General features: G+C 57.0%; 65 protein-coding genes and 1 tRNA gene. 26 read left to right on the forward strand and 40 right to left on the reverse strand.

The window, feature by feature from the left end; all coding sequences use genetic code 11:
- A partial coding sequence (locus PMI03_RS15590; RefSeq protein ID WP_007694894.1) for an elongation factor 1-alpha C-terminal domain-related protein occupies window positions 1–415 on the forward strand: 415 nt, incomplete at its 5' end.
- Between the two features lie 43 nt (window positions 416–458).
- On the opposite strand, the gene PMI03_RS15595 is transcribed toward PMI03_RS15590, so the two are convergent.
- Window positions 459–1,382: a LysR family transcriptional regulator gene (locus PMI03_RS15595; RefSeq protein WP_007694897.1), complete on the reverse strand. Its 924-nt coding sequence runs from the start codon at window positions 1,380–1,382 to the stop codon at window positions 459–461.
- A 190-nt stretch (window positions 1,383–1,572) separates the two neighbouring features.
- On the opposite strand from PMI03_RS15595, the gene PMI03_RS15600 reads away from it, so the two are divergent.
- The 4 genes from PMI03_RS15600 to PMI03_RS15615 all read left to right on the forward strand — a co-directional run bounded on the left by PMI03_RS15600 (window position 1,573) and on the right by PMI03_RS15615 (window position 6,772).
- A complete protein-coding gene (locus tag PMI03_RS15600; RefSeq protein ID WP_007694899.1) occupies window positions 1,573–3,141 on the forward strand; it encodes an MFS transporter in 1,569 nt (522 codons plus the stop codon).
- Window positions 3,142–3,495: 354 nt separating this feature from the next.
- The gene (locus tag PMI03_RS15605) at window positions 3,496–3,843 is read left to right on the forward strand and encodes a hypothetical protein (protein WP_007694901.1); all 348 of its coding nucleotides are present in this window, start codon (window positions 3,496–3,498) and stop codon (window positions 3,841–3,843) included.
- Window positions 3,844–4,270: 427 nt separating this feature from the next.
- Window positions 4,271–5,332 carry a porin gene (locus tag PMI03_RS15610; protein WP_007694903.1) on the forward strand — a complete coding sequence of 354 codons (1,062 nt, stop codon included), beginning with the start codon at window positions 4,271–4,273 and terminating at the stop codon, window positions 5,330–5,332.
- A 351-nt stretch (window positions 5,333–5,683) separates the two neighbouring features.
- Window positions 5,684–6,772: a 3-deoxy-7-phosphoheptulonate synthase gene (locus PMI03_RS15615; RefSeq protein ID WP_153510213.1), complete on the forward strand. Its 1,089-nt coding sequence runs from the start codon at window positions 5,684–5,686 to the stop codon at window positions 6,770–6,772.
- A 64-nt stretch (window positions 6,773–6,836) separates the two neighbouring features.
- Here PMI03_RS15615 and PMI03_RS15620 read toward each other — a convergent pair whose 3' ends face one another.
- Window positions 6,837–7,619: a class I SAM-dependent methyltransferase gene (locus tag PMI03_RS15620; protein ID WP_039974152.1), complete on the reverse strand. Its 783-nt coding sequence runs from the start codon at window positions 7,617–7,619 to the stop codon at window positions 6,837–6,839.
- A gap of 205 nt (window positions 7,620–7,824) precedes the next feature.
- Between PMI03_RS15620 and PMI03_RS15625 the strand changes: the two genes are divergently transcribed.
- Window positions 7,825–8,715, forward strand: a complete 891-nt coding sequence (locus PMI03_RS15625) for a LysR family transcriptional regulator (protein ID WP_007694909.1) — start codon at window positions 7,825–7,827, stop codon at window positions 8,713–8,715.
- A gap of 378 nt (window positions 8,716–9,093) precedes the next feature.
- On the opposite strand, the gene PMI03_RS15630 is transcribed toward PMI03_RS15625, so the two are convergent.
- The 6 genes from PMI03_RS15630 to PMI03_RS15655 form a co-directional block, all read right to left on the reverse strand.
- Window positions 9,094–9,330 carry a hypothetical protein gene (locus PMI03_RS15630; protein WP_007694911.1) on the reverse strand — a complete coding sequence of 79 codons (237 nt, stop codon included), beginning with the start codon at window positions 9,328–9,330 and terminating at the stop codon, window positions 9,094–9,096.
- Window positions 9,331–9,858: a peptide-methionine (S)-S-oxide reductase MsrA gene (msrA, locus tag PMI03_RS15635; protein WP_007694913.1), complete on the reverse strand. Its 528-nt coding sequence runs from the start codon at window positions 9,856–9,858 to the stop codon at window positions 9,331–9,333. It lies immediately after the preceding gene.
- Window positions 9,855–10,304, reverse strand: a complete 450-nt coding sequence (gene msrB / locus PMI03_RS15640; RefSeq protein ID WP_007694915.1) for a peptide-methionine (R)-S-oxide reductase MsrB — start codon at window positions 10,302–10,304, stop codon at window positions 9,855–9,857. The genes msrA and msrB overlap by 4 nt, the downstream gene beginning before the upstream one ends.
- A 188-nt stretch (window positions 10,305–10,492) precedes the next feature.
- Window positions 10,493–10,990 carry a GAF domain-containing protein gene (locus PMI03_RS15645; protein ID WP_007694916.1) on the reverse strand — a complete coding sequence of 166 codons (498 nt, stop codon included), beginning with the start codon at window positions 10,988–10,990 and terminating at the stop codon, window positions 10,493–10,495.
- A 42-nt stretch (window positions 10,991–11,032) separates the two neighbouring features.
- Window positions 11,033–11,815: a pentapeptide repeat-containing protein gene (locus tag PMI03_RS15650; RefSeq protein WP_007694917.1), complete on the reverse strand. Its 783-nt coding sequence runs from the start codon at window positions 11,813–11,815 to the stop codon at window positions 11,033–11,035.
- A gap of 436 nt (window positions 11,816–12,251) precedes the next feature.
- Complete coding sequence (locus PMI03_RS15655) at window positions 12,252–12,482, reverse strand: hypothetical protein (RefSeq protein ID WP_039974137.1); 231 nt, start codon at window positions 12,480–12,482, stop codon at window positions 12,252–12,254.
- A 25-nt stretch (window positions 12,483–12,507) separates the two neighbouring features.
- On the opposite strand from PMI03_RS15655, the gene PMI03_RS15660 reads away from it, so the two are divergent.
- The 5 genes from PMI03_RS15660 to PMI03_RS30725 all read left to right on the forward strand — a co-directional run bounded on the left by PMI03_RS15660 (window position 12,508) and on the right by PMI03_RS30725 (window position 15,528).
- Window positions 12,508–13,668, forward strand: a complete 1,161-nt coding sequence (locus PMI03_RS15660) for a hypothetical protein (protein WP_007694918.1) — start codon at window positions 12,508–12,510, stop codon at window positions 13,666–13,668.
- Between the two features lie 104 nt (window positions 13,669–13,772).
- The gene (locus PMI03_RS15665) at window positions 13,773–14,222 is read left to right on the forward strand and encodes a hypothetical protein (RefSeq protein ID WP_007694919.1); all 450 of its coding nucleotides are present in this window, start codon (window positions 13,773–13,775) and stop codon (window positions 14,220–14,222) included.
- A 115-nt stretch (window positions 14,223–14,337) separates the two neighbouring features.
- Window positions 14,338–14,463, forward strand: coding sequence for a hypothetical protein (locus tag PMI03_RS31730; RefSeq protein ID WP_309574385.1), 126 nt, complete (start codon window positions 14,338–14,340; stop codon window positions 14,461–14,463).
- Between the two features lie 43 nt (window positions 14,464–14,506).
- Window positions 14,507–14,800: a hypothetical protein gene (locus tag PMI03_RS15675; RefSeq protein ID WP_007694921.1), complete on the forward strand. Its 294-nt coding sequence runs from the start codon at window positions 14,507–14,509 to the stop codon at window positions 14,798–14,800.
- A gap of 389 nt (window positions 14,801–15,189) precedes the next feature.
- On the forward strand, window positions 15,190–15,528 hold the full coding sequence (locus tag PMI03_RS30725) for a hypothetical protein (RefSeq protein WP_309574386.1): 339 nt from the start codon (window positions 15,190–15,192) through the stop codon (window positions 15,526–15,528).
- Between the two features lie 177 nt (window positions 15,529–15,705).
- Here the strand turns inward: PMI03_RS30725 and PMI03_RS15685 are convergent, their stop codons facing one another.
- Together PMI03_RS15685 and PMI03_RS31735 are read right to left on the reverse strand one after the other, a co-directional pair.
- On the reverse strand, window positions 15,706–16,734 hold the full coding sequence (locus PMI03_RS15685) for a hypothetical protein (RefSeq protein ID WP_007694923.1): 1,029 nt from the start codon (window positions 16,732–16,734) through the stop codon (window positions 15,706–15,708).
- On the reverse strand, window positions 16,731–17,108 hold the full coding sequence (locus tag PMI03_RS31735; RefSeq protein ID WP_309574387.1) for a hypothetical protein: 378 nt from the start codon (window positions 17,106–17,108) through the stop codon (window positions 16,731–16,733). The genes PMI03_RS15685 and PMI03_RS31735 overlap by 4 nt, the downstream gene beginning before the upstream one ends.
- Before the next feature lie 493 nt (window positions 17,109–17,601).
- Between PMI03_RS31735 and PMI03_RS15690 the strand changes: the two genes are divergently transcribed.
- The gene (locus tag PMI03_RS15690; RefSeq protein ID WP_039974159.1) at window positions 17,602–18,168 is read left to right on the forward strand and encodes an NUDIX hydrolase; all 567 of its coding nucleotides are present in this window, start codon (window positions 17,602–17,604) and stop codon (window positions 18,166–18,168) included.
- A 111-nt stretch (window positions 18,169–18,279) separates the two neighbouring features.
- On the opposite strand, the gene PMI03_RS15695 is transcribed toward PMI03_RS15690, so the two are convergent.
- The 21 genes from PMI03_RS15695 to PMI03_RS15800 form a co-directional block, all read right to left on the reverse strand.
- Entirely contained in the window at window positions 18,280–18,537 is a 258-nt protein-coding gene (locus PMI03_RS15695) for a hypothetical protein (protein WP_374191900.1), read from the reverse strand.
- Window positions 18,538–18,667: 130 nt separating this feature from the next.
- A complete protein-coding gene (locus PMI03_RS31740) occupies window positions 18,668–19,015 on the reverse strand; it encodes a hypothetical protein (RefSeq protein ID WP_052034279.1) in 348 nt (115 codons plus the stop codon).
- 2 nt (window positions 19,016–19,017) lie between these two features.
- Window positions 19,018–19,620 carry a glycoside hydrolase family protein gene (locus PMI03_RS15705; RefSeq protein ID WP_007694935.1) on the reverse strand — a complete coding sequence of 201 codons (603 nt, stop codon included), beginning with the start codon at window positions 19,618–19,620 and terminating at the stop codon, window positions 19,018–19,020.
- Window positions 19,607–19,846, reverse strand: coding sequence for a hypothetical protein (locus tag PMI03_RS15710; protein ID WP_007694936.1), 240 nt, complete (start codon window positions 19,844–19,846; stop codon window positions 19,607–19,609). The genes PMI03_RS15705 and PMI03_RS15710 overlap by 14 nt, the downstream gene beginning before the upstream one ends.
- 15 nt (window positions 19,847–19,861) lie before the next feature.
- Entirely contained in the window at window positions 19,862–20,182 is a 321-nt protein-coding gene (locus PMI03_RS15715) for a hypothetical protein (protein ID WP_007694937.1), read from the reverse strand.
- On the reverse strand, window positions 20,182–20,871 hold the full coding sequence (locus PMI03_RS15720; protein WP_007694939.1) for a hypothetical protein: 690 nt from the start codon (window positions 20,869–20,871) through the stop codon (window positions 20,182–20,184). The genes PMI03_RS15715 and PMI03_RS15720 overlap by 1 nt, the downstream gene beginning before the upstream one ends.
- Window positions 20,872–21,607: 736 nt before the next feature.
- On the reverse strand, window positions 21,608–23,644 hold the full coding sequence (locus PMI03_RS15730; protein ID WP_007694941.1) for a hypothetical protein: 2,037 nt from the start codon (window positions 23,642–23,644) through the stop codon (window positions 21,608–21,610).
- Window positions 23,644–26,145 (reverse strand): hypothetical protein, encoded by a 2,502-nt coding sequence (locus tag PMI03_RS31745; protein WP_007694942.1) that lies wholly within the window; start codon window positions 26,143–26,145, stop codon window positions 23,644–23,646. The genes PMI03_RS15730 and PMI03_RS31745 overlap by 1 nt, the downstream gene beginning before the upstream one ends.
- Window positions 26,145–27,344 (reverse strand): tail fiber domain-containing protein, encoded by a 1,200-nt coding sequence (locus PMI03_RS31750; protein WP_007694943.1) that lies wholly within the window; start codon window positions 27,342–27,344, stop codon window positions 26,145–26,147. Before PMI03_RS31750 ends, PMI03_RS31745 begins: the two co-directional genes overlap by 1 nt.
- Window positions 27,328–27,726 (reverse strand): GNAT family N-acetyltransferase, encoded by a 399-nt coding sequence (locus PMI03_RS15745; protein WP_007694944.1) that lies wholly within the window; start codon window positions 27,724–27,726, stop codon window positions 27,328–27,330. The genes PMI03_RS31750 and PMI03_RS15745 overlap by 17 nt, the downstream gene beginning before the upstream one ends.
- Window positions 27,723–29,282, reverse strand: coding sequence for a hypothetical protein (locus PMI03_RS15750; RefSeq protein ID WP_039974143.1), 1,560 nt, complete (start codon window positions 29,280–29,282; stop codon window positions 27,723–27,725). Before PMI03_RS15750 ends, PMI03_RS15745 begins: the two co-directional genes overlap by 4 nt.
- Window positions 29,282–29,989: a hypothetical protein gene (locus PMI03_RS15755; RefSeq protein ID WP_007694946.1), complete on the reverse strand. Its 708-nt coding sequence runs from the start codon at window positions 29,987–29,989 to the stop codon at window positions 29,282–29,284. Before PMI03_RS15755 ends, PMI03_RS15750 begins: the two co-directional genes overlap by 1 nt.
- 15 nt (window positions 29,990–30,004) lie before the next feature.
- Window positions 30,005–30,580, reverse strand: a complete 576-nt coding sequence (locus PMI03_RS15760; protein WP_007694948.1) for a hypothetical protein — start codon at window positions 30,578–30,580, stop codon at window positions 30,005–30,007.
- A gap of 86 nt (window positions 30,581–30,666) precedes the next feature.
- On the reverse strand, window positions 30,667–31,452 hold the full coding sequence (locus tag PMI03_RS15765; protein ID WP_007694950.1) for a hypothetical protein: 786 nt from the start codon (window positions 31,450–31,452) through the stop codon (window positions 30,667–30,669).
- 22 nt (window positions 31,453–31,474) lie between these two features.
- Window positions 31,475–32,449, reverse strand: coding sequence for a phage major capsid protein (locus PMI03_RS15770; protein ID WP_007694951.1), 975 nt, complete (start codon window positions 32,447–32,449; stop codon window positions 31,475–31,477).
- Between the two features lie 16 nt (window positions 32,450–32,465).
- Entirely contained in the window at window positions 32,466–33,512 is a 1,047-nt protein-coding gene (locus tag PMI03_RS15775) for a hypothetical protein (RefSeq protein WP_007694952.1), read from the reverse strand.
- Window positions 33,513–33,544: 32 nt separating this feature from the next.
- Entirely contained in the window at window positions 33,545–33,856 is a 312-nt protein-coding gene (locus PMI03_RS15780; RefSeq protein ID WP_007694953.1) for a hypothetical protein, read from the reverse strand.
- A complete protein-coding gene (locus PMI03_RS15785) occupies window positions 33,853–34,089 on the reverse strand; it encodes a hypothetical protein (protein WP_007694954.1) in 237 nt (78 codons plus the stop codon). The genes PMI03_RS15780 and PMI03_RS15785 overlap by 4 nt, the downstream gene beginning before the upstream one ends.
- Window positions 34,086–36,206, reverse strand: a complete 2,121-nt coding sequence (locus PMI03_RS15790) for a hypothetical protein (protein WP_007694955.1) — start codon at window positions 36,204–36,206, stop codon at window positions 34,086–34,088. Before PMI03_RS15790 ends, PMI03_RS15785 begins: the two co-directional genes overlap by 4 nt.
- Window positions 36,206–37,774 carry a hypothetical protein gene (locus PMI03_RS15795; RefSeq protein WP_007694957.1) on the reverse strand — a complete coding sequence of 523 codons (1,569 nt, stop codon included), beginning with the start codon at window positions 37,772–37,774 and terminating at the stop codon, window positions 36,206–36,208. The genes PMI03_RS15790 and PMI03_RS15795 overlap by 1 nt, the downstream gene beginning before the upstream one ends.
- Window positions 37,740–38,207 (reverse strand): hypothetical protein, encoded by a 468-nt coding sequence (locus tag PMI03_RS15800; protein ID WP_007694958.1) that lies wholly within the window; start codon window positions 38,205–38,207, stop codon window positions 37,740–37,742. Before PMI03_RS15800 ends, PMI03_RS15795 begins: the two co-directional genes overlap by 35 nt.
- A 118-nt stretch (window positions 38,208–38,325) precedes the next feature.
- Between PMI03_RS15800 and PMI03_RS15805 the strand changes: the two genes are divergently transcribed.
- The 3 genes from PMI03_RS15805 to PMI03_RS15815 all read left to right on the forward strand — a co-directional run bounded on the left by PMI03_RS15805 (window position 38,326) and on the right by PMI03_RS15815 (window position 39,681).
- Window positions 38,326–38,613, forward strand: a complete 288-nt coding sequence (locus tag PMI03_RS15805) for a hypothetical protein (RefSeq protein WP_007694959.1) — start codon at window positions 38,326–38,328, stop codon at window positions 38,611–38,613.
- A gap of 503 nt (window positions 38,614–39,116) precedes the next feature.
- The gene (locus PMI03_RS15810; protein WP_007694960.1) at window positions 39,117–39,401 is read left to right on the forward strand and encodes a DNA-binding transcriptional regulator; all 285 of its coding nucleotides are present in this window, start codon (window positions 39,117–39,119) and stop codon (window positions 39,399–39,401) included.
- 25 nt (window positions 39,402–39,426) lie between these two features.
- Window positions 39,427–39,681: a hypothetical protein gene (locus PMI03_RS15815; RefSeq protein ID WP_007694961.1), complete on the forward strand. Its 255-nt coding sequence runs from the start codon at window positions 39,427–39,429 to the stop codon at window positions 39,679–39,681.
- A 716-nt stretch (window positions 39,682–40,397) separates the two neighbouring features.
- On the opposite strand, the gene PMI03_RS31755 is transcribed toward PMI03_RS15815, so the two are convergent.
- A complete protein-coding gene (locus PMI03_RS31755) occupies window positions 40,398–40,733 on the reverse strand; it encodes a hypothetical protein (RefSeq protein WP_007694963.1) in 336 nt (111 codons plus the stop codon).
- A 180-nt stretch (window positions 40,734–40,913) separates the two neighbouring features.
- Between PMI03_RS31755 and PMI03_RS15830 the strand changes: the two genes are divergently transcribed.
- Complete coding sequence (locus tag PMI03_RS15830) at window positions 40,914–41,348, forward strand: hypothetical protein (protein ID WP_007694964.1); 435 nt, start codon at window positions 40,914–40,916, stop codon at window positions 41,346–41,348.
- A gap of 254 nt (window positions 41,349–41,602) precedes the next feature.
- On the opposite strand, the gene PMI03_RS15835 is transcribed toward PMI03_RS15830, so the two are convergent.
- From PMI03_RS15835 to PMI03_RS31075, 6 genes are read right to left on the reverse strand one after another with little or no spacing between them, the layout of a single operon-like run.
- Window positions 41,603–42,142, reverse strand: a complete 540-nt coding sequence (locus PMI03_RS15835; RefSeq protein WP_309574388.1) for a DUF6362 family protein — start codon at window positions 42,140–42,142, stop codon at window positions 41,603–41,605.
- The gene (locus PMI03_RS15840) at window positions 42,126–42,422 is read right to left on the reverse strand and encodes a hypothetical protein (protein WP_007694967.1); all 297 of its coding nucleotides are present in this window, start codon (window positions 42,420–42,422) and stop codon (window positions 42,126–42,128) included. Before PMI03_RS15840 ends, PMI03_RS15835 begins: the two co-directional genes overlap by 17 nt.
- Entirely contained in the window at window positions 42,419–43,348 is a 930-nt protein-coding gene (locus PMI03_RS30735) for a DUF1376 domain-containing protein (RefSeq protein ID WP_007694969.1), read from the reverse strand. The genes PMI03_RS15840 and PMI03_RS30735 overlap by 4 nt, the downstream gene beginning before the upstream one ends.
- The gene (locus PMI03_RS15850) at window positions 43,348–44,796 is read right to left on the reverse strand and encodes a DnaB-like helicase C-terminal domain-containing protein (RefSeq protein ID WP_007694971.1); all 1,449 of its coding nucleotides are present in this window, start codon (window positions 44,794–44,796) and stop codon (window positions 43,348–43,350) included. Before PMI03_RS15850 ends, PMI03_RS30735 begins: the two co-directional genes overlap by 1 nt.
- On the reverse strand, window positions 44,783–45,004 hold the full coding sequence (locus tag PMI03_RS15855) for a hypothetical protein (protein WP_007694973.1): 222 nt from the start codon (window positions 45,002–45,004) through the stop codon (window positions 44,783–44,785). Before PMI03_RS15855 ends, PMI03_RS15850 begins: the two co-directional genes overlap by 14 nt.
- Window positions 45,001–45,216, reverse strand: coding sequence for a Cro/CI family transcriptional regulator (locus tag PMI03_RS31075; protein WP_081500817.1), 216 nt, complete (start codon window positions 45,214–45,216; stop codon window positions 45,001–45,003). Before PMI03_RS31075 ends, PMI03_RS15855 begins: the two co-directional genes overlap by 4 nt.
- A 124-nt stretch (window positions 45,217–45,340) precedes the next feature.
- On the opposite strand from PMI03_RS31075, the gene PMI03_RS15860 reads away from it, so the two are divergent.
- Complete coding sequence (locus PMI03_RS15860; RefSeq protein ID WP_007694975.1) at window positions 45,341–46,030, forward strand: helix-turn-helix transcriptional regulator; 690 nt, start codon at window positions 45,341–45,343, stop codon at window positions 46,028–46,030.
- 394 nt (window positions 46,031–46,424) lie between these two features.
- Here PMI03_RS15860 and PMI03_RS30740 read toward each other — a convergent pair whose 3' ends face one another.
- On the reverse strand, window positions 46,425–46,937 hold the full coding sequence (locus tag PMI03_RS30740; protein ID WP_007694976.1) for an Arc family DNA-binding protein: 513 nt from the start codon (window positions 46,935–46,937) through the stop codon (window positions 46,425–46,427).
- 111 nt (window positions 46,938–47,048) lie between these two features.
- Between PMI03_RS30740 and PMI03_RS32035 the strand changes: the two genes are divergently transcribed.
- The 8 genes from PMI03_RS32035 to PMI03_RS15905 all read left to right on the forward strand — a co-directional run bounded on the left by PMI03_RS32035 (window position 47,049) and on the right by PMI03_RS15905 (window position 50,033).
- Window positions 47,049–47,216, forward strand: a complete 168-nt coding sequence (locus tag PMI03_RS32035) for an Arc family DNA-binding protein (RefSeq protein ID WP_007694978.1) — start codon at window positions 47,049–47,051, stop codon at window positions 47,214–47,216.
- A gap of 74 nt (window positions 47,217–47,290) precedes the next feature.
- On the forward strand, window positions 47,291–47,599 hold the full coding sequence (locus PMI03_RS15875; protein ID WP_007694980.1) for a hypothetical protein: 309 nt from the start codon (window positions 47,291–47,293) through the stop codon (window positions 47,597–47,599).
- Window positions 47,596–47,826, forward strand: a complete 231-nt coding sequence (locus tag PMI03_RS15880) for a hypothetical protein (protein WP_309574389.1) — start codon at window positions 47,596–47,598, stop codon at window positions 47,824–47,826. Before PMI03_RS15875 ends, PMI03_RS15880 begins: the two co-directional genes overlap by 4 nt.
- The gene (locus tag PMI03_RS15885; RefSeq protein WP_007694984.1) at window positions 47,823–48,278 is read left to right on the forward strand and encodes a hypothetical protein; all 456 of its coding nucleotides are present in this window, start codon (window positions 47,823–47,825) and stop codon (window positions 48,276–48,278) included. Before PMI03_RS15880 ends, PMI03_RS15885 begins: the two co-directional genes overlap by 4 nt.
- On the forward strand, window positions 48,275–48,469 hold the full coding sequence (locus PMI03_RS15890; RefSeq protein WP_007694985.1) for a hypothetical protein: 195 nt from the start codon (window positions 48,275–48,277) through the stop codon (window positions 48,467–48,469). The genes PMI03_RS15885 and PMI03_RS15890 overlap by 4 nt, the downstream gene beginning before the upstream one ends.
- Window positions 48,469–48,777: a hypothetical protein gene (locus PMI03_RS15895; RefSeq protein WP_007694986.1), complete on the forward strand. Its 309-nt coding sequence runs from the start codon at window positions 48,469–48,471 to the stop codon at window positions 48,775–48,777. Before PMI03_RS15890 ends, PMI03_RS15895 begins: the two co-directional genes overlap by 1 nt.
- Before the next feature lie 3 nt (window positions 48,778–48,780).
- A complete protein-coding gene (locus PMI03_RS15900) occupies window positions 48,781–49,170 on the forward strand; it encodes a hypothetical protein (RefSeq protein ID WP_007694988.1) in 390 nt (129 codons plus the stop codon).
- A 68-nt stretch (window positions 49,171–49,238) separates the two neighbouring features.
- A complete protein-coding gene (locus tag PMI03_RS15905; RefSeq protein ID WP_007694989.1) occupies window positions 49,239–50,033 on the forward strand; it encodes a site-specific integrase in 795 nt (264 codons plus the stop codon).
- Between the two features lie 106 nt (window positions 50,034–50,139).
- On the opposite strand, the gene PMI03_RS15910 is transcribed toward PMI03_RS15905, so the two are convergent.
- Window positions 50,140–50,216: transfer RNA gene (locus PMI03_RS15910), tRNA-Pro, on the reverse strand.
- Between the two features lie 305 nt (window positions 50,217–50,521).
- Here PMI03_RS15910 and PMI03_RS15915 point away from each other — a divergent pair.
- Window positions 50,522–50,926, forward strand: coding sequence for a hypothetical protein (locus PMI03_RS15915; RefSeq protein WP_007694990.1), 405 nt, complete (start codon window positions 50,522–50,524; stop codon window positions 50,924–50,926).
- Window positions 50,927–51,064: the final 138 nt, after the last annotated feature.

The following is a 51,064-nucleotide window of genomic DNA, read 5'->3' on the forward strand; positions in this document are numbered from 1 at the left end:
CGGCAGCCGCCGTCAGCGCGTGCAGGTCCAGCCGATCGCGCAGCTCGAACTGAAGACCGGCGCCTGGGCACCGGCGCAAGCCCTGTGGATGAACGCCATCGGCAAGGTTCGTCTTTCCTTTGACGAAGCCGCCGTCTTCGATCCTTACGATCAGAACCGCTCGACCGGCTCCTTTATCCTGATCGATCCGGACAGCAACAACACGATCGCCGGCGGCATGATCACCGGCAAGCGCACCGATCTCGGCGGCATCCACAAAGAGGGCCAGCGCGTTCTCCTGTCGCTGCCGGCAGATCTTGCCGACCAGATCATGGCCAGCGAACTCTTCGCCAGCCGCCGCGACGAGACGGAAGTCCGCCGCGTCACCGCTGCGCAGGCTGCGGACATATGGGCGAACGCGGCAAGCGACATCTGATCCAGATCGGATCGACGACAAAAGGGGCCTCACGGCCCCTTTTTCATGCGCTTGCGGCACCCGGCAGGGCGTCGCAGCTTTTTGCAAAAAGCCGCTCGCTCAGAAAGTCGACGAAGACGCGGACCTTTGGCGACAAATGACGGTTCGACGGCCAGAGCAAATGAAAATGGCCAGGCCCATCGATATGATCATCAAGTACCGTGCGTAACTTGCCCTCGGCGAGCGGACTGCGCGCGAGGAAATCCGGCATGCACCCGATGCCGAGGCCGCTGATGACGGCGCCGCGCAGGGCCTCCATGTTGTTGCAGGACAGAGCAGTTTTCATGTGCAATTCCAGCCCGCCATCGGGCAGGTTCAAGGGCCAGTTCTGCAGCTTGCCGCTGTTGGGGAAACGAAACCGGATCGCCAGATGATCGTCAAGCGCGCGCGGGCAATCCGGGACGCCATGGCGCTCGAGATAAGCGGGGGCAGCACAGAGCAGCATCTGGAACGGCCGCAAGGTGCGCGACATCAGCCGCGAGTCCGGCAAATCCCCGCTGCGGATCGCGACATCGACGCCTTCTTCGATCATATCGACGATGCGATCATTGAAATCGATGTCGAGTTCGACCTCGGGGTAGCGGACAACGAACTCCGGCAGTACCGGCAGCAGGAAATGGTAGCTGACAATGGGCACGCTGACGCGCAGCCGACCGCGCGGCACGGCCACCGCCTGGGCAAGCGAAGCCTGCGCATCCTCGAGATCGTCCAGCACCCGCCGGCAGCGCTCGTGGAAAAGACGCCCCTCCTCGGTCAGGCGAATGCTGCGGGTCGAGCGCTGCATCAATCGCACGCCGAGCTGCCGTTCGAGATTGGTCACCGCCTTGCCGACGGCCGAGGCCGAAAGACCGAGCACACGCCCGGCGGCGGCGAAGCTGCCGAGATCGGCGCTTCGAACAAAGGCATTGAGGCCACTTAGCCGATCCATCCTCATTTCCATTCGATCGTTTTCTTCCAGTATATATGGAAACTTAGACCTATTTTCAGTCGATTGCATCAAAACTATCTTGGTCGAGTGTTCCGATGTTCCCGCAGATGATGACGACCGTCCTTGAAGGCGGTTCGTGCTCCCAAGTCGTCCGTAGGGTCCCTTTTGCTCAAATTCAGCGGATATCCCGATGCATCCCGACAAGACAAAGGCCGCAAGCCCGGCCGAGAAATTCTTTGTTCTGATCGCCGTGTGCTGCGCCGCCGCCGCCATGCCCCTCACCTTCACTGGCCCCGCTGTCGCCTTGCCGGCGATCAGCCGGACGCTCGGCGGCAGTCCGATCGCGCTCAACTGGGTCACCAATGCCTTCATGCTGACCTTCGGCAGCAGCCTGATGGCAGCCGGCGCGCTTGCCGACAGTTTCGGACGCAAGCGCATTTTCCTCTTGGGGCTCGGCGGCTTTGCCCTGTTCTCGGCGGGACTGGCCTTCGTCAACAATATCGTCTGGTTCGATATCCTGAGGGCCTTGCAGGGCATGGGAGCGGCGGCCGCTTTTTCCGGCGGCATGGCGTCGCTTGCACAGGAGTTCGACGGCACGGCGCGCATGCGCGCCTTCAGCGTCGTCGGCTCGAGTTTCGGTGTGGGGCTCGCTTTCGGGCCGATCGCCTCCGGCCTGATGATCGAGGCCTTCGGCTGGCCGGCGATCTTCATTCTCGTCGTCATCCTCGCCGTCCTGGCCTTTGGTCTCGGCGCACGCTTCCTGACCGAATCCAGAGACCCGGACGCCGCCAGTCTCGACTGGCCTGGCGCCCTCAGTTTCACGCTCGCCCTGACGCTATTCACCTACGGCGTCCTTCGCGCGCCGGAAAACGGCTGGGGCGACCCGTTGGTCATTGTCCTGCTGGTGGGTGCTGCCTTGCTCTTCCTGGCCTTCGGCATCATCGAACGCGTCGTGAAACGGCCGATGCTGGATCTCACCCTGTTCCGTTATCCGCGCTTTGTCGGTGTGCAGCTGCTGGCGGCGGCCCCCGCCTATGCCTTCGTCGTGCTGCTCATCCTTTTGCCGGTCCGCTTCGTCGGCATCGAGGGCATGAGCGAGATCGCCGCTGGCCGCATGATGGTCGCCCTGTCGGCGCCGCTTCTCATTCTGCCGATCGTTGCCGGCCTGCTGACACGATGGTTTACGGCAGCCACGATTTGCGGCGCGGGACTTATTATCTCCGCCATGGGCTTGTTCTGGCTCAGCTATCTCACCACGGGATCGGCACCGGCGGCATTGATCGGCCCGCTGCTGACGATCGGCATTGGCATCAGCCTGCCTTGGGGGCTGATGGACGGACTTGCCGTCAGCGTCGTCCCGAAAGAACGCGCCGGCATGGCGACGGGCATCTTCAGCACCACCCGCGTTGCCGGCGAAGGCGTTGCACTGGCCGTCGTCAGCGCCATCCTTTCCTCTTTCATCCAGTCAAAACTCGGCGCAGCAGCGGGGGACCATGCATCTTTCGCAGCGCAGCGGCTGGTTACGGGCAATCTCCTCGATGCAGTATCCAGTGTGCCTGCAATCGGGCATGCCACGTTGATCCAGGGCTATAGCGACGCCTTTAGCGAGCTGTTGTGGCTCCTGACGGCAATCACGGCTCTCACGGCAATCGTCGTCTTCACCTTTCTCGGTCGTCGCAATGCTGAAGAGAGCGCCATGGAAACAGGGACGCCAGGGCCGGAAAACAATGACGAGGTACTTGACACATCCAGCGCCTGACGTTGCTTCTACATCCAAGGCGGGTTGGCGCGAGAATGCCCACCCGCCGTACATCGCCTCGCAGGTGCGGGCTAGATCAGGAGACGAACGGACTTTGGACCGCAAGAGGACATCAACGCGCTCGCAACCGACACTGAATCACGCCTCAATCTCGTCCGAACCCTGATAATCGGGCTAACAAGCTGAAACCATGGGTAAAAACCACCTCTTTCTTGCCATATCCGCTACAGAATATTTCGCGGACACACAAAATGTGTGCGATGCGGGATATTGAACGAGGCCACGAAAGCGTTCCGAGACTGGTGTTCCCGCGCACGGCTGCTATATGACATCCCTATGATAACAGAGCGCTTTTTGAAGATTGTTGCTTGGGGCTATATCGCGGCACTGGTTGCCGTGACCTTCGCGCATCTCAATTGGCAGGCCGAGTTTGGCAATCCCTTCAATCTGTATCGAGCAGTCGCCCTCTGTCTTGCCGGCATGCTGGCACGGCTGGCCTATCCGCAATCGCCCTCCTTCACCTGCCTGCTGATGATCGCCAGCGTCTCGGCGCTCTGCTTCTCGCATTTCCTGGTGAACGGCAATTACGGGTCGCCCATGGACCTCATTGTCGCCATGACCGGCGGGCTCTGGGGTCTCGCAATCGGCGCCATGCTCAGCAGGCTGATATCGCCGACCTCAAAGCGAACGGCGCTGTATTAAGCCAAGGCCCTTCAGTCACCATCGGATGTTGATGCCCGTTTATCGACGTTGGCAAAGGCGTGCGTTGCGTTTGGGCTCAGCATGCCGCAGCTTTCAAACAGCGACACTCGACGGGTCGTCAATCGCCCTTTCAGGCGTCAATCTCCCACTTCCTACTCCGAATTGATCATTATGCAGCCAATATTATGGCTGACTTACTATCTATGTTTGTAAATGTGTCTTTCATGCAACTGGAAATGAAAAATCACGAAAACGTCATTCTGAGAAAAATATATCATATAACTTTACAGGAATTCGTCTCTAATAGCGAACAGAAGCGGGTGGGGCCCGTTTCTCCCGAGTCGGGGTTTTTAACAGGGATAGGGTCAGGCACGTCGATTTTTCGGCGCGATAGCCTATGCCCAATCTATATTGGATTGGAGTTTTTATGAACATCAAGAGCCTTCTTCTCGGCTCCGCTGCTGCCCTCGCAGTAGTTTCCGGCGCTCACGCTGCTGACGCTATTGTTGCTGCTGAGCCTGAGCCGCTCGAATATGTTCGCATCTGCGACGCATACGGCAACGGTTACTTTTTCATTCCCGGCACCGAAACCTGCCTGAAGATCGGCGGCTATGTCCGTACCGAAGGCAAGTGGTACAATGCCTACAACCCGGCTGACCGTTACGGTACGCTGTGGCACACCCGCGCTCATCTGACCGTCGATACCGCCACCGACACCGAATACGGCCCGCTGAAGACGGCTACTGTTCTGCGTTGGGACTGGCAGGATGGCGGTTCGACCACCACCAAGCTGATCGCCGCCAATATCAGCCTTGCTGGCTTCACCGTTGGTAAGCTCGATTCGGCCTACAACCTGTACGCAGGCTATGCCGGCGGCGTCATCAACGACGACGTTGTCTATGACGGCCCGTACGAACTCAACCAGATCACCTACAACTACGACGCCGGCAACGGCTTCACGGCTGTGATCTCGCTCGAAGACAGCAACTCCGGCACTGGCGCCACGGGCGTTAACGGCGAAGACAGCTCGGATCACTACGCTCCGGACGTTGTCGCCGGTCTCGGTTACAAGGCTGGCAACTTCGGCTTCAAGGTCGTTGGTGGCTATGACTCCATCGTCGAAGAAGGCGCAGTCAAGGCTCGTATCGATGGCGACTTCGGCGTCTTCAAGGCCTTCTTGATGGGCGGCTGGAACACCGACGGCGACAAGCTGAACAAGTATGCCAGCTCGAACGGTGCTGGCCCGGCCAAGGGTATCGGCTGGGGCGACTGGGCAGTTTGGGGCGGCGTGACCGTTCCGATCAACGACAAGCTGCAGGCAAACGCTCAGGTTGCCTACACCGACTCGAAGATCTTCGCAGCGACCGCGAACGTCAAGTTCAACCCGGTCAAGAACCTGCAGATCACGCCGGAAGTATCCTACACCAACTGGGACTCCATCAATCAGGACCAGTGGGCTGGCGTTCTGCGCTTCCAGCGTACTTTCTAAGACCTCGTTTTTCGAGATCTGATTAGACTTGACCCCTGATCGGATGGGGACTGGTCCTGCTTCCAGCGAAGCGGGGCCGGTCTTTCTGATCTGGGGTTCGTATTTTTGCTACTGCCGCCAAATTGGGAGCTGGATCGAGCACTCGCGATCAATTCCCAAGCTATCAACGGCATCGACAAGCCATATTTTTTGTCGTAGAGACACCGCATGTCGTTCACCTACGCAAACGCCTCGCGATTTTATTCGTACCGCTGCTCTCAGCGGAGGCGGGCCTGTGCGTAGATAAAACTGACGCAATAAAAGACCCGAACAGCCGCTAGTCTACCTGGCGGCTTTTTTTGTCGCCACGGTATGACCCCAAAAGGAACCGATACCGTGTTGAATTCCACTGATGATCTGCGAATTATCGAAATTACCGCGCTCACGCCGCCCGCTCGCATTATAGACGAGATCCCGCGAGACGCAGCGGTTACCTCGGCCGTGACGGGCGCACGCAGCGCCGTACACAACATCCTGCACAATGACGATGATCGCTTGATCGTCGTGATAGGCCCCTGCTCTATCCACGACCCCATCGCCGCGCGCGACTACGCGGCTCGGCTGATGGAACAGCGCGGCCGCTTCGCCGACGACCTTGAAATCATCATGCGGGTCTATTTCGAAAAGCCGCGCACCACGGTCGGCTGGAAGGGCCTCATCAACGATCCGCATCTCGACGGAAGCTACCGTATCGAAGAAGGGCTGCGCCTTGCCAGGCAGCTCCTCGTCGACGTCAACGAGATCGGGCTGCCGGCCGGTTGCGAATTCCTCGACACCATCACACCGCAATACATCGCCGACCTCGTAAGCTGGGGTGCGATCGGCGCGAGGACGACCGAGAGCCAGGTACATCGCGAACTGGCTTCAGGTCTCTCCTGCCCGATCGGGTTCAAGAACGGCACGAATGGCGACACGAGGATCGCGCTCGATGCGATCATGGCGGCGTCGCAGCCGCATCATTTCCCCGCCGTCACCAAGGACGGCCTTGCCGCCATCGCCTCGACGCGCGGCAACGACGACGGCCATATCATCCTGCGCGGCGGCAAGCAGCCCAACTATGATGCCGCCAGCGTGCAGGCCGTGTCGGAGCTGGCTTCCAAGCTTGGGCTCGATCCGCAGATCATCATCGATGCCAGCCACGCCAACAGCAACAAGAACCCGGAAAACCAGCCGGCGGTGGTCAGCGCCGTCGCCGCGCAGGTATCTGCCGGCGACCACCGCATCAAGGGCATGATGATGGAAAGCAATATCGTCGGCGGTCGGCAGGACCTCGTTCCCGGCAAGGCCCTGGTCTATGGCCAGAGCATCACCGACGGCTGCATCGATTGGCCGACCTCCGTTCGTACGCTGGAGGAACTGGCGCGGGCTGCCCAGGCAAGACGCCGGATGTCTCGCCAATAACAGGATCACGGATCGTTCACAGGCAGACCCTGTGAACGATCTCAGTGCGTCATACTCGCTTGGATCAGGATTCGCTGCGGCTGACGATCAGTCGCAGCGAACCCTCAAACGCCGGCTGTGTCCGCAAATGCCCGTGTTTGGCATCCCAGGTGCCGTCTTTTAGATCGCGGCTGAGATCGGTAACGAACCGCTCGCCAACGGAGGGATCGACGAAGCTCCAGGCCGAATTGGCAAGGCGCGCGCCCGGCTCCAGCAGCCGCTCCGGCCGTCCGTAATAGGCCTCGCTGAAGCCATCGGTGCAGTTCAATGGGATCGGAACGGGGATGATCTCCGCATTGCCGCCCAGCCCTTCGCTGATGGCCGCCATTAGCGGATAACGGCGTGCCTCCACCGCGATCGTCTCCGGCGCATAGTCAACCAGCCAGCATCGGTCCAACTCGTTCGGATCACAGGTGAGGATGAGGACGGGACCGCGCGTCACCCGCCGCATTTCCGCAAGACCACCTACAAGATCGGACCACTGATGCACGGTGAAGGTCGCCATGCTCGCGTCGAAACTGTCATCCGCGAAAGGCAGCTTTTCGGCCGTGGCGTCGATGGCAGCAGGCAGATGCGCCGGCCGCTGCGCCCGCATCGACGCCGACGGCTCCACGGCCGTGATCTCGCGATCGACGGGCTCATAGGAGCCGGCACCCGCACCGACATTGAGGACGCTACGGGCATCGCTCAATGCAGCGCGGATAAATTCGGCGATCTGCGGATCGGGCTGGCGGTAGTTTATATAGTTCGTGCCAATCACACCGTAATTTGCGTCACCGGCGCTACCGTCTTTGTGTCTGTTGGTCATCGAAGTCTTCATCCTCTTCGCCTGGTGGCATGGGGAAGTGACGTTGCCTGGCTCAAGCACAGCTTTGCCATCGCTGGAAGCGCTCCCGCATTCCACACTTCATTGTTCCCTTAACGGGAGATCTTCTGTTTGCGGCGGGAGAAAACATCATGGCATGCAGGAAGAAAATCGATATGATCGAACAAGCATTGTTCGGAAAACTCACATGGCTCGTCGTATTCCCTCCCTCAACGCATTGCGTGCCTTCGAAGCCGCCGGCCGGCATGGTCGGATGACCCTTGCAGCCGACGAGCTGAACGTGACGCATAGCGCCGTCAGTCGCCAGATCCAGCATCTCGAGGATGTGTTGGGCGGGCCGTTATTCGAGGGACCGAAGAACAGGTTGCGATTGACGGAAGCGGGCTCGACCTTGCTAGCGGGCCTGACTTCCGCCTTCGATCAGATCGACATGTCGGTGCGGTCGGTTGCCGATGCCGAAGACGGATCGCTCGACGTCTCCTGCCCCGGCACCTTCACCATGCGCTGGCTGATCCCGCGGCTCTACCGCTTCCAGGCGGAATATCCCGATATCGAAGTACGGCTGACAGCATCGTCCCGCCCGGTCGATTTCACGCGCGATGGCTTCGATGTCGCGATCCGCGTCGGCGCGGCGCCCTGGCCGGAAGGTGCGGAGGTGATCGCACTGTTTCCCGAGCAGACGGGTCCGGTTCTCTCCCCGTCTCTGGCGGGAACCGTCACCGCGAACTTCGCGGGCGTTCCGCAACTTCATACCAGAACGCGGCTTCGCGCCTGGGGCGACTGGCTGTCGCGGTCAGGTGTACCTGTCGAGGCCGGAACCCGGGTGGAATACGAACATTTCTATTTCATGCTGGAGGCCGCAAGCGCTGGCCTCGGCGTCTGCGTGGCACCGTGGCCCTATGTGACCGACGATATCCGTTTTGGCCGGCTGACCGCCCCACTGGGCTTCATCGATAGCGGCCATCATTACGTCGCGCTGCGGCGTGCCCGGCGAAACCGGAAGTCCACACTGTTCTGCGAATGGCTGCGAAAGGAAGCACAGGCGTTTTCAGCCTCGCATCCCGCCCCGACAGGCTAGACCCGCCGAGGGTGGGAGCCAAACTCAATGAAGGAACTGCACCACCATAAGGACGACCGTGGTCACGGCCGAAGACACCGTCAAAGCAATCAGAAACGAAGTCGACATCATTTCGCTCCTCGAAGACCTTCGCTTCAAATCTGAAGATCGAAGGCTAACTACAGGAGCGAAAGTGGGATGTCGCGTGACAGCTGGCGTGACACGGCGAGAACTCGCCTAGAGGTTACATTGCATCACGACAGACGAACGCCCGCGGCTGAGTTTTACGTTGGGAAGGTTGGCAGACGAACTGAAGAAATCTTCAATTCCCATTGCTGGCCGTAGTAACGGACAACGCGCTGCGATGTACCGTCGCCGATACGAATGAATTCGGAGAGGTCATGCGGAAGAGACCGTGGATGCTTGGCCTCGCAGCCTAGCCGACAGGTACGGCGGCTCCTGAGCCGTTGCATGATCGCTCGTGGTGTCGTCGTGCTCCCCGAACTGGACAGGCGTCAGCAACGCCTGCCCTTCGAAGATTATGAGGGGCGCCTTGAGGCGGTCGATGATCCGCCGCGTCACGTCCCATGTGCCGAGATAGTGGTCCAGCCGCTTGGCTGCGGCGACTTGCGTCATTCAGGATGCCGCACGCTGCGTCGTATCGGCTTGCCTGACCGGAAGCTTCCAGCCAGGCCGGACGAAATGGCAGGTGTAGCCGTTCGGAATGCGCTCCAGATAGTCCTGATGCTCCGGCTCGGCCTCCCAGAAGTCGCTTGCCGGCACCACTTCGGTGACGACCTTGCCCGGCCAGAGACCGGAAGCGTCGACATCGGCGATCGTGTCGAAGGCGACCCGCTTCTGCTCGTCGCTGGTATAGAAGATCGCCGAGCGGTAGCTCGTGCCGACATCGTTGCCCTGACGGTTGCGCGTGCTCGGATCATGGATCTGGAAAAAGAATTCCAGCAGATCGCGATAGCTGATCTTCTCGGGATCGAAGACGATCTCGATCGCTTCGGCATGGGTGCCGTGGTTGCGATAGGTCGCATTGCGCACCTCGCCGCCGGTATAGCCGACGCGGGTCGAGATGACGCCGTTATAGCGGCGGATGAGGTCTTGCATGCCCCAGAAACAACCGCCGGCGAGAACTGCACGTTCCGTAGTCATCGGATATCCTCCACTTGGTCGAGATAGGCGCCATAGCCTTCAGCTTCCATGCGATCACGATGCACGAAGCGAAGCGAGGCGGAGTTGATGCAGTAGCGCAGGCCGCCGCGATCGCGCGGCCCGTCGGGGAAAACATGGCCGAGATGGCTGTCGCCGTGCAACGAGCGCACTTCGGTGCGCAGCATGCCATGCGACAGATCGGTGAGCTCGTTGACGTTGGCGGTCTCGATCGGCTTGGTGAAGCTCGGCCAGCCGCAACCGGAATCGAACTTGTCGGAAGAGGCAAACAGCGGCTCGCCCGACACGATGTCAACGTAGATGCCCGGCTGCTTGTTGTCGAGAAGCTCGCCCGTGAAGGGACGTTCCGTGCCGCTTTGCTGCGTGACGCGATACTGTTCGGGAGACAGCTTCGCTATGGCCTCGGAGGTCTTGCTGTAATTTCGCATTCTTGTTCTCCTTGCTCTTGGACGCATACCTCAAGCTTCACCAGTCATTACGGGAGAATGCCGGACATCGTTACAGACGTTAAGCTCAATAAGCGTCGCGGGAGTGGTTGCGACGAAAATATAGGTATGGGGCAGCCGATTTGCCATATCGCGCAGGGCGGCATGATGCATCGTGCGGCAACTGGCAGTCACTCATCCCAGTCACAGGCAGCGGTGTAAATCGCCGAGAGCGCCTCGATGCCGGCCTGGTCGTCCTTGTCGAAACGGCCGGGAAGCGGGCTGTCGAGATCGATGACGCCGAAGACAAGACCATCCCGGAACAAGGGCACCACCAGCTCCGAGCGGGAGGCGGCGTCGCAGGCGATGTGGCCCGGGAAGGCGTGTACATCCTCGACGAGGATCGATTGCTCCTTTTCGATCGCCGTGCCGCAAACGCCACGCCCGACCGCGATGCGGACGCAAGCGGGCTTGCCCTGGAACGGCCCGAGCACCAGCTCGTCATCCGACTGCAGGAAATAGAAACCGGCCCAGTTGAGGTCCGGCAGCATCTGGAAGATCAGCGCCGATGTATTGGCGGCGTTGGCGATCGGATCGGCCTCGCCGTCGAGCAGGGCCTGCAACTGGCCGGCAAGCTCACGATAGAATTCCGGCTTGCTGGAGGATTGAATCGTCTGTTGCGCGAACATCTACTATCGCCTTTCGGTTGGGTCATTCCGGACGGGTTGCCGTCAATCCTTGTCATCGGGCGGGCATGGCCAGGAACCAGGCGCCTTCAATCCCGGAGGCAGTATGGTCGTCTGGTCGCCGCAGGCTAAATTGACCTGCGTCTGTACCAGACCGGTTGCCGCCGACAGGTCTATGCCCTCGATGCGGGTCAGATACAGGAAGGCACCACCGAAGGTGACCGGCCCCTGGATGGTCACGCCGCTCAAGGTGGCGCGGGAAAGATTGGCGAAGGAGAAATTGACGCCCGTCAGCACCGCCTTGTCGAAATCGGCGCGACCGAGTTCGGCCTTCTGAAAATCGACATTCGCAAGCTGCGCACCGCTGAATTCAGCCCGCTGCAATTCGGCATTGGCAAATGTGGCGCCATTGGCGACGACATTGCTGAAATCCGAGCGATAGGCTTCGATCTTGGCAAAATTCGTGCCCTCAGCGCGCGCGTTCTTCAGCCAGGTACGCACCAGCGTTGCCTTTTCCAGATTGGCCGAGGTGAGATTGGCATTGCTGAGATCGGTGCTGTCGAAATGAGCGCCGGCGAGATTGGCGCCATGCAGATCGCTGCCCGGCAGCATGATGTTGGTCTTGCTGCATGAGCTCCAGTCTATGCCGGGTGCCGCGACCACATTGTCACAATCGCCGGCGAAGGCGGATTGTGCGGCGCCCGAAGCGAGCAGGAGCGCCGCTGCCGAGATGCCTGCGAAACGACCAAGGGCGGCACCGCCAATATTCCGGCCCTGCCGAAATTCCGCTCCAGCCTGCCAGACCAGTCTTTCAAAAAGGCTGCTCATCTCGTCGCTCCGCTTTCCGCAACCATTGACCCATCCTCGACATCGAGTCGGATGCACTCATCTTTCCCTTGTATATGGTGCTGCGAGCGACAAAAAGAGCCCGGGCTGCAAAAGGATATTGCGAAGCGAATGAATGGTTTGACGCCCGAGGCACGACGGGATGCGGATATGGCGATCAGCTACCGGAAGCGGGTCAAATTTTCGGGAAAAGATCGGGAATTTAGAGCTGGTCGGAGTGGAGTGATTCGAACACTCGACCCCCACGTCCCGAACGGAGAATGCTTCGCGAAAACTCACCATTTCCGGGACAGGCAAATCCACGTGGTCCCTGTCTGTTCCGGTTCTGTCCATTCAATCGGTCCGCAATCGGTCCGCACAGATCATTTGTTCTCACCTTTACTCGGTCCGATGCGGGGTGGCGTCAATAATGATTTCTCTAGGAAAAGAATGATTTGCGGGTCGAGAGTTCGATACCCTCGACGTGCATCATGGAATTTTCTGATCTGCCAGCTGCCATCGCCTCAAGAAAATGATGCGGAACAATGAACCTCTCCAACCGCAATGCGGCTTTGGAAATCAAGCTCGCACTATCCTTGACACCGAGGTTTTGACCAAGCAGTTTTCTCGCCCGCACGATTGTCTCTGCAAAGCCAATCGGCGAAATCAAACGACCTTTCGCCAACGAGATCGAAATGAGCAGATACTACGGGAACGACATACTTGTTCTACCTCAAGATCTTATAGCCTTTGCGTGGTCTGCGCCAATGCGCGAGCTAGCGGCTAAAGTCGACTTGTCTGACGTTGGTTTAAAAAAACAACTCGTCAGCCTTGGCGTTCCCCTCCCCCCACAGGGATATTGGAATAAAATGAATGCCGGCAAGCCAATTCCTGCCACGCCCGAACCGGAGGCAAGACGGCCGGGGCAAATTGGGCGATTTCGCATCGATGATCGATTTCGAAAGGTCGTTCCAGTAGCCCGGCCGATAACCGCTGCAGGTCCTTTTGAATCGAAAGAGATCCCAGAGGACCTGGACGAGCTTTATGCTCAGGAGTTGAAAGCTATCGGCAGAGTAACGGTTCCTAAGTCGCTCGATCGCCCTCACAGCGGCTTGGTCCAACTATTGAGCAAAGAAGACAAGAACCGCGCGAAATTTGCCGAACGCGGTTGGGGTGAGCCTTTATTCGATAGCCTAGTCGCAAAACGTCAGTTGAGAATTCTCAACGCATTGTTTTGGGCAGTCACCAAACGTCGACATAGTGGCCAAGCCTACGAGCATGACGGGACGATCCACGCATCCGCCCTAATAGGAGATACCGGGGTTGGCATCGACATTTCGCTTGTTGGAAAAGATCCGCGCCGGCAGAGCTGGCAGCCTCTTGCGGTTGGATTACCACTTTCCACCCCACTTGCCCTCACAATCTCGCCTCGGTTCGACGGACGTGCATCACGCAGATGGCAAGACGACAAGGAAGGGCAGCTTGAGGAGAAGATTGCCATAATCGCAGCCTCTCTCATTGTTGCTGGAGAATCAGGCTTCCGAAATTCCCTTCGGGAGACAGAAGAGCGCGAAGAGAAGAAGCGTCTTGAGGCCGAGAAGCAACGTCAAGAGCATCTCAAGGCTCTAAATCAAGAGCGTCTGAAAAACCTTATTAGGTCAGGCGACTTGTTGCGACAAGCCCAGGATATTCGGATCCTCGTTGAACGTGTCCGCGATGCGATAGTCAGCGGCACGAGCGACATTGAGCCAGCAGAACTGCGGCCTTGGGAAGAATGGGCGTTAGAGCAGGCCGATAGAATCGATCCCATTAAGTCCGGCCAGTTTTTGAGCCATCTCAGAGAGCCGGAGACGTAAATTCGACCTCCCTTGGCCCAGGCATTTTTCCGGAAATGAGACGGAGCTGTATGCAATGACGAAGAAGGTAATGATCATCTGGAAACAATGTAGGATGCCGGAAAATGACACGCAAAGCGCTGATCAAAGAGGCCGAGCTCCGTCGTATGGCGAAGTTGGCAAAGCAATTCGGTGTCGTCGTTGAGCAGGAGTTTCAAGGCGTCATAATAAGGGTTGCGCCGCATCACGGCACGGCAGCCCAACGGGAATCAGAGCCTAACCCATGGGATGCGGCCCTGGATGCGCCGCCGGAGCCCATACAGCCGCAGTTTGATCATCGAGAGCAGTTTGCAATGGAACGGCTAGTTGAGCTAGGTGTTGGCCGGAAGATCCACTCCTGCACTATCCGTTCGTTCGGGCCTCATACTCAGGCGAAGCTCCTGGATCGCGGCTATCTAGACGTCACCCACCAGCCAGGCGACAAATTTAAAGATGACGAGATCAGTCTCACCAATAAGGGCCTTTCAGATTGGAATGCCCTGAAGCGGCATCGGAGCAAATACTTCAGTCTCTAAATCGCTTGAGGGTTCCATGACCAGAGCAGCATTTCGCCAAGCCGACATTGAACGTATCCTTCGCGCTGCAAAGGCTGTCGGCGCTGTAGTGCAGATTGATCTCCGGAGGCTGGTCGTGACTATCTACCCGAATATGGACGAGGCAAAGGTCGACCCGCTCACTGGCTTGGCCCCGGATGGGCCTGAGAACTGGGATGACGACAGACCGATCAGAAAGCTTCCCGACGATTTTGCATTGTAAAGGATCATCGTCGAGTTGCAGGCGAAGAACCGAGGATGGGAAAATGATCGATATCAATGGTGCGATGACACCAGCCGCTCTTGTCGCTAAATTCTCTGAAGCTGGTATCATCATCTCCGAGCGGACACTCCGGGAGCGAGCTCGCCAGCTCGGCGCCTATCGGCTCGTTGGCAAAACAATGTTTTTTATGCCCGAAGATATCGAATTGATACTCGAAGCAGCGAAGCCACAACCGAAGGGACAAGCTACTGCAGCGGTGAGCTCCAATTGGACAGATGCAGACTCCCAAGCACTCAGGAAACGGCTCACTACCAAAACCAGGCCGTGTCGTGATTGAGGACAATCTCCTTCCAATTCGAGGCGGCGGCGGCTAGGAAGCTGATCGAGGAGCATTTGCGCCCGATAGATAAATCAGAGGGTCAACATTGAGCGACATTCCTTCAAACCAGCCACCGCCAATAACTGACGAAGAAGTTAAGCACGCACTGGCCTATCTGGCGAAAAAGTCCCAAGACTCTAAATGCCCGTTTTGTGGAAACGTTACATGGCTTTTCGAAAGTGTCGACCAGACAGACCGAAATTCACCACCTCGCCTTTCCTATGTAATGCTTGATAATCGGTCATTTTGGGATGCGGTGCCGGCTATTCCGGCCATAACTTTGACTTGCGACAATTGCGGCTTCATCCGACAGCACAACGTAAATATGATCGTAGGGAAAATACGAAATGGTGGATAAATCAGGAAATGATAACTATCATCCTGGAGACACCAGCAATGTCGTCCAACTTCGTGCTGGCAATACGAGCGGTGGTGGCTCGTCTGGAGATGGTGAAATGGAAGGCCGCGTAGCGAAACTCGAAGCTGACGTAGAATATATGCGTCGCGACGTATCAGAATTGCGCACCGATATGCGTGATGTGCGCGACCGCCTGACAAAGATCGAAAGCACTATGGCGACAAAGGGCTTCGTGTTTACGGTCTACACAATCATCGCAGCGTTGCTCGGCGCGATCATTTTGTTTCAAACTCAGATACAGACCATTATGGGCGTTCACCTCCCCTGATCTCCTCGTCCAACATCATCCTTCATAGCCCGCTTCGGCGGGTTTCTTTTTGGCGCGGCCCACATATTGAACCTCAATACGACGACACTTCCAAGTCGCTTTGCAGAAAGCTTGACCGGCAGGCCGCTATTCTCTTTTACCCAGAGCCCAAAATGATTAATGACATTTGCGTTTTGATCAGTCGGTAAAGCTTACTCTTCCTTGAGCAAAATATGCCGAAGCATCGTCTAATCTTCGATAGAACGACATAATAACTTTTGCAGTTGCTAAAGGATGGTGATCCGTCAGTTGCGCCACGGTATCGAAGTCAGGTGCTGTCATTAAAACAGAAAGCTTCTTTACCTCTGCGTTGATGAAGTCATCGACGGCATCGATATGAATATACGTTTCAACGCTTTGCTTAAGATACTTATTTTCAGATAGATACTTATAAATACTATTATATTGACGAGATATATCGGGTCGGCTACTCAAGAAGTTAGGGATTATTGCCTGCATCTCAGTAAACAGCTCGTCCTCACCGCGGATTTCTACCGTTCCGGGTGATGCGTAGCTAATTTTCTCTAAGCCTATTCGTTGAGTTCGTTGCAGCTTCTCAGTGAGCTCTTGGAAAAAGTGGACATAGCTGAAGCCACCTTGAAATGGCTTTTCTCTAAATGTTTTACCGATAGAAGCACGAGCGGTCGTTGCAAGACCTGCGTTCTTCCAATTTTTCAACGCTGCAATAAATGCGTAAACATCCGTATAGCGCTGATAGAAATTCCCAAATTCCGGCATGTCCCACTCGCCATCAACGACGAGGACTTCCTCATCGGACGCGAGTGGTTCAACAGCGATCTCTTCGGTATGATATGTCGAAAATAGCCTAGCCTCAGGCAGATAACGCTCTGGCAATGGCTCTGTGAATGGCTGCATTGAAATCTGATTATCGACCATCGACAACAAGTCGAACAAGTAAAACAGCCGGTCAGATCGATAGGTGTAGAGATATCGCAGATCGCAGTTACCGTCCATGTAAGCCTGCCAATCTCTTTGGGGAACAGAGACGGCAAGAAACATCATCTTGGTAGGATTATCATCGGGAACGGCTATTGCGACAATTGGGACCTTCCGATCCCTCAAAAGAATGAGCTGGGGCTCATCCGCATAAATCAATGTGGTCGAGAATTCAGCTTTCCGTTTCCTTGGTATCTTCGGAAGCTTCATAGCTCGAACATGCCTGTAATTGCGGTTGAAACATCGAATGTATCATACATCCAAAAATCAACATGCTGTCTTTTGCCAAACTTAGATCTCCCAGACCCAATGGGTATATGGAGCTCCGCAAGGTGAGTGATAGTTTCCCTTTTTTTGGGCATCCGTGCGATACGCTCGGCAGCTTCCTTGGAAATAAACAGCGAGCAAGACGAATAGTGGCAATCGTCTACTGTCGATGGTTTCGGCAGCCCAAGGCGCTGATGGGAATAGTATTGTTCCACGCAAAAGGCCGATGAATCCACGAAACGGTAGGCCGGTCCAAAAGCCTGATCTAGTGCTTCTGCAGGAGGACATTGATCTGGTAACGTTTCGAGATAGGCCATTTTTTCCCCATTTTTCCTAGGCGATAACGCAACGAATCGTTTTCATCAACATGAGTAAATTCAACCAAGGCGGGCACTTCAACTAAGTATAAGTTTGTATTGAGATATTTTTTTATTGTTTTGAACGATTTGCCTGGAACTACTGAAGGTATGTGAGCCACCCAATACGAGTTAAGCTGCCTTCGCCACCCGCATGCACTCCTCGATCATACCAGTCGGGTACCCACTGGTCTTTCAGGTCCGTGTAAGCGAGCGGCGGTAAAATTGGATTGTGCGAACACTCGTGCCCCAAAACCGAGGTCCGCACAGGGAGGTCCTTTCAATGGGCCTTTGCAGCTCTGTCTCAACGCCCCGAGGCATAGCCGTTTCCGTTTGCTACCCGCATGCAGCTTGATAAGATCCTATGACGCCGGAACCCGAGGCAACCCCTCAGGTTTTCATTTGCCTATTTGCCCATGCAGTAGCCGGAGAAACAGTAGCGTGAGGGATGTATATGCAGGAAGGCTGGAAAACTGTCGCATCAAAATCGCTGGTGAAAGATCGCTGGATTGATCTTCGCGCTGATCAATGTGTCACGCCGAACGGTCAGGAAATAAGTCCGTATTACGTCCTTACATATTCGGATTGGATCAATGTTGTAGCGATCACGCCCGACGAGCAAGTATTGCTGACAAGGCAATATCGACATGCTGCGGGCCAGGCATTCTGGGAGATTCCCGGCGGTGGCATCGACCCTAATGATCCTGACCCGTGTTCAGCCGCTGGCCGGGAGCTCGAGGAAGAGACCGGCTACCGCGCCGAAAAAATCGAACTCGTCACGACCCTTTTCCCTAACCCTGCCTCGCATACCAACCGACTCCATACGTTCCTTGCCAGCAACGTAACTCCAATTGGAACACAGCAGCTTGAAGCCGGTGAAGAGGGGCTGACCGTGCATAAGATGCCGGTTCGGGAGCTTGTTGAACGACTTCACGATGGGTTTCTTGGCCAAGCCCTTCATACGTCGTCCGTCCTTATGGCCCTTCTGGTGTCAGGCCGGATAAAAGCGGCCCTTCCCTGAAATGGAACTGAACTGTTCCGTAGGAGGATGACCGCTTCGGGCCGGGGCCGTCGACGATGGAGCCGAGTGCCATGAGCTTCCAACTTCTGACATCATCGGCGTGGCCGCACATCACTTTTGCGGATGTATCCAGGCTATGATTTTCAGCACGTTTTCATAGAACGACACCGCGCCGACCATAATGGCGAGGAAACCCAGAATAACCCAGCGCATGAAACGCCCCACGGTCTTTGTCGAGCGCACAAGCTCGAGGCCGTCCTTCAGCAATTCGATGTCGTCCTCCCGAAGCTGGGAAAGGAATTCCTGTGTTTCGGAAGGCAGCTCATTGAACCGATTGGCGGGAAGTGCTGTGGGGTCCATAGTCGTCATCTCGTTTCTTTCAGTGGGGAATAGACATCAGGCCAGCGGCGATCGCGCATGCAAGCGCGCCGGCGGATAAGAAGAAGAGGATGAGGCTGATGCGCGCCAGCATCACCAGCACTTTTCGGAATGACCGAACCTATTGTGGGCCGCGACTTGGTTGGCAAACGGTCGATCCGTTTGCAGGATCGTTACTGACGTCGAGAGACTTGGCTGGAGCTTCTGCCAGCCGTCGCACGCATTCTGCGGTGTCGGCGTCTGACAGCCCGAGATCAGAGCACAAAGAGGGAGCAGCAGCAGTAGACACCTGGTCATTGACCACATTCCTTTCGCGGAGAAGAGTTACCGATTTGGAGAGAGCGGCTGCGGCCGCCATTTGCTTGCCTTCGCCCTGCCCTATCCAGCGGGCCGGATAGAAGACGATCGCGGCGCCCAACACGAGGCCAATGCCGATTTTGAGGTAGTCGAAGATCCCGAAACCGAACATGATCAAACCCCCGAGCGGCAAAGTTCGCCTTCGCCAACACGCGTCGGGTCGCCCATGCCGCGCCGGTTATCGAGCCCAATGCGGAATTTACCTCCCGCCTTGTTCCATGCTCGAGCCGCCTCGCAGCTCGCGACGTAGTCCGGGCGCTGGCTCAGTCGCGCAGCATCGTTGACAATCCGTGCCGCCGTCGAGCCGCACGCGCCACCTGTCCCGATATTCCAAGAGAGCGAGAGCATCATGCCGCGCCAGGCGAGCGGCTGCTTATCCCAGTTGGCGATGCAAGCAACCAGCGCCGGCCGGTACCGCTTCTCCATCTTCATCGCTGTGCGCTGATCGCACCCAGCCGGCGTTTCGACCTGTCCAGGTCGAACATCGTCAGTATCGCCGTCGCATATGGTCATGACCGGCGGCTTGGCGATCCGGTCGAGATAGGCGACGAGCTGGCGCCCTTCCCACGGCATCGCGGTCTTGATGGCAAGCGCGACGTCATCATGAACCTTAGGCTGCCCTGGGAAAATCGTGACATAGCCACCGATAGCGACGGCGACGATAGACGCAATAAGGGCCCTCGCCCGCGGTGTGGCGCGGAGCTTATTGATCGGCATCGATATCACCTTTCAGATTTTCTTGAGCAACAAGGCGGGAGATCAGAGCGCCGCAGGTGACGAGGCCCGACAGGGCGGCGAAGATGCCGCGCGGGATCGTGACGACTTGATCGATGATCGGGAGGGCGATCTCACAGCCGGAGAGGATGCCGGCCGCGACGATGAACCGGATGCTCCACGCACGGCGAAGCACCCGGCCCGCATCCGGGACGAGTTTCAGTTTCATTTGTGACCCTGGAGATTAAAGCGCGGCCGCAGCCGTGAAGAAGTCGTCGATCTGCTGATCGGTAAAGCCCATGGCCGAAAAGCCAGCGGCCATCATGGGTTCCGTCCGGACGAACGACCCGGAATATTCATAGGCGATCTGCACCGCCTTGGACTGGCTGGCAATCCATGCGTCCACCTGATCAAGCAGGCCGGCGGCGAGAAGCTGGAGCTTGAACTGGCGAGCGGATACAGAGGCAGGAACCTGAGGAACATTGAGCGTGGCACGGAAGGCCTCGAATTCAGCCTCTTCCTCTGCCGTCATTTCGATTGTTATGCCGTCGACAATCTTAAACATCACGGTTTCCCATAAAGTCTGGCATAGCCAGAGGTGAACGACCCGCTAGATAGCGCAAGCACGAACGCGGTAATTGCCGTGACGGACACGCGCCTATTGAAGCAGAGCGTCATGACATCTGCCGCAGCGGAATTTCTCGTTACAATGGTTCCGAATATTGTTGGCCAGGAGCCATTGCCGCCGACATCAATGTTGATGTGCGCAGACAAACGGGGGGATGCGGCGACAATGGTTCCCGTGAGAGAGGCAATATTTGATGCCACTGATCCGGCCGAGACCGTCGATCCTGTCGCCCCGATGTTGTTGATTGTGTAATCACTCGCGCCGTTGTCCCATGGCGCGCCCCCTGTCGTGGACGTCTGTATGTATAGGACAGTCGCGGCGGTGGCATTGACCTGGCTTAGGATAAGCTCGAATTGCCTATACGCGGCCGGCAACGTAAAACCGATGTTCGTCGCCCCCGAGAGAGCTACTTCGGAGCCGATTTGCATTCGTCCAATTGCTAAAACCGTTTGAGCTCCGGCGACCGACGAGGCGCCAGTCCCACCGGCTACAACCGGCCTGGGCACGTTCAAATCAGTCGCCAAATCCTGATTGATGCCGTTGACGACAGCGCTTTGGATGAGGGTGTTGGGCGTGAACGAGCTACCTGGCGGCAGCGAGTACACCCCTGATCCGTTTCTTGGCATAGGCATCTCCATAGAAAAAGGCGCCCTAATGAGCGCCTTGACGAGAAGTTGAAAATATTGCTTCGATATTCGCGCGGTATTCCCGCACGATCGAGGGCTAAATGCGAAAAATCCTGCTGTCTGTCGCCGCGGTAGCGGCTCTCACTTCCTGCGTTTCCTCCGCAGACGAAGACGTGCCGACGCCTGCCGGACAGGTGCTGCATCAGGCGAAATGCAATGGTTCACCAAATGGCTGCATGAAAACTGCCGCCAAGACCTGTCATGGCACCTATCAAGTTGTCGACAGCTCTTCTAACGCCGGCGGCCTGATCGCCGATATATTGCCTGGCCCAATCACGTGGTACAGAATGAGCTATCAATGCGGTAAATCTGACGGACGCATGCCAACGTTTGCCTTCCGAGGGCAGCAATACACGCCCGCGCCGGTCGTCATAAATCAGAGCGCTCCCTCCCCGCTTCGCACAACGAACTGCAACCGGTATGGGAATAATGTGACCTGTACGAGTTACTGACGTCAGCCCCATTGCGAGGCACTCAGAGAAGAGATATTTTCTCGTCCATGACCCAAGATCGAAAAAACCTGCTGATCGCCATTTGCTTAGTTATCTTCGCCGTAATGATGGCTGGGTTGACCTGGTTCTTGAGGTTTATGGGTTTGGAATTTGTGCTTGGGGCTGTTTTCGGCGTTTCTCTTATGCTCGGATGCTTCGGCATCATCTCCCGAGAATTCCGCAACCTATCGTAAAGTCTGTCTTCCAGCACCCTGCACGACTGCATTGATAAGGTTCTGTACGGCAGGATTTGCCGTAGAACCGGATTGTTGAGCGCGAGAAATCAAAGCCTGTACGAGCTGATCGCGCGGCGTGCCGGTTGCAACTGAAAGCTCTCCGAGTTCATTTGCAAACCGAGCTGCTTTTTCCCCTGCATTGCTCTCTAGCATTGCATTGATGATCTTTTTGCCGGTGCGCGCGACAACGCCGATGGCAGTCAAGTCGCCAGGAATTTCCTTTGGCTTTCCGGTGGCGTCGAGAAAATCACCAAACCGGCCGGCCATCGCCGTGTCAGACCCTCGCGTGACGCGATTTGCCGTGTCGCCAAAGACGGTTTCTCGATCGATCGCATTTAGCGCGTTATTCGCGTTGTCCTCTCCGAACAGCATCCCGAGCTTTTGACGGTTCCAGTCTCCCTCCCCTCGAACAATATTGCGCAGCGCCGTCGTATCGATAGCATTCGTGCCGGCTGCTCGGTCGATTTCGGCGCGGACGCTTTGCTGCATGCGCGTGGGTACGCCGGATGGACCGATCTGCTGCCCTTGAGGCAAAGCGCCCTGTTGCAGCATATCTTGAACTTCCTGTGGGCGCAGCGCAGTTGCCTGGTTATTCAATATCGGGCGTCCCTGCTGCAATGCCTCACGCTGGCGCGCGAGCTCGGCATAAGCAGCGTCCGCATCTTTGATGCCGGGAACCGCCTGTGTCAGACCGTCATCGATCATCTGTCGCGCTTCGCTCAATGCCCGGAGCACCTTCGGATCGGTTTCGCCCGTAAGCATCCCGTCAATGGCCTGGCGAGTTTCGAACATCACGCGCGGGTCTGTCGAAAGCTGATCGCTACCGTTGACATTGAGCATGCCTCGTACGCGGGAAACGGCTGCCTGCGCTGGCCCACGAAGCTGGCTCGCATCCTGCGTCAACGCCTGCGCAATCGGCTGGGTGTTGAAAGGCTGCGCATTGGCGAAGGCTTCCCGGTACAGCGGCATCACCTGTTGCTGGCTAGCCTGAAGCGTCTGATCGACCTGCGAAGGGACAACCGCCGAGCCGAGAGAGGAATCGAGATCGCCGGCCAGCCGAGCGTTTGCCTGCGCCTGGCGCGCCATCAGAGGTTCGACAATCGCATCTCTGGTTCCGGGTCGAGTAGCCGCACCGCGTGCCACGCCGAGCCATTCGGGCGAGACATCGGCCAAAGTGGCGTCTGGACCAAGGCGCGCCAATTGCGCTTGCTGCGCCGCTATTTTTGCCGGGTCGGATAGTTCCTGCGTCACATAATTTCGCGCGGCACCGGAAAGGTCGGAAATCGCGTCGGATGGCTGAGTGAAATACCGGACGCCAGCACCTACTGCCTTTCCGATAGCCGGGCCTGCTGCCCCCGCTACCAAGCCAATCCCGCTTCCGAGCGCTGTTTGCTTCGCATCCAGATCCGACCGAATGGCTGCATCCGTTCCGCCGATGCCTGCCCCCGTCACACCAGCAACAACTGACCGACCCAAGATCGGACCCGATCCAACCCCGAAGGCTGCGGGGGCTGCCATCATCGCAGGTACTGTACCTGCAACCCCGCCAGCGATATTCAGACCGGTATCGACATATGGATGCTTTTCGTGAAACGACGCATCCTTGCCCTGCTGGATGTCCATCGCCTGTTTATAGCGATCGGCGAAAGTCTCCCCGGGCAGCTTCTGAAAACTGTCGGGAAGCATCGGATCGACGATCGGCGCCAGCGCAGCGTTTGTCGCGGCGTCCATCTTGTTGAGCAGACCGCCGATGATTGGAACACCGGTCGCGAACGAGCGCGAGGCATTGTCAGCGGATAGGCTCCCATCCTGAGACTGTGGCTCCCCCTTGATGAGCCTCGCCATGCCGGTATCCGTATTTCCGGTCAAACCTGCAGGAGCGCCGCCCTGCGACTGAAGCTGTTTCACGGCCAGATTGACCGACGCGTCGTCGGGCGCGTCGATCTGGAACGTTTGGCCATTCATCTCGATCTGGTAGGTGGGCATTACTTGCTGATCCTCCTGATCGTGACGCCGGGAATATCGGTGGGCACATTCATATGGTCAGATGGAAGCGGGTTTTGGCCGCCGTCGGAGAGCTTCTTCCGATAGTCGTTGAAGCCCTGGTACGGGTTTGGCAGTTGGCGGATCTGCTTCTCTGCTTCCTGCCAGCTAAGTCCACCTTGGCCTGCCGGCAGGAAGGACTTTGCAGCAATCTCAGCAGCCGCCATCTTGTGCTGCTGAACCGACGCCAGCGTAGATGTGATGATCTGGTTGCCGCCCGGTTGGTTACCGATCGATGGCAAGCTGTTCAGGAACATCTTTACGTCGGTATCGGACGAAGAACCCGACCCGGCTGGGCGCATGCTCGGTGCCAACCGGTCGATGATTGACTGATAAGCCTGCGTTTCGCCAAGTCCTTCTACGTTGATCCCCAATGCCTGAGCGTAAGGGCCAAGAGCCGCCTTGAACTGCGCGGTTTTCCCGGTCCCGATCATCGGGCCAAGGTCGGCAAGCTGCTGAACATCGCCGAGCATCTGGGATGCACCATTTCCGTCGCTGACGTAGCCGCCCATGCGCGTTGCGGCTTCCTCGTCTGCCTTGATCTGGAACTTCGAAGAATTGTCGCCAGTGTTGATGGTCGTTGCGCCGGCTTTCTTCAATTCTTGCTGATATTGCAAGGGGCCTAGCGGCGTTCTGCCGGCCTTCACCTCGTTGTTGCGATAATACTCATAGTCATGGATATCGTTCGTCACGCCGACATTTGCGGCCTCGGCGTTCGTCTTCGCGAGATTGGCCTGTTGCAACGGATCACTTTGCTTAAGCTGCTGGTTATGATCAGCCAAGGCCAACTGCTGTTGTGCATCGAACTTCATCTTCTGCTCTTGTGCCGCAAGCGTAGCCTTGGTGTCCGGCGAGATTTCGCCGAGATGCGCGGCCTCGTACTGAGCCTTGGCAAGCGTCGCCTGATACTGCGGATCCTGCTGCTTGATATACTGCTCCATCTGAGCCTGATACAGCGCCTGCCCCTTGCCCATTTCGTTCTGGAACATCACGCCAGCCATTTGGCGCACTTGCGGTGATGCATTCGGGTTCATCATTGCCTGCATCAGAGCTTGAGCACGTGGACTATTGGCAAGCACATTCGGAGCCTGCGGAGGAGCGCTTTGCATGGCTTGAGCGAGCCGCACGCGCGGTGCTTCCTGCGCTGGAGCCGCCGCCGGCAGTCCGCCGACGGGCGACGGCGAAGGGATCGGCACTTGCTGACCTGCGGGGAGCGCGCCAGCGGTGGCATCGCTCGGAATAGCGGCGGCTGCAGGCTGCCCATTCGTCGGGCCAAGCGAAGCCGTCTGTATCGGGTCGGCGCCGGCTGGTGCCATCTGCTGGTCGATCGCCTGCGCGGCTGGAGTAGCGGGGACAGGCTCGCGATATGCCGTTGTTACCATCGGATCGCGATAGCCAGGCGTTGGCTGCGGACCAAGCATCGCCTGCATCTGATCCGGAGAAACCTTGCTCATATCCGCCGGGTTAGCAGTAGGTAGCGGCGGCGGTACCGCGGTGCCCACAGGATTCGGCGCGTTGCCAACGGGCATGCCGGCCGACGGATCGAGCGACGCTACCTGTGTTGGTCCAGCGGCGGGCGCAGCTATAGGCGTCGGAGCAGATACGGGCGCGGTGGAAGCGCCAGCCTGTGCAAACTGTGGCAGATAGCCATTCGCCAAGGCGAGACGATGCGCGGCGTTCGCATTCCCAGGCTCGTTATAGCCCTTGAACGCCCACGCGTTGTTCATAATGTTCTGCGCTTCCGTCACACTCTTGGCGTTGTTCAGCGCTGAAATTAGCTGAGGGTTTTCCTGAAGGAAGAATTGGCCCTGCTGCTGAGGGGTGCCGTTGGTGCCGCCCGCAAATTTCTGCAGGTTAGCCAGACGCGGTCCGTTCCACGACATGATGCCGCCGGCGTTATTCTTGCCGTCGTTCCACGTGCTGCCAGCATTCTGAGGAGACCAACCGCTCTCTGCCTTTCCTGTCGCTGCGATAGCCGCGAGACCATAGGGATTGGTAACAGCGAGCTTCTGACCGCCTACGTCATAGCCGCCCTTCACTGTATCGAGGAACTGATTCTGGATATCGTTTGCCGTGCCGGGAGCGACAGCGGTCGTGGTTGCTGGGCTGCTGGCTGCCATTTCAGTCTGAGCGCCAGAAGCCGGAACACTATTATCACCGAAGATCTTCGACAGAAATCCACTGGATTGAGCCGGAGGCGTATAAGGTTGCCCGGTCATTGCGGCCATCAGCTGGCCATTGGCGGCCTGCTCCTGCTGCGCCTGCCGGCGAGCGGCAAGACCGCCCATGAGAGCCTCAGAAAGGCGAGCCACACCTTGCCATGGCGATTGAATAGGCGTCGACTGCATGCCCTGCTGCATCATTGCGGCAGCCAACCGGCGCCGAAGATCCACAGCAGAAGAGCTTTCGGTCTCGCCGGCGGCAGGATTGAAATTGAAGGACATTAAGCGGCCCTCTCGTAGTTGACCATCATGAAGCCGCCAGGGCCCTCAGAAACAGCATCCGGACGAAGCGCGGCAACCTCATCTGCCATGAAGCCGGTTGATGGCTCGCCCCAGATGTAATCGAAGGCATAGAGACCGAGGCCGCTCGCCATTTCGTATATTTTCCGGATATTCGTCTTCAGGCGCCGATCGGACATCGCCCAACCGCCAAGCAGCGACGAGCCGAGGCCGAACAAGCCGCCCATGGCAGCATTCGATTGCTGGGCCTGCGTATTGTAGGCGCCCACCTGATTTTGATAATTCTGGTTGACGAGGCCGGCATAATCGACGGTCGGGATCGTGCTGCTTGCCGACGAACCCGCATAAGTCGGCTGTGTGACCTGAGAGCCGCTGAGAAGCGACGAAATTTCGTTGATCGGTTGGTTGCGCTGCGTCAAAATTGACTGTTGGGCGTTATTGTACATGTCGCCCAAGTATTGGTCGGATGCAGCTTGCTTGTTGGTCGAGAAATCACGCATGGCATTCGAATAGGCCTCGGAACCGAGTTTAACACCCTGGTCTGCGAGTTGCTGGCTGAGGCTGGACTGGCTGCGGTCCCATTGATTGTTGAAACCGCTCTGCCAATGGTCGTTGACATATTTATCGATGTTTTGAGCGCTGAGATCGATAGGCTGATTGAGGTAATCGACCATCTTGGCAGATTGCTGATTTGCCAGCGTGCCAAGATTGAGCTCCGCACCTTGCGTCTGGTCTAGGATTTTCTGTTGCTCGGGAGAAAGCGTCTGCGTCGCGGTGTAAGTCGGGACGTAATATCCTTTCGTCGAAGACCAATCATCCGGGGTATAGGTCTGCTGAGTTGTTTTCGAAGCAGTCCCTGGCTTCGTCGAATAAATAGGCTGTCCATTTTTGTCATATCGAACGACGCTGCTCGTAGTTGCTGGCGTCCCGGGCACAGTCACGTCACGCGTCGGAAGGGACGTGTGATACTGCCCGGAGCTATCGGTCCAATACTGCTGCCCGTTGGGATCGGAGATAAAGCGTTGGCCGGTCTGGTTATAAGTCAGGTTCCCATATGGGGTTACCTGATTAATATTGTTCATCGCAGCATTTGCTTGAGCCGTGGCAAGATTCGTACCGGTCTGTGCAGAAGCGGTAACTTGCGGGTCCGGTGGGGTGGGCGCCTTAGGGGTCGATACCAAAGGGAAACTCCTCTTTCAGGATGCCATAGAGAAGACCATCGCAATCGCCGAAATAGAGGCGTTGACGTCCCTCTAGTTTGGCACCGAGTCTTTGAAGTGATTTCTGAGCCTTGAAGTTGTCGGCCCTGGTTCTGAACGTCGCGCGGCGGCAACCGAGTTGATTGACCACATATCGAAAGGCCGATTTCATCAGCAAAAGCGAAAGACGGTCGGCAGCAAGCGAAACCTCGACATCGTGAGCCGTCCATACGTTGAAGACGTAAGCGCCGATCAGCTTTCCATTTCTGAATTCACCGATCGCCGTGTATGGCGGCGAGAAGCTGACCCCAATCCTGGCACCAACCCACGCAGCGATATCCTCCCGCGGCTCTGTCACGATCAAACTGGCTGGCCCTTCTGGAAAAGAATGGTCCCACCGACGACGCCTGCTTCAGATATCGTGGAGGAGTCGCCTGATATCTGCGCGCGAATGACCGGCGCCAATGCGACCCCGGTGGCAACAGCGGTAGCGTCCTTTCGTCCCGTGTTCGCGCCAACGAAATAGGCCTGGTCCCATAAAGAGACGTCCCATGTTCCGGGATTTGACGTCGGCAGCAGGTTCGCAAGCGCCTGCGGGATCGAAACCGAGTAATCTGCCGAGACACCAAGATAGAAATTTGTCGATGGGCCGGATTGCAGATTGGCGCCGATCATGGTCGCGTATTTAGGAGAAATTCCGTCCCCGAACGTCTGCCATGCGCCGACGGCTAAACAATCGATCGGATTGCCTGTGTCATTCGATCCGACTTCAGCTTCCACGACATTGCCGATTGCCGTTCCGAAGAAAACTCGATCCTGCCATGTTCCCCAGCATGTGGATGGCAGTCCGATGAACCGACACCATGCCCCCGTTTCGGTGTTCATGACGTACTGGGTGGGGCCGCCCGTGTCCGGAAGATTGACAATTGCCATGCGGCGACGCGGGAATCCGAGCAACTGCCATTGGTCGGACGACGTGCCTACGTCCGTCAGCGTCTGCAGCCAAGTCGGCGCAATCTTTGCTGTGATGGAGCCGAGATCCGTCGCGCCGCGGTCGAGCTGGACGGCCTTGGTGATCGGAATGATGCCGTCCGTGGTCATTATCGCGAGATCGGCGCCGACATTAAGCAGGCATCGATCATAACCGAGCGGCTTGCCGAGCTTGAACGTGCCGAGAAGCGTAAAGCCGCTTGCCGTCGTCGGATCTGATCCCTGATAAACAATGACCTCGCCTTCAGAGGAGATCAACACCAGGCATTGCGTAATGCCGGTCTGGACAGGGATAGACCACACGCCCATTGCGACAAGAACGCCGCCGTATTTCATGCTGCTGCCGACCGGGAACGACGTCGCCGCACCACTCACTGCGTCAGTGGCAAGATACCAGATCTTCGTCGTGTTCTTTTCGATGAACCAAAGGCGAGATCGGTATGCGACGACGACCGACAGATTGTTCGCCGTCAGCCCCGTCCCGGTAATCGCCGTCGTTGCCCAAGTCGTACCATCGTAAAGGAGCGGCGTATCGAGGCCGTTGACCAGTCGAAGAAACGATCCGCCGGCGTTGGTATACTGCTGGACGGACCAACGGGCACCGGTCTGTCCAGTTAACACTAAAGAGGCAACCCCTGCGCCCGAGATGTCATAGATCTGCGATCCGGCAGCGGCGAACAGTTTGTTGGAGGCGCCTGAATAGGGAATGATCGTCTGAACGGTCGCACCCATACCGGTGGCCCAGAGCTTTGAGCCATAGCGCGCCCGGATACGATTGGACTCCGGGAAGAAATTATCCAGCTGGTAAGCAGCGTCCTTCGGCATGTCGGCGATTGTGACATCTGTCCGCCACCCACCGATCATGGCTTTCCACGGCGCGGAATCCGATACGCGGTTCATACCCCTGGATGGGGCGGGTCTCCTCACCATCAGGGGTTCACCGTAACAATACCGGGCCAATAATTATCCGGAACATTTCCGCGATTTGTCTTTGACAACGAAAATGCCGTCGAAGCGCGATCGGAACCAATTTCAGACTCTTTGGCCCGCTCGAAATTATCCATCTCCTCGGCATAATCGAGGCCCTTTGCCCGCTTCCAGCGCCACATGAGGGAAAGCTCGAGCAGCGATTCCGAGAAGCCACGAACCGTGTCGGCATCATTGGCCCACGTCGTTGCGTAGGTTGAACCGCCGTTGACCACCACCCACGCATTCGAGATGTATTCGTAGCTCAGGGTTTCCCCGATATTGTTGGGATAGAATGCGAGCTTGCCACCCAGCATGCGCCAGATCTGCGGGACAGGGTTCGAATTGATGATGACGTTGCGTTGCCATGCCTGAGCGTCGACAGGACCATTCAACTGCCATAGGCGCGAGTTATTCCAGATCGCGCCGTTGTCGATGAAGCGCTCCCAGTCGGCCGGCGGCTCGGCCGGCTCCGGTATCACGCCGGTCGCGGTAAACGAGCGCCTGACCACAAGATCAGACCAGTCGTGATCCCGTGCAAGCGCATAGGCCGCTCTCTGCGATAACTGCTTGAGCTGCATCACAGTCGGGTCTGGGTTCGCTGCGACGAGGCCCGGGATCTGAACGGATAGCTCCGCGCACACGTTCTGAATAATAGTTAACAAACTCATGCGCGGATCTCGATCTTAAAGTTCAAGGGAGTTTTCTTTGGCGGCCTTCGGAGGCCGGCCGGGACCGCGCCGTTCTTCATTGGCGAAGCGATCGTTGATTTCGGAAAGCTGCCGCTTCAGGTCGGCGATATCATCGCGCAATGCTGAATTCTCAGCGGCAAGCTTGGCACCAGCGGCTCCATCCTTCGCAGCGTCGAGATAAGCCTTTGCCTGAGCGACGAGTTCGTGCGCGCCCATGCCCAAATTCTGCTTCATCGTGTCGGACAGATTGGCGAGACCTTCGACCGTGTAGATCTCGATAGCCTCAAGCTCCTTGATCTGGCTTGGGCGCAGGATCGGCCACTGTGATAGCGGCGTGCCGGTGATCTGCTCGCGGCCCTTCATGCCATTCTTGAACCGATCGTAAACCTCGTGAAACCGCTTCTTGTCATATTCGGTTGCCTCACGATAGACTTCCGAATTCTTGTCGCCGGCAACGACGATCCGGACAAATTCGCGATCCTCGAAGATCGGACGACCGGCTTCCGTCGACTTGAACGGCTGGTTGACTGCTTCGATGCTGAACTGTGCGTAAATTCCTGCGTTTTCCATGGTCTATCTCGCTGTTGATGGCGGGTGAAAAAAGAGGCCCCAAAGGGCCTCTAGACGTTGCTGGGTGAATTTTCCTGCGGTGCCGCTTAGTTGGTCTTGGCGATGTACGGCCACATCAGGCGTGCCTCGACGACGCCGGTTGCGGTGATGGTGATCGCCGTACCGTTCGCCGTGGCGTTGTTGTTCAGAGTCAGGCTCTGGACAGTGCCGGCCGGTGTGTAGGTAATACCGGTGATCGTCGTCGAGCCGGGAATACCGGTGCCTGCGACAGATGCGCCAAGGAATGGCCCGGAGAGGTTCGAAGCGCCGCCGAGGAGGGTCAAGACGTTGGACCCGTTGACGGTGGTTGCCGTGAACGTGAAGTTCGCAGCCTGGAACGAAACAGGGGTGATCTGCTTCGTCCCGACCGTGGCCGAGGCCGGCGCATTTGCCTGCCCTGCCGTGGTCGTTGTTTCGGCGATAACGAGTGCCGCCGTAACAGTGCTTGTGAGAGAGGGTGCCTGCCCTGCCCGCTGTACCCAGATGTAATAGACACCTGCCGCGAGGGTAACGGTACCGACGGGGCCGCCGGAGATCGTCGGAGCCTGCATGGCACCCGAGAAGACACCAGCGCCATAACCGATAACGGCGGCTGCCGTGGTCAACAGCGTGGCGTTATAGTCCTTGTCCCACTGGAACCACATTCCGGGCTGCAGCGTGGTCGTCGAGCCGAGGGTGAGCTTGCAATAAACCCATTCGGCTTCGCTCGGCCCCCAGCAAAGGGTACCAAGGGCGAACTGAGGACCGAGAATACCGGAACCAGCTACGATCGGGCCTTCGACGACAAACGGATTTGCGCCGAACCGCTCGGTTTGAATCGTTGCGATAGACATATGCTATTCCTTTCTCGTCGACTTAGGCGGTCAAAACGCCCTGGAGGAAGGCGTTGTTCATCGTCATGTTGCCAGCCCAGCCCCAGAGGCGAATGGTCGCGTCCTGGTTGGGGGTCATGCGATCATCGCCGATCGGGTCGAAGTTGCGGTCGCGGTGGGGACGGAAGAAGAGGTACTTCGAGTTGACGAAATACATCTGGTTTGCCGGCGCACCGCCGCCGAAACCACCGTCGAAGACCACATCCGAGCCCATGTATTGGAGGGTATTGAAGCCCGCCATGCCATTGTCGGACGAGGTGATGCGCTGGATCGCCTGCAACGATTCCCAGTAGAGCCGGAAATAGTTGTTGTCGGCGACGATGAGGTCCGGCTTGTCTGCGCCGCGCGAGCAGGACAGATAAAGACGGTTCATGTAGGACTGGATGTTGGTGGTCGACGTGGCCGCGCCGCCATCCGAAGTACCGGAGAATTTCTGGTTGCGCCAGAAAGCCCAAGTAGCTCGGCTGATACCGCCGACGGTGCCCGAAGTCGGAGCCGTCGAGACCAGGAGCTGCAGGCCGCCGATCTGACGCCCACCGTCTGCGGTGCCATCGGAATAGCAGTCGAGAGCGATGTTGTTGGTCAGCGTCGTCTCGGCATTTTCGATACGGCCTTCGAGCAGATCGAGGACAGCATCTTCGCCGGAGTTCTGAAGCTGTTCCAGTCCCGAGATCGAGACCGCAACGGCTGCCTGCTTGTAGTCGTATTCGGCCGCCGTGATGACGTCCGAAGGCTGGATGTTGAGCAGGTCATACCCGGAATAGCGCTTGAAAGTGCTGTTTTCCTGATATTGCAGTTCCTGCACGATGGTACGGCCACCGGAAACCGGCTTCACCTTGCCGCGCGCACGCAGCTTGGCAAGCAGGCCATTGTTTTTTGTCACGTTGTCGGCGATCACCCCGGAACGATTCCGCAGGGTGGTCGTGACGATTTCCGAAAGGTTCGGAGAGATTGCCATGTTCGATCACCTTAGATCAGGCGCGATTTCCCTGTGTGCTGAAAGCCTGTTTCAGAGAGTCGCGAATTGAGGATGGCTGAACGGCGCCGGCGTCCTTACTGGGGCCAGGAGCGGAAGAGCCTGTGATGGATTTCGCGGCGCGCCGTGCTTGATCTGCCGGGTTTGCCTTGGGTGTTGCAGGAGCCGGTTGCGGTGCAGCTTGGTTGATGAGCTGAGACCGAATGTCCGGACGCATCCAACATGCGGTGTCGTAAGCTTCCTTGAGATCCTTGGCACGGCCCGTGCTGATTAGGGCGGCCATGTCGTCAATGAGGGCTTCGGCATGCACGTTGGCGGGGTCGGAAAGAAAGGCGTTGAGCTGAGTTTCAACATCTCGTTTCCGCAAAACTTGTTCGACTGTCTGTTCGACGTTAACGCGCGGCGCCGGGGCCTGCTGCGTCTGGGGGGGTTGCTGTTGCGGCGACTGCTGCATTTGTGCTGCCAGGCGGACAAGATCAACGCCGGCGATTTTCGCCACATGTATGACGGTGTTGACCGGATCGCGCTGCAATGAGGCTTCCCAATCGAGGGCACGCTTCATCGAGTCCGCAAATGTCGTGCCGGCGGCTTTCACGTACGGCGTGAACTGTTCGAGGCCTTTGTAGTCCTGCAGAACCTTGAAGCCATTGTCGACCTCCTGCTCGCGCTTGCTGATTGCCTCCTGCACATGGGGCGGCAGCGTGCCGAAGGATGCCTTTGCATCAGCAGACCAGCCCGGAGGAGGCTTAGGTCCTTCCGGCGTCGGCTGCGCGGTGTCCGGCGTGGCAGCCGTAACCGGCACCACTGGTGCGACCGGCTGCTGCTCTGGCGCCCTGGCAGCCGGTGCGGCGACTGGCTGCGCCTGAACTTCCGGCGTCTTTGCCGCGAAGCGACCGGCTTCATCCCGCGCTCGGTCCTGCGAAGCCTGGTCAGGAGCCTCCTCCCCGGTCATCGCGGCCTTTAGGCTATCGCGGATGCTCAGCGGTTCGGTTGCAACGATTTCTTCGCCACCGTCGATGACGGCGCCGTTATTCAGATCTGACATTGGGATTTCCTTATTCGGGGGCTGACGCCCGGTCAGGAGTTATATTCGGCGTAGGTGGTCCGCAGGGTTTCGCGGATCGCCTTTCGATCGGCCTTCGGCTTTTCGACTGGTCTCGGCTTTTCGTTGCCGATCTCTTCCACGCCATGAGCGCGGTATTCGGAGCGCAGCTTTGATTTCGACGTGTACATCTGCCCGTCATGCATCGAGCGGATCTCGATCCCATCACTGACGAAACGCGGCGCCGGCAGATCGGAAGCGCTCATGATACGCTCAGGCAAGCAATTATGCGGCCATGCATCAAGCTCGTGCCAGCCACCACAGACGCGACAATAACGCTGTTTCATGGGCGCCATTCTCCATTGATACAAATCTGAAGACGCCCAGAACCCGGCAACATACGGAAGCATCTCCGGTCATATTGCTGGCCTGCCACCCACGGCTGATTACCGGCGGCAAATTCATGGAAATCGCCGGACTGGATCACATGATGAAGAAGCAGGTCATTCTTCACGTAGCAGATGACCTCACCTTTTTCTGTCGTGACTGAATCGCCGGCCTTTGCGACGACAGGGCTCATTGCTGCGGTCCCTGTGACGGCTGCGCGGCCTGTTCCATGGCTTGCTGATGCTGGAAGGCGGTGCGCTGCATTTCCTGCGCGTGCTGCTTATCGGCCATATGCTGCTGACGCTGCATCTCGGTCATCGCCTGTTGGTGTTCAAGACCCGCCTGCACGACGCTAAGCTGCGCCTTCTTCTGCTCTGCCTCTGCCTTGACCTGTGTCGTCTGGAGCTTCATCTGCTCATCTGGCGACGGCTGCGGCGGCGGCTTGGGCGCCATGACCTGCTGTGAAACCGCGCCGATTGCCTGCTCAAGCGAGTTTTCGAGCTGGCGACCGGTGCGGAATCCACGCGCGACGAACAACAGCACCTCACCCATGACGGGCACGAGGCTTGGCATCTGCTGCGCGACTGGGCCGGCCTGCTGGATAAATCCGCCGATCACCTCGGCAAATTGCATGCGGTTTTGCTTTTCGGCATTTTCGTCCGGCTCGATCGTCGAATCCGTCTCGATATCGATCCTGAACCCGCGCACGTTGTCGTCACGCAGAAGCCGCACCACGTCATCGATCGATGGCTGCTGCATCATGTTTGGATCTGGCCCTTGCGGTGGTGGAGGCGGCTGCTGGCCGATCTCCTGCGCTCGCTGCGCAATCAGCTGGTATTGCTGCTGCTGCATTTGCGCCTGCTGCTTCTGCTCATTGGTGAGGAGATTTATCCCACTCATGAGCATCAGCGTCTGGGGCTGGAAAAGGTTGCAGATGATTTCGCCTGAGATCCGCGTGACATCGCGGGCAAAACGAGCAAGTTCGCCCTGTCTGTCTCGAATCCGGATCGATCCCCACTGGCTCTTTATAACCTGGGCGCCCTTTGTCTCGTTCGGATCGGTATCGCCGCGGACAATATCCGATATGCCGGTGATCTGGTAAACGTCCTCGATAAGCTGCTTTCGGGCTTCAATACAGGCAACCATGACCTTCTGGACCTGCTCGACCGGCAACCAGACGATGGCGTTTGAACCGCCCTTGTCGGTAAATGCCGCCCATGCCGGGATTGGTATCATGGCCGTGTCGTTGGTCGGGTCAAGCGCACGCTCGATCGCGCTGGACACGTCCCCGTCGCCGGCCGGATAAAAGCCGACAAGGCGAAGCTGATCGGTCAGCTTGTTGATGCGCTTGGTCAGACTGTCGATTTCTTCGACCTGGCCCTGATAATAGACGTAATCCGGAACCGGGATGAGACTGCCCGTCGATGTCGTGCCGTAGGCAGGGCGCGGGCAAGGCCAGAAGTCTTCGAGATCAAGCGGCGGCTCGGATACTTCCAGTGCCTGCGATGATCCATCTGCTATCCAGACGGTATAATTCTCGGATTTGCACCAGATTTCCCAGATACCGGTTTTCCCGGCATTCTGGGCGCGCTCTGTATCGTTCTTGCCCTTCTTGGTGTCGATGACCTCCGAAGCCAGGCGCTCATAGGCTTCGTCGCCAAAGCGTTCCTTGATCTCGTCTTTGTCCATTGGAACGCGGCGTGCCACCCACGTCACATCACCCCAGCGCCGAGCCGGCGTGTGCAAGAAGTCCGACCAGTGCACGTAATCGATAGCGATGCGCTCTGCCGTGATTTTCTCTTCCGGCTGTTCCTGCGCGGTTTCCTGCTGTTCCTGTTGCGGCGTCTCGCTCGTCTCTGTGCCGAGATCCTGCGGCTCGATATCAGCCTCGTACCGAATCCAGCACGTTGCGCGAGCGAATAGCAGGAAATCGTCGCGATCCTGCTTCATCAAGGAATCGAGATCGCCCTTCTCCATCTGGTAGGAGAGAATGCGCTCGAGCATTTCAGAGGCAACGCGGCCGATGGGATCCGGGTCTTTGAAACGACGCTCGACGGCTGGCGACGGCACGCGAGCATAGACCGCAGGCTGAAGCGTCGAGATATTGGCCCACAGCATCGGAAACGAGCGGTTGGCAGAATTCTCCGACGTATTCTGAGCAAGATAGATTTTCTCGATCTTCTCGCAGCGATTACGCCATTTTTCGAAATAACGAGACGCGCGCTCAAGCTCACCCTTCCACTTGGGGCCAAGCTTTGCGAGATCATACTCGCCGGCATCGCTCTCGTCGTTCGGGTCGAGTTCGGACATCACACTCTTTCTCTGCGGGAAGGCGTCATCTTGATGGCGTCGGCAAAGGTCATATCGCTGAGATTGACAGGGGCTGCAGGCTTAACCGGCTCGACAGGCAAGTCACGATAGAACGACGCAAGACCGGCTAATGCGCTGGCGCCGTGCGATGCCCAATCGTGGCGGGGATGGGGTTTCCATGTCGACAGATCCTCATCCCACTCTTTGCGGTAGTTTCGAAGGCACTTCAGACCGTCAGAGGTCGCGGCTTCATCAAACTCGCAGGAATCGAGCAGCCGGCGCGTACCGTTGATTTGATCCTCGATGTAAGCGCGCTCTACCTTTTCGACGGTTCCGAGGTTCCGCTTTTTGATCTCGGCAAGCATGATCTGGATGCGAGTAAGGCCGCCGCGCGTCCATTCCCGCACCTTGATATCGTGCGGCATGTAATGGGTGCCGTAGACGTATCCATGCTCTTTTGAGCGGCGCTCCAGCTCGTCGATCTGGGCATCCATGCCGCCGCCGACGATTTCGAAGTAGCCAATCAGCCGAACCCGGCCGGGAACGATCTGAAACAGCCACGTCGTGTTGGCGTCATCCATCCCGATATCGCTGATGGAATGGACCGGGTAATTAGGAACATGCGGGAAAAGCCCTATCCGCTGCTGAAGCTCGGCTTTCGCCATCTGCTCCGCGTAATAGGCGCCCTCAACACTGGCCTCGAATGCCTCGGCCGGCGTCGACGGGTATTCCCGCTTCATGTCTCCCTTTTGGCTCTCAGCCTTTTTGACGTACCAGGCCTTTTGCCTGTCATTGAGATGGACGCCGCTGTTTTCGGCAAGCTTCTCGAAATATTTCGATAGTTCCTCGGGGATGACGACGCCTCCAGGGTCGATCTCGTAATCCGGTGATTTCCACCACGGATAAAAATGGAATTTCCAGTCGATCGGCGTGAGCTTCGTGCCCATGCGCGCCTTTACCTGCGCAGCCTGGCATGTGTCGTAAAAGTCGCCGTCCTGCCCTTCAGCCGTACTTTCCGTGAAGACGATCTGTCCAGCCTGGACGGTATTGAGCGCGCCCGTTCTAATCTCTCGAGCCTTCTGCGGATACTTGGCGCAGATCTTCCCATATTCGGAAATATGGAGATATTGCAGCGTGCCAGACCGAAGCGACGTTCCGACGCGGATCGAACTATTATTCGACAGCAGCAACTCTGTAGAATTGGACTGCACGATCGAAACCGCGCTCCGGAGCTGCTCTGGCAGATTATCGTAAGGGTATTTCACCTTATCGCGGAAAATAACCTGAGCATCGCCGAGCGTGTGGGCGATCGTGCCGGCGCGGATATCTCGGTTGAACACGCAGGCGTCGAGCATGAAGATCTGGATGAACGTCGTAAACCCGAGCTGGCGAGCCTTCAGGATGGCGTTCATGTAATGCATATCGTCGAAAAGGGCTTCCTGAGCCCAATTCATCTGAAAGCGGACGCGTACCCCATCTTTCCCGACGATGTGATAGAGGTTGTTGAGACGCCAGCGCCAGTCCGAGAACTGGTCAAGTGCTGTTCGGAAGGCCGCGGGTCTTGCCATTCAACGCTTCCAGTAGATCAGCTACGCCGTTCGTGACGCCATGCTCAACCTCGACCTTGGCGCCGTATTTCTTCGGCCGCATCTTCTCGGCGATCCACTGGCGCGTCGAGATGCGTAACTGAGAACGCCGCAAAGCTTCGCCGTTTTCCTGCCAGCCGATAAGCTCGCCGTCGGCGTTCTTCTTCTCCATCCAGTCGTTGCTGCCGTCGTCGGCAATATCGATCATCTCGTCGACGAGGACGTCGGCCTGGGCCTCGCGCGCGAGCGCGTACTTGGTCCGGAATGCCTCGTGCTGTGTCAGCCACGCAAACACCGTCGACTTAGCGGGCAACGCTTCATCGAGGCAGATGGAGCGGAGGCTTTCTCCATTCGCAATGCGATCGCAGATTATGTCAGATGTCTTGATGGTGAACTTGGTCGGTCTGCCTGTCATTGTCCCCTGCCTTCTGATCGGCTGGTTGGAATTGCATTGATTGTCGTTCGAAGTTCAGCCACTCTCATGCCGTGCATTACGCTGAGACATGGACGCTAGAACTAAAGGGGACCTTGAAATGAAAGAACTAAGGGAAATTCTCGCCAAAATTGAACGCGGCGATACCCTGGATGCAACAGCGGTCAAAGCTGCATTGTCTGAAGTTGAGTTAGAAATCAGTGCTCTACGCGCTGCAGTCTCAGTCTTGTACGATAATATCCTGCTCAGCGGCCCCAAAATATATGCCTCCCTCGCGAACATGAATGTTAACAACGGTAGGAAGCAGCCTGGGGTCCGGAAGGAAGTCAGTTTGAAGGTTTTGGAGATTGCCCATTCCCTGGATGAAGCCATCGAGCCGAGGGACTGACCGGCTGACCCACTTGGCGCTGTCATAATGTGACCAGTCCGGAGTGGCTTGGCAGTAGAGACATATAGCCTGTAAGAGCTGAGCCAGCATGGACGGGAAACGCCTTCCTATATGGATAAACATCCAGAAAGGAGGCGCTGCTCATGCTCCAACATCTTACCGATTACTGGCCGCTCATAGCGCACGCTGCGCAAATCGTGGCTGCCATGACGACAATCTACCGAAATTTAAAAGCCGCCCGATGACAAGTCGGGCGGCTCAACTATTTACCACGAAAATCGTGGTTTTTCTTGCGCTACCACGATTTTCGTGGGACAATAATCTTGCCGAAGCAATCCCGCTTCGGCAGGACTAGGAGGTCCAAATGGGCGTTAAGCTCACACTCCAAGTCCGGATCGGCAAGTGGAGACTGACAATCTCCGTAGCCCGGTAACCGGGGGCCGGAGGGGTCTAGCCACCCTTCCGGTTCCCAGACGATATAGCAAACTTTGGAGGCCATCTCAATGACCGAAGAAATCCTGGATGCTGCCAAACTTAAACATCTTCGAACCGGCGCACATCTGACGATGCCTCAATTTGCCGAGGCGATGGGGCTGCCTCTTAGATCGTATGAGGATCTTGAGCAAGGGAGGGTAGCTTTTAGACCGATCCATCATAACGCGGCGACGTGGGCCCTCGTCAGGCTATTCAAAGCCGGTGCGATTCCTGGTGGCCTTCCGTTTGATGTTGAAGAGACTATAAGGATCTCAGCTCAAATGATTGTCGAACGAAATGGGACAGCCAAATAATATCTCTTCCATCAGGAGATCAGAAGTGACGGGTGACCTGCATCGCTACATAGAAAAGATGAAAAAGATGATGGGCGAAATTGACCAGCTCATTGAGGAGGACAAGATGCTCCTTGACATGCATCGCCGCTTTGGAATCACCGACGAGGCCGGCGAAAAGCAATTGTTGAACGGCTTGCAAAGTCTCGAAGAGAGCCGGAAGCGTTATTCGAAATACCTCGAAAACGCCATGGCTTCGTCGTTGGGAATACCCCAAAAGACACGACACTCTCCAAAGTGAGAAGCCCGACCAACAGTTATGCCGATCGGTCCTGAAACTATAATCTGGCTTGGCCGAGTTATAGTAAAGCGGTTGTTTGGTATAACAACCGTGGATGACGGTTCGGCTTAGCCAGGCGTATTCATCGCCGTCATTTTCCTCTTGGGAGGAATGGGTATCGGTCGCACCGCCCCATCTCGACATCAGAACTTGTTCTGTTCAATGCTCGATCTTTCGCACGAACCTCTCAACATCGTTGTGCCGTCGCTTTTTCTTCTACCTGTTATCTGACCGCTCCCGCGATTGATCGCGTACCGCGCTGTAACGCTGTCCTGGAGAATGATCTCATCATCATTCGCAACGACACGTGTCCGCGTCCCGACGAAGTACCACCCACTCCCATCGTTCTCATGAATACGGACGGTGCGCGTGTCCCATGTGAGTTCGTAGCGAAGTTTGTAGCTTACCTGACTACCATCGCCCTTGGATACTGTGACATTGCATAGCAAATAAAGATCCGCGGCCGACGCGGTCTGCACACAGAATCCTATTATCAAACCGATGAGCGCCAACCCCAGCTTGTGCATATTATCCCCCACGACACAGCCCCGAGGATAATACAATCACAACAAGAATAACGAGTCTATACGGGTCTACCGGGGCATCGCCTGACACCGCCTATGCTGATAAAATTACGTCAACTTCTCGTGCCGCACGTTTTTCAGGACTGGCATGGGCTAACCTTGGGGAACATGATGACAAGATTCTACGTCGCGAAAATCGTTAGAACTAACGGAACGAGAAGTAATCCAATTACTCTTTTTGCCGAAAATGACGACGATGCTCGGTCCAAAGTCGCCGCGAGCAAGTTGGCTTATGGCCACAAGGAAATATTCATCGCTCACCTCAGTCCAGAAAGCCAGGGGACATTTGACCGTTGGGTAGATGACAACAATGGTATCGTTGAGCATGCTGACTATGCGTTTACAGACGATGGACCAATAAGCACATACAAACTGTTTCAGAAGAAACAGTAGGCGAATCTGCCCGGAATGATCGCGCCCCTGGCTCATGATTGCCGTTTCCGGCCTACAGGCTATGCCTGATCTGAGGGGTTCCAGCGCTTGCGCGAATTGCTACAGGCGACCACTGGGCCGCGTAGGACGTTGGTCTTCCGAATAGGTCCTTATTTCCCTCGACAGCAAGTTTTACTTGGTGCAATCTGAACTTGCTGTCTGGATGGAGGATAAAACGTGGACCCTGTAAGTTTCTTGGGCCTCGTGGCCGCGATTATTACTATCGCAGATGCAATAGAGAAAAGACTCGGAAAAACTCCAGAGCCGAATGAACTGGCGTCCGCTTATATGGCCGAGATCGATGCCGGGCGAAGAGTGCCGATGCCCGGAGTGACGCAAGAAGATATAACTCGGATCGCCGAGCAATACATCAGCATCAAGAATTTCAACGGACCTTTTATCGACCGTATAAAAAGGTATTGCATCCAAACCTACCAAGATGCAATCGACAACAATCCGAATGATAGAGAGCTTGATGATGCCTACCGACATGCGCAGCAATGCGTCTGCCGCAATATAGGGATGGCACGGCGACATCTTTCGCCGGGCGGCACGGGTTGGGACGATTTCAGTGAGTGGTTTGATCAATTCAACTGCCTGGACAGGATCTAACACAAGCCACGTATATCTCATGACATGGAGATCGGATCTGCGCGGCCCGTACGGGCCGTTATCGATTTACCCAGCGGCTTACCGTTTGCCCCGCTTGCTGAAACGAAAAAAGGCCGCTCGAAAGCGACCCTCTGTTGCGGTGAGCGCCAAAAGCGCAAATCACCAATTCTTGCACGGAAGATGGCCGATAATGCCAAATTTGCCAAGCATTTTTTAGTGAATTTCACCAGCATCCCCAAAGTTTCTGGGAAAATCTACGTGTTAGCTGCGATCCAAGCATCGGTGATTGCAGTCTCGAAGCGCTTCCTGGCGGTCTCGTCGCTGCGACCGATCTGCTTGCCGATTAGGCCGAACGACACGTCGTAGGAACGCCACCAGAGGATGCGCCAAGCGGACCTGTCTAGGTGCCTCACCCACGACAACGCCGTCAGGTAGTCAGAGACGTCGGCCGGCGTTGGCTGGAAGCGAGGCTGCGCGTCATCGTCTGGATCGTAGGCGTCGAGGTATTCCCGCACGTAGTCCGGCGACGACGACTTGATAATGAAGAAGCGGCGCTCGCGATCGGGAACGGCACGCAGCGTCTTCATGGCGCGCATCAATCGCTCCTCGATTTCCGTGCGTGGCACCTTGGTCTTGGACGACGCCACCCGCGGCGCTGGACGCCGATCTGGCTGGGCGCGAAGGCTGGCGCGGTTGTGAATTCGCAGGTGGCTGTCCTCCGGCAACACCATGCAGCCAGGCACACGCGGCTTGGCAGTCGGGGCTTTCACTCGGGTCTTACGAATTTTTGGCATACTTTGCCCCCATCTTAACAATGCCGCGGCGTTCCAGTGACATGCACACGTAGGACGGCCGCCAGTTGATCGGTGTTGGTGCCCTCCTCGGTGGGTCGATCTGGAACCAGTCGCCGTTTGCGTCGAGGAAGAACTGAAGCCCATCGGCTGCGAAGTGGCCCATCATGTCGTCAAAGAGCAGATCGCAGATGAGGCCGGTCCCGCGAGGCGCCGTATTCATTGGCCGCCAAGGATTTTCGCGGTCATGTGATTCTCGCTCTTGCCGTTCCCTGATCGTCATGCTGCTAACTCCCTATCGCGCCAGTCGACGCCATCGTTGGGCTCAAGAAGGTTGGCGGGAACCATGCAGCCCGGAAGTCCCGGCGCTGGCCCCCACTGGGCGGTCAGCCACTTCGATTCGCGGCGACCGTAGCCAAGCCGCTTGCGCCAATCCTCCTCGCCGACCATCTTCAACGCTTGCGGCTCCGCAGGCGCGAAGCTTTCGAACCGACGCTTCGAGATGAAGCGGCAGGCGTGCTGAACTTCGAGGTTTGGTTTTTCCTTGAGCAGGGACCTGTAGCCGGGGATCGCCGCGAGGCATGCTGCTCGATCATCCAAGCAGAGCTTCTTCCAAGCGTCGTGGGCTTCTTTTTTGCCCATGCCCTTGTGTGTCGGGTATGCCTTCCAGAAGGTCTCGAACTGCTCTGGATAAGAAAATCTTTTCTTCGATTTCGGCTTCTCGTCCGAACTGGTTTCGGACAAAGAACCGTTAGGTTCTTCTATTAATATCTGAGCTTCTGAGATTGGTTGAACGTCGGTTGAACGCCCGTCCAACGGATGTTCAACTTCACCGCTGTTTTTCCTACGTTTTTTCGCTGATGTTTTTCCGGCCTCTGATTGCTTCTTCAGCATTTCTGCGCGGGAAGTGAACGCATTTTCGCAGCGAACATTCCAAAGCCCGCAGTCGAGCCGAACGATTTTTCCTTCCTCCAAGAGGTCATTCAAGACCTTTTTGAACACTCGAATATCGGCACCGCACATGCGCGCCAGGCGCTCCTCGGATTGGTCCAGGGCCACGCCCCGGTTATACATCTCGTTCAACAGGACAGTGTAAATCCCGATCTCCTGAGCCTTCATCCCCCGAATCCCGCCGAGGAAGTCGTCCTGAAACCACTGCACGTAAGGCAGCAGGCAGTGACGATAATCCGGCACGTAGTCAGCTCGCATCAGAACGACCTCGCCGCGTTGCGGACAGCCGAGCAGGCTATGTCAATGAACAGATCGACGGTCTTGACCGGCCCGTTGCGCTGCTTGGCGATGATGAATTCAAGCTTGTTTTGGCATTCGACCAGGCGCTCCGACCGCTCGAACTCGGACTCCTCGTCTTTGCCTTTGGCCTTTTCGAGGTAGTAGGCTTCGCGATAGATGAACGCGACCGTGTCAGCGTCTTGCTCGATCGAGCCGGAATCGCGTAGGTCAGAAAGCATTGGCCGCTTGTCTTCTCGGCTTTCGACGCCACGCGATAGCTGCGACAGCGCCACCATAGCCAGATCGTTCTCACGGGCGATCTGGCGCAGGCCGGCGGATATTTCGCTGACCTCAGACACACGGTTCCCAGCGTAGCGCGATGACGCTGCAATGAGCTGCAGGTAATCGACGATCAGGAGATCGATCTTACTGCCGGCGCGCTCGGCAACGTCCTGCATGCGCTCGACCTTGACCCGCAGGTCGGTGATTGAAAGGCCGGACTGCTCTTCGATCCAGAGCGGCAGTTGGTTCAGGTTTTGCTTCGCTGCGACAATGCCCTCGAAATCCTTCTCCGATACCCTGCCGGTGATCAAATCATTGTACGGAACTCGTAGGTTCCAATCGTAGGCGATATCGGTCAGGGCGCGCATGGCAAGGCGATTGGAACCCATTTCCAGCGATATGAAACCGACGCCGGCGCCGCTCCTTGCTGCCTTGATCCCTATCCCCAGGCCGACGGCAGTCTTGCCCATAGACGGCCTGGCGCCGAGAACGACCATCTCGCCGCGCTGAAGGCCACCGGTTGCTGCGTTTATGTCGGCCAGTCCCCAAGTGATGCCGGTTATACCACTTCCACGGTTGATAGCGTCCTGGACCTCGTCCAAGGCGGTATCGGCAGCTTCGGATATCGAGAACCTTGTCTTTCCCCGTCCGCCGCCCCGAAGCGCGGCTGCAATATCGTCGAATGCCCGCGTCGCGTTGCGGATCAGTGCGCCCGGATCGACGCCAGGGTCATTTGCCGCGACCGCAATATTCTCGGCCTCGATCGCCAGACCGATCCGCGCGGATTGCGAAAGCAGGTTCGGGATGCTGTTCTTGAACCCGGCAATGCCGTGAACGGTGTTCGAGGCGAGAGCGGCCAGATATGCCGACAGGGGCCGGCCGATCAACTTGTTCCACTGCGCCGCCTCGTCTTCCGGAAACAGCTTGTGAACTATGCCGAGACTTGCGCTGTTGTATCGCTCGTGCCCGAGCAGCATGTTTTCGTAGATCCGCCGGTGAAGTGGCTCCACGAAGTGTTCTGGCTTTACGACGCCCAGCACGGCCGTCACGCTACCGGCCATCAGCAGAGACCCGAGTATCTCTTGCTCGATCTCCGGCACGAAGCCGCGGTTGGGCAGATTGAGGTGAGCGCTACCGTCTGGCATCCACAAGATCCCCGGCGGTGAACAGTTGGTAGAATTTCCTGAATGCCAAGGCGGCGGCGCGTCCGTCCTCAAGCTTCAGCGTCAGGTCTGCCTGATTTCTGGCAGCAACGTAGGCGTACCAGGCCTCGCTTTGCGCTTCCAGCGAAGGCAGATCATCATTGGCGACGTTCGTGGCAGCCAGCGCGCATCCGCGTTTGGAGATATTCATAGCGCCACGCCCCCTGTCCGCGTCCTGTCAATTTCAGGAGGATAAAGATCGGGGCGAAGATCAGATCGACTGACGCCGCTGACTCGCTCGACAGCGAGCACGCGGCCTGCCGGCACCTTCTTCCACTGGCAAACAGCTTGAGCGGTCACGCCAATGCGGCCGGCCAGCTGAGAAGGGCCACCCACTGCTTTCAAAGCTTTCTTGAGGGACATAAGGAAATCTCACTTGATTTAATCAAGCGAAATAAAGCAGATTTTAACGCCTTTTTCAAGTAGTGCTTTATTGAAAACTTCAGGCGTGCCTTTATCCTGCCAACAGCACTGGAGAAATCAAGCGATGACAAGTCCGTCTTTGGGTCAGCAGATAAAAGAAGCGCGCAAGCGGGCTAGCATGACGCAAGCCGATGTTGCTGAAAAAATGTCAATCAGCGTTCAGGCGGTTAGCCAATGGGAGACGAACAGGACTATTCCGAATTATAAAAACCTTCGTGATCTCCAGCGGCTCATAGGAGTGTCAATAGACGACGGCATGACGGCGAAAGATTTCCTTCAAAGCATGCACGTATCTTGGGAAGAGCCGGATGTGGCCGTTCGAGCTCCGATCGTCGATTGGAAGAACCCGAGCGAATGGGGGAATGTCGATCCCGACGACACAGATGATGAAAACCCCTTTCGGTGGGTCGCCGACGACTTCTTAGAAGTGCGCTGGAAGCCAATCGGGGACGTTTTTGCGTTGAGAGTAAGAAGCGATTATTTAAGACCAGATTTTATGACTGGCGATTTCATAATAATCGATACCGGTCGCGCTGCAGAGAAAAACGATGTTGTGGTGGTTGAAACGGAGGAGCGCGTTATATTAGGAAGATATATACCCATGGGTATAGATGAACATCGAGCACCGATATTCGAAATCCGGGATAACATCCCCAGTCCCCCGAATTCTACCACCAAGCGTTTCGATGCACAAAAGCCGGGGCGCGTGATTGGGGTTGTTCGTGAACAACGTCGATATTTCCGTATGGATTAATTTTTCATAAATTTTCTCTTGATATTTAAATCAAGCGATGCTTTATTTTTTCCATCAAATCGATGGAGCCTATATGACGTCGCACCTCACTCAACTTGACATCGATATTGCCAGCGCATTGCTGCATGATCGACAGCGCCGCTCATCGGTCTCATGTGCGATCAACGCTCACCTGAATGCCGTTCGGGTTGACGAGGCACAGTTTGATGACGCAGGCGTCGCGTTCAATGCCGCAGCGGCGGCGTCAGTGATACTTTGGTTGAATGCCTTTGCCGTGAGGACTACGGCGCCCCGGAAACGATCGCGATATTCCTTCGGTCGCTGGTTCTGCCATCGCGCACGCATGCGTGTGACGCCCGCCACGAGAAGCTGCGATGACCCGTTGGATCAGATATCACTTGGGTTTGTGTGTTCGTGATCTATAATATTCGCGAAGCTTCATCCACTGCTCGAACCGCTTGCTATTCGATACCTTTGGCGCGTCGAATATACCGGCCTCAATGCGTTCAATATTCCCGCCTGATGCCTCCGATATTGCCTGTAGGTGCGTCACTATTTCGTCCCAGGACTGGGGATAACCATCGGCGTCCAACAGGACGTAGAGTGTGTTTTCATCGGAAAATTGCCGCGTCGCCCACTCGTCCCAGCCGCTCAGCCGTTTTTCATAGTTGTGAATTTCCGCAGAACGCTGAGCATTCTCACGCTCTAACCTGGCAATCTTTTCGAGGAGCTCTCCAAGCTCGGCGTCAAGTTCTTCAAAGGTATACTGGAGACGCTCTACGATCTCACCGTTCATCGAGCGGTTATTCAGTTCGGCCGCAGATTTTATGCGCTCACGCAACCCGTCGGGCATGCGCAAGAGGAATTTGTCCAGCTCTTCATTCGGTGTCTTCGGCGGTCTATCCATGGTCAACCCCTATAATATCAGTTCGATATTAAATAAATGATATCGAATCGATATAAGGAATTGACATAGAATGATATCAAAGCGATATTAATCTTACTGGAGGATGAATGTATGAAAGGTGAAGCTAAACTTCTTTGCCGCCTCCCACCGGAAATCAAAGGATTCCTCGAAAAGCAATCCGAGAAATTCGGGAGCTCCATGAACAGCGAAGTCGTTCGCAGTATCAGGGAGCGGATGGAAAGAGCGGAAAGGGAAATGCCGGCTCAAGCCGGAGAATAGCAGCAGACGGGGAAAGAGTTTGGCGACCAATCCCCGCCTCTGCAAAGTCCACATCAAACAAAAGGAATTGCCTGATGAGCAATCACAGGAATAGCACGCCCGCGCCCGATATTTCAAGTGAAGGCGCACCCGTGAATAAAAAATCTGCGGCTGAGAAAGCCCTCCTCGATCTCGAGGCCCAGATTTGCGACATCTACGCTATGGTTCACGTCTCGAGTTTGCTTTTCGAGGATCTGATCGAAAAGCCTTTCATGGGAGACAAACTCAAATTTGTCTCATCCTATGAGATGGACATGCTGAGCTTCGCTTGCCACGACCTTGTGGGGCGAGCCTCATCCCTGCGGAATGATTTCTATGCCGCTGCTCATGGGAAGGACGCGTGATGACCGCAAGCACCACCGCCGGCCTCTCGGGGCCATCAAGCCTTGTCTTGGACGCTCAGAACATCCTCTCGGAGATCAAGCACCTCAACGAGGCAATTTTCATGGCGGCGCACGGTCTTGGCAACCGCGACCACATGAACGCAATCACGTCCGTCGCAGACATCATCGACAAGAAACTCCATGTCGTTGAGGAGATGCTCGACGCAGCGCGGGGGGCAGATCAATGAATCTTTCCCGCAGACAATCGCTCGGCCTGCTCGCCGGCGCCGTGATCCCGCCAACGGTGGTCGTAGGCGCCGCGCCGCTCGTAGCGGTAGCAACCAAGATGACACCGCAGGAGCGGTATGATTTCCACCTGGCAGAACTCAAGAAGGCTGCTGAGGAAATCGAACCGATGATAGGCCGTTGGCATGTCTCCGGACTTGCCGAAGGCGAGACAGGGGGATGTGCCCTGATCATCACGGCCTTTCGGGTGACCGGCCGATATCAAGGTGATGGTTTGTATGAGCGCGGCAAGCCGAACTGGAACGGGGTCTTTACGCGATACAACGTTCGCCTTCTCGATCATCGTATCGATGACGAACGGCTGTTTGAAGTGAGAGGCCCAGGCGAACGAATGCAGCTGATCGAGTCCAATCTCAACACCTTCATTGGCCGCAAAGTAGGAGCGCTCTCATGACCCAACGCAAGGACAGGTTCCGAGATGCCCTTGGTGCGGCCGAAAGCTATCTCCGCGCTTTGGAGTTGATGGCTTGCGCCACCTTCGACGGGGGAGGCAAAGATTATTGCGCTTACCTCGCAATCATCGCCGCCGCCAAAGCCGAGGTTAACGTCGCTCAGGTTATCATCGACGTGATGGAGGTCGACTGATGTTGACCGACCTCATTGCTCAATACCATGAAGCCCAGCGCGTCTGGCAGGCTCAGTTCGACGAAGACGACACAAAGGCCAGCAACTCTAAGGAATGGGATGCATACGAGGCAGCAGAGGACGCCATCCTCTATTACCCGTGCAAGACCCTGGAGGATGTCCAGACGAAAGCCAGCTTCGTGCTTGCGGACACCAATGCCCTCGATAGCGTGACGAACTGCTTTCGCTCGGATGATGGCGCGCCGTCCTTGGTCCTCTTCCTTCGCTCACTGCTGGGCGAGCCGCCTGTGGATAACGGGGGAAACTGAGCGATGGCGACCGAAACGCCCCATCCGGTCGGCGACGACGAACCGGTGACCCTTGCCGAGGCATGCAGCATCTTCTTCCGTGGCAGGCTGACGAAGTCCGCTCTCCGAACGGAGGCGCGCAAAGGCAATCTGGAAATCCTCCAGATCGCCGGGAAGGACTTCGTCACCCGCAACGCCATCGAAAGGATGAAAGAGAAATGTCTCAGAAGAAACGACCAGCCCGGCTCTGGCTCAGGCCAGACACCGGGACCTGGGTTATCAAAGACGGGAGCAAGCGCGTCAGCACAGAATGCCCTGAGGCTGAAGTTGCAGCAGCGCAAGCAAAGCTCGCAGACTACATCGCAGCCCAATACCAACCAGAGCGCAGCAGTCGTTCCGCTGAAGTCTCCATAGGTGATGTACTGCTGGTCTACCTCGATGAGAAATGCCCGAAGACCGCGCGGCCGAAGGAAACGGAGGCAATGATCGCACGGCTGAACGACTTCTTCGGCGATATGCTGATCTCGGAGATCCGTGGGAAGACGTGCCGGGAGTTTGCCGACGACCGCGGCAACGAGGGCGGGGCTCGTCGCGATCTCGAAGTCCTTCGCGCGGCCGTGAACTATTACCATGCCGAACATACGCTCGACATGGTTCCGAAGATCACCCTACCCCAGAAGGGAACGCCTCGCCAAAAGTGGCTTACGAGGAAGGAAGTGGCAAAGCTCTTGCGCGCCGCGCGGGATGAGAAGCAGTGCGGTCACCTGGTCCGGCTGATCATGATCGGCCTCTACACCGGCACGCGCCTATCAGCGATCCTGAACCTGCAGTGGATACCGAACGTCAACGGCGGCCACGTAGACCTCGATCGGGGCGTAATCTATCGCAAGGCCGAGGGCGAGCGTGTGGCGCATAACAAGCGCAAAACGCCGGTCAAGATCCCGCCTCGCCTGCTCCGCTTTCTGCGATACTGGAAGCTGGCCGACACGAAGACCGATTCGGAAGGCCGTAAGGTCACCTTGCGCTATGTGGTTCACTACGCCGGGGAGAAGATCGTTAAGCCTCACAAAGCCTTCAGGACGGTCCGAGGCGCGGCAGGCTTCGATGATGACGTAACACCGCACGTTCTGCGCCATACGCGCGCTACGTGGCTTGCACAGGCCGGCATTGATACCGAGCAGGCAGCAGCGTCCCTGGGGCTAACATCGGAAGAGTTCGAGCGGACCTACGCGCATGCGAGTCCTGATTTTCAGAACGAAGCAGCGAACGCATTTTAACCGGTCCGCAAGCCAAACGGTCCGCAATCGGTCCGTAGGTCAAAAAAGTAAGTATCGAGGAATTCAGATTTTCGGGAAATAAATGAACCTTTTCAATGGTTCAGACTGGTCGGAGTGGAGTGATTCGAACACTCGACCCCCACGTCCCGAACGTGGTGCGCTACCAGACTGCGCTACACTCCGTGACCAGCGGCGCTTCTATAGACCAGCCATTTTTGATGTACAAGCACCAAATTCAAAAAAACCATTTGTTTCTTGACGAAAAGATTACAGAGGCAATTGCCTGGAAAATCGGCAGAAAAAACAGGCGGTGAACCGAGCAAAGTGCATAAGACGCAACACTTTCGGCAAAATCCCACTTGTACACGCGGATGGGAATTTTCTTTTGCCGGCTTTGGCGCTAAAGCCCTTAGCGGGACAGGCGGAAATGTCGTGGGACAGCGGCGCTTCCGCAACCGAATGCGAGACAGAAGCTCAAGGACGATACGATGAATATCCGCATGATCACCGCGGCGGGACTGTTGCTGGCGCTGGCCGGCTGCGCCAGCACGACCACGACACCAATTCTCCCGGCGCTTGTAAGCAACCCGGTGCAGGACCGCTGGGAAGGCCAGTCGGCCGGGCGCTTCTTCGCCTCCTACGGCCCTCCGATCTCCGACCGCGACGAAAGCGGCAACCGCGTCTACACCTGGCGGGGCGGCTACAAGACGGTCACCATCGCGACCAAGGACGGGAAGAAGGGCGGCAAGCGCTATCTGAGCTGCAAGGCCGATATCGTCACCACCCAGAGCTACGTCATCCGCTCGGTCCGCATCCTCGGCGACCAGCCCGGCACCAGCGGCTCCTCCTATTGCGCCGAACTGCTGGCGCCGCCGCCTGAAAAGGCCAGCTGAGTCTCACACATTATCGGGGACGAAGGTTTTGCAGGCGGCTCGCAAGGGTCGCCTGTCTTGTTGCGGCTAGCCATTTGAACACTTTGCTCACTGGCCGGCCCATTTTGTCTGGAAAATGTCCTTCCCGAGAGAGGGGTG

Origin of the sequence: Rhizobium sp. AP16 (assembly GCF_000281735.1) — a bacterium.
In the GTDB taxonomy this organism is placed as follows: Bacteria; Pseudomonadota; Alphaproteobacteria; order Rhizobiales; family Rhizobiaceae; genus Rhizobium; species Rhizobium rhizogenes.

Bases quoted from the DNA above. Each gene is read 5' to 3' on its own strand.
- PMI03_RS15595 (WP_007694897.1), bottom strand. From the start codon at position 1,382: ATGGATCGGCTAAGTGGCCTCAATGCCTTTGTTCGAAGCGCCGATCTC.
- PMI03_RS15600 (WP_007694899.1), top strand. From the start codon at position 1,573: ATGCATCCCGACAAGACAAAGGCCGCAAGCCCGGCCGAGAAATTCTTT.
- PMI03_RS15610 (WP_007694903.1), top strand. From the start codon at position 4,271: ATGAACATCAAGAGCCTTCTTCTCGGCTCCGCTGCTGCCCTCGCAGTA.
- PMI03_RS15615 (WP_153510213.1), top strand. From the start codon at position 5,684: ATGACCCCAAAAGGAACCGATACCGTGTTGAATTCCACTGATGATCTG.
- PMI03_RS15620 (WP_039974152.1), bottom strand. From the start codon at position 7,619: ATGACCAACAGACACAAAGACGGTAGCGCCGGTGACGCAAATTACGGT.
- PMI03_RS15625 (WP_007694909.1), top strand. From the start codon at position 7,825: ATGGCTCGTCGTATTCCCTCCCTCAACGCATTGCGTGCCTTCGAAGCC.
- PMI03_RS15630 (WP_007694911.1), bottom strand. From the start codon at position 9,330: ATGACGCAAGTCGCCGCAGCCAAGCGGCTGGACCACTATCTCGGCACA.
- msrA (WP_007694913.1), bottom strand. From the start codon at position 9,858: ATGACTACGGAACGTGCAGTTCTCGCCGGCGGTTGTTTCTGGGGCATG.
- msrB (WP_007694915.1), bottom strand. From the start codon at position 10,304: ATGCGAAATTACAGCAAGACCTCCGAGGCCATAGCGAAGCTGTCTCCC.
- PMI03_RS15645 (WP_007694916.1), bottom strand. From the start codon at position 10,990: ATGTTCGCGCAACAGACGATTCAATCCTCCAGCAAGCCGGAATTCTAT.
- PMI03_RS15650 (WP_007694917.1), bottom strand. From the start codon at position 11,815: ATGAGCAGCCTTTTTGAAAGACTGGTCTGGCAGGCTGGAGCGGAATTT.
- PMI03_RS15660 (WP_007694918.1), top strand. From the start codon at position 12,508: ATGAGCAGATACTACGGGAACGACATACTTGTTCTACCTCAAGATCTT.
- PMI03_RS15665 (WP_007694919.1), top strand. From the start codon at position 13,773: ATGACACGCAAAGCGCTGATCAAAGAGGCCGAGCTCCGTCGTATGGCG.
- PMI03_RS15675 (WP_007694921.1), top strand. From the start codon at position 14,507: ATGATCGATATCAATGGTGCGATGACACCAGCCGCTCTTGTCGCTAAA.
- PMI03_RS30725 (WP_309574386.1), top strand. From the start codon at position 15,190: ATGGTGGATAAATCAGGAAATGATAACTATCATCCTGGAGACACCAGC.
- PMI03_RS15685 (WP_007694923.1), bottom strand. From the start codon at position 16,734: ATGAAGCTTCCGAAGATACCAAGGAAACGGAAAGCTGAATTCTCGACC.
- PMI03_RS31735 (WP_309574387.1), bottom strand. From the start codon at position 17,108: ATGGCCTATCTCGAAACGTTACCAGATCAATGTCCTCCTGCAGAAGCA.
- PMI03_RS15690 (WP_039974159.1), top strand. From the start codon at position 17,602: ATGCAGGAAGGCTGGAAAACTGTCGCATCAAAATCGCTGGTGAAAGAT.
- PMI03_RS15695 (WP_374191900.1), bottom strand. From the start codon at position 18,537: ATGACGACTATGGACCCCACAGCACTTCCCGCCAATCGGTTCAATGAG.
- PMI03_RS31740 (WP_052034279.1), bottom strand. From the start codon at position 19,015: ATGTTCGGTTTCGGGATCTTCGACTACCTCAAAATCGGCATTGGCCTC.
- PMI03_RS15705 (WP_007694935.1), bottom strand. From the start codon at position 19,620: ATGCCGATCAATAAGCTCCGCGCCACACCGCGGGCGAGGGCCCTTATT.
- PMI03_RS15710 (WP_007694936.1), bottom strand. From the start codon at position 19,846: ATGAAACTGAAACTCGTCCCGGATGCGGGCCGGGTGCTTCGCCGTGCG.
- PMI03_RS15715 (WP_007694937.1), bottom strand. From the start codon at position 20,182: ATGTTTAAGATTGTCGACGGCATAACAATCGAAATGACGGCAGAGGAA.
- PMI03_RS15720 (WP_007694939.1), bottom strand. From the start codon at position 20,871: ATGCCAAGAAACGGATCAGGGGTGTACTCGCTGCCGCCAGGTAGCTCG.
- PMI03_RS15730 (WP_007694941.1), bottom strand. From the start codon at position 23,644: ATGCCCACCTACCAGATCGAGATGAATGGCCAAACGTTCCAGATCGAC.
- PMI03_RS31745 (WP_007694942.1), bottom strand. From the start codon at position 26,145: ATGTCCTTCAATTTCAATCCTGCCGCCGGCGAGACCGAAAGCTCTTCT.
- PMI03_RS15750 (WP_039974143.1), bottom strand. From the start codon at position 29,282: ATGGTGAGGAGACCCGCCCCATCCAGGGGTATGAACCGCGTATCGGAT.
- PMI03_RS15755 (WP_007694946.1), bottom strand. From the start codon at position 29,989: ATGAGTTTGTTAACTATTATTCAGAACGTGTGCGCGGAGCTATCCGTT.
- PMI03_RS15760 (WP_007694948.1), bottom strand. From the start codon at position 30,580: ATGGAAAACGCAGGAATTTACGCACAGTTCAGCATCGAAGCAGTCAAC.
- PMI03_RS15765 (WP_007694950.1), bottom strand. From the start codon at position 31,452: ATGTCTATCGCAACGATTCAAACCGAGCGGTTCGGCGCAAATCCGTTT.
- PMI03_RS15770 (WP_007694951.1), bottom strand. From the start codon at position 32,449: ATGGCAATCTCTCCGAACCTTTCGGAAATCGTCACGACCACCCTGCGG.
- PMI03_RS15775 (WP_007694952.1), bottom strand. From the start codon at position 33,512: ATGTCAGATCTGAATAACGGCGCCGTCATCGACGGTGGCGAAGAAATC.
- PMI03_RS15780 (WP_007694953.1), bottom strand. From the start codon at position 33,856: ATGAAACAGCGTTATTGTCGCGTCTGTGGTGGCTGGCACGAGCTTGAT.
- PMI03_RS15785 (WP_007694954.1), bottom strand. From the start codon at position 34,089: ATGAGCCCTGTCGTCGCAAAGGCCGGCGATTCAGTCACGACAGAAAAA.
- PMI03_RS15790 (WP_007694955.1), bottom strand. From the start codon at position 36,206: ATGTCCGAACTCGACCCGAACGACGAGAGCGATGCCGGCGAGTATGAT.
- PMI03_RS15795 (WP_007694957.1), bottom strand. From the start codon at position 37,774: ATGGCAAGACCCGCGGCCTTCCGAACAGCACTTGACCAGTTCTCGGAC.
- PMI03_RS15800 (WP_007694958.1), bottom strand. From the start codon at position 38,207: ATGACAGGCAGACCGACCAAGTTCACCATCAAGACATCTGACATAATC.
- PMI03_RS15805 (WP_007694959.1), top strand. From the start codon at position 38,326: ATGAAAGAACTAAGGGAAATTCTCGCCAAAATTGAACGCGGCGATACC.
- PMI03_RS15810 (WP_007694960.1), top strand. From the start codon at position 39,117: ATGACCGAAGAAATCCTGGATGCTGCCAAACTTAAACATCTTCGAACC.
- PMI03_RS31755 (WP_007694963.1), bottom strand. From the start codon at position 40,733: ATGAGCCAGGGGCGCGATCATTCCGGGCAGATTCGCCTACTGTTTCTT.
- PMI03_RS15835 (WP_309574388.1), bottom strand. From the start codon at position 42,142: ATGCCAAAAATTCGTAAGACCCGAGTGAAAGCCCCGACTGCCAAGCCG.
- PMI03_RS15840 (WP_007694967.1), bottom strand. From the start codon at position 42,422: ATGACGATCAGGGAACGGCAAGAGCGAGAATCACATGACCGCGAAAAT.
- PMI03_RS30735 (WP_007694969.1), bottom strand. From the start codon at position 43,348: ATGCGAGCTGACTACGTGCCGGATTATCGTCACTGCCTGCTGCCTTAC.
- PMI03_RS15850 (WP_007694971.1), bottom strand. From the start codon at position 44,796: ATGCCAGACGGTAGCGCTCACCTCAATCTGCCCAACCGCGGCTTCGTG.
- PMI03_RS15855 (WP_007694973.1), bottom strand. From the start codon at position 45,004: ATGAATATCTCCAAACGCGGATGCGCGCTGGCTGCCACGAACGTCGCC.
- PMI03_RS31075 (WP_081500817.1), bottom strand. From the start codon at position 45,216: ATGTCCCTCAAGAAAGCTTTGAAAGCAGTGGGTGGCCCTTCTCAGCTG.
- PMI03_RS15860 (WP_007694975.1), top strand. From the start codon at position 45,341: ATGACAAGTCCGTCTTTGGGTCAGCAGATAAAAGAAGCGCGCAAGCGG.
- PMI03_RS30740 (WP_007694976.1), bottom strand. From the start codon at position 46,937: ATGGATAGACCGCCGAAGACACCGAATGAAGAGCTGGACAAATTCCTC.
- PMI03_RS32035 (WP_007694978.1), top strand. From the start codon at position 47,049: ATGAAAGGTGAAGCTAAACTTCTTTGCCGCCTCCCACCGGAAATCAAA.
- PMI03_RS15875 (WP_007694980.1), top strand. From the start codon at position 47,291: ATGAGCAATCACAGGAATAGCACGCCCGCGCCCGATATTTCAAGTGAA.
- PMI03_RS15885 (WP_007694984.1), top strand. From the start codon at position 47,823: ATGAATCTTTCCCGCAGACAATCGCTCGGCCTGCTCGCCGGCGCCGTG.
- PMI03_RS15890 (WP_007694985.1), top strand. From the start codon at position 48,275: ATGACCCAACGCAAGGACAGGTTCCGAGATGCCCTTGGTGCGGCCGAA.
- PMI03_RS15895 (WP_007694986.1), top strand. From the start codon at position 48,469: ATGTTGACCGACCTCATTGCTCAATACCATGAAGCCCAGCGCGTCTGG.
- PMI03_RS15900 (WP_007694988.1), top strand. From the start codon at position 48,781: ATGGCGACCGAAACGCCCCATCCGGTCGGCGACGACGAACCGGTGACC.
- PMI03_RS15905 (WP_007694989.1), top strand. From the start codon at position 49,239: ATGATCGCACGGCTGAACGACTTCTTCGGCGATATGCTGATCTCGGAG.
- PMI03_RS15915 (WP_007694990.1), top strand. From the start codon at position 50,522: ATGAATATCCGCATGATCACCGCGGCGGGACTGTTGCTGGCGCTGGCC.